Origin of the sequence: Paraburkholderia sp. GAS33, from assembly GCF_050436645.1 — a bacterium.
GTDB lineage: Bacteria > Pseudomonadota > Gammaproteobacteria > Burkholderiales > Burkholderiaceae > Paraburkholderia > Paraburkholderia phenazinium_B.
On record NZ_JBNDMP010000016.1, the window covers coordinates 56,443 to 114,113 of the forward strand.

Annotated in this window: 47 protein-coding genes and 4 tRNA genes (2 of these 51 only partly in view); 18 read left to right on the plus strand and 33 right to left on the minus strand. The window is 61.3% G+C overall.

Annotated elements, in window-relative coordinates; all coding sequences use genetic code 11:
- Nucleotides 1-1,093, minus strand: partial view of an exopolyphosphatase gene (ppx, locus tag P3T24_RS33795; RefSeq protein ID WP_429404076.1) — the 5' portion only. 488 nt of this gene lie to the left of the window's left edge; 1,093 of the gene's 1,581 nt are visible here — the first part of the coding sequence; the start codon lies at nt 1,091-1,093; its stop codon lies beyond the left edge, outside the window.
- A gap of 203 nt (nt 1,094-1,296) precedes the next feature.
- On the opposite strand from ppx, the gene ppk1 reads away from it, so the two are divergent.
- Nucleotides 1,297-3,360: a polyphosphate kinase 1 gene (gene ppk1, locus P3T24_RS33800; protein WP_429441116.1), complete on the plus strand. Its 2,064-nt coding sequence runs from the start codon at nt 1,297-1,299 to the stop codon at nt 3,358-3,360.
- Nucleotides 3,361-3,367: 7 nt separating this feature from the next.
- Here ppk1 and phoR read toward each other — a convergent pair whose 3' ends face one another.
- The 11 genes from phoR to P3T24_RS33855 form a co-directional block, all read right to left on the minus strand.
- The gene (phoR, locus tag P3T24_RS33805) at nt 3,368-4,681 is read right to left on the minus strand and encodes a phosphate regulon sensor histidine kinase PhoR (protein ID WP_429441119.1); all 1,314 of its coding nucleotides are present in this window, start codon (nt 4,679-4,681) and stop codon (nt 3,368-3,370) included.
- A 98-nt stretch (nt 4,682-4,779) separates the two neighbouring features.
- Nucleotides 4,780-5,481 (minus strand): phosphate regulon transcriptional regulator PhoB, encoded by a 702-nt coding sequence (phoB, locus tag P3T24_RS33810; RefSeq protein WP_006051991.1) that lies wholly within the window; start codon nt 5,479-5,481, stop codon nt 4,780-4,782.
- A 27-nt stretch (nt 5,482-5,508) separates the two neighbouring features.
- A complete protein-coding gene (phoU, locus tag P3T24_RS33815; RefSeq protein ID WP_074263889.1) occupies nt 5,509-6,213 on the minus strand; it encodes a phosphate signaling complex protein PhoU in 705 nt (234 codons plus the stop codon).
- Nucleotides 6,214-6,242: 29 nt separating this feature from the next.
- Nucleotides 6,243-7,091 (minus strand): phosphate ABC transporter ATP-binding protein PstB, encoded by an 849-nt coding sequence (gene pstB, locus P3T24_RS33820; RefSeq protein ID WP_074263888.1) that lies wholly within the window; start codon nt 7,089-7,091, stop codon nt 6,243-6,245.
- A gap of 15 nt (nt 7,092-7,106) precedes the next feature.
- Nucleotides 7,107-8,003, minus strand: coding sequence for a phosphate ABC transporter permease PstA (gene pstA / locus P3T24_RS33825; RefSeq protein ID WP_429404074.1), 897 nt, complete (start codon nt 8,001-8,003; stop codon nt 7,107-7,109).
- Nucleotides 8,000-8,986 carry a phosphate ABC transporter permease PstC gene (pstC, locus tag P3T24_RS33830; protein WP_429404072.1) on the minus strand — a complete coding sequence of 329 codons (987 nt, stop codon included), beginning with the start codon at nt 8,984-8,986 and terminating at the stop codon, nt 8,000-8,002. Before pstC ends, pstA begins: the two co-directional genes overlap by 4 nt.
- 112 nt (nt 8,987-9,098) lie before the next feature.
- On the minus strand, nt 9,099-10,130 hold the full coding sequence (gene pstS, locus P3T24_RS33835; RefSeq protein WP_074263885.1) for a phosphate ABC transporter substrate-binding protein PstS: 1,032 nt from the start codon (nt 10,128-10,130) through the stop codon (nt 9,099-9,101).
- Nucleotides 10,131-10,439: 309 nt separating this feature from the next.
- A complete protein-coding gene (gene glmM / locus P3T24_RS33840) occupies nt 10,440-11,798 on the minus strand; it encodes a phosphoglucosamine mutase (RefSeq protein WP_074263884.1) in 1,359 nt (452 codons plus the stop codon).
- Between the two features lie 28 nt (nt 11,799-11,826).
- Nucleotides 11,827-12,639 carry a dihydropteroate synthase gene (folP, locus tag P3T24_RS33845; RefSeq protein ID WP_429441216.1) on the minus strand — a complete coding sequence of 271 codons (813 nt, stop codon included), beginning with the start codon at nt 12,637-12,639 and terminating at the stop codon, nt 11,827-11,829.
- 197 nt (nt 12,640-12,836) lie between these two features.
- Nucleotides 12,837-14,726 carry an ATP-dependent zinc metalloprotease FtsH gene (gene ftsH / locus P3T24_RS33850; protein ID WP_074263882.1) on the minus strand — a complete coding sequence of 630 codons (1,890 nt, stop codon included), beginning with the start codon at nt 14,724-14,726 and terminating at the stop codon, nt 12,837-12,839.
- A gap of 192 nt (nt 14,727-14,918) precedes the next feature.
- Entirely contained in the window at nt 14,919-15,581 is a 663-nt protein-coding gene (locus tag P3T24_RS33855; RefSeq protein WP_429288222.1) for an RlmE family RNA methyltransferase, read from the minus strand.
- 198 nt (nt 15,582-15,779) lie between these two features.
- Between P3T24_RS33855 and P3T24_RS33860 the strand changes: the two genes are divergently transcribed.
- Complete coding sequence (locus P3T24_RS33860) at nt 15,780-16,340, plus strand: YhbY family RNA-binding protein (protein WP_074263880.1); 561 nt, start codon at nt 15,780-15,782, stop codon at nt 16,338-16,340.
- Between the two features lie 97 nt (nt 16,341-16,437).
- Here P3T24_RS33860 and P3T24_RS33865 read toward each other — a convergent pair whose 3' ends face one another.
- The 7 genes from P3T24_RS33865 to gloB form a co-directional block, all read right to left on the minus strand.
- Nucleotides 16,438-16,953: a DUF4149 domain-containing protein gene (locus P3T24_RS33865; RefSeq protein ID WP_429288321.1), complete on the minus strand. Its 516-nt coding sequence runs from the start codon at nt 16,951-16,953 to the stop codon at nt 16,438-16,440.
- 32 nt (nt 16,954-16,985) lie between these two features.
- Complete coding sequence (gene greA / locus P3T24_RS33870) at nt 16,986-17,462, minus strand: transcription elongation factor GreA (protein WP_074263878.1); 477 nt, start codon at nt 17,460-17,462, stop codon at nt 16,986-16,988.
- Nucleotides 17,463-17,615: 153 nt separating this feature from the next.
- Nucleotides 17,616-20,870: a carbamoyl-phosphate synthase large subunit gene (gene carB, locus P3T24_RS33875; RefSeq protein WP_429441121.1), complete on the minus strand. Its 3,255-nt coding sequence runs from the start codon at nt 20,868-20,870 to the stop codon at nt 17,616-17,618.
- 216 nt (nt 20,871-21,086) lie between these two features.
- Complete coding sequence (gene carA, locus P3T24_RS33880) at nt 21,087-22,250, minus strand: glutamine-hydrolyzing carbamoyl-phosphate synthase small subunit (protein WP_429441124.1); 1,164 nt, start codon at nt 22,248-22,250, stop codon at nt 21,087-21,089.
- Nucleotides 22,251-22,599: 349 nt separating this feature from the next.
- Complete coding sequence (locus P3T24_RS33885; protein WP_429441126.1) at nt 22,600-23,841, minus strand: MFS transporter; 1,242 nt, start codon at nt 23,839-23,841, stop codon at nt 22,600-22,602.
- A 203-nt stretch (nt 23,842-24,044) separates the two neighbouring features.
- On the minus strand, nt 24,045-25,748 hold the full coding sequence (locus P3T24_RS33890; RefSeq protein ID WP_074265974.1) for a transglycosylase SLT domain-containing protein: 1,704 nt from the start codon (nt 25,746-25,748) through the stop codon (nt 24,045-24,047).
- Between the two features lie 155 nt (nt 25,749-25,903).
- Complete coding sequence (gloB, locus tag P3T24_RS33895) at nt 25,904-26,695, minus strand: hydroxyacylglutathione hydrolase (protein WP_429441129.1); 792 nt, start codon at nt 26,693-26,695, stop codon at nt 25,904-25,906.
- A 19-nt stretch (nt 26,696-26,714) separates the two neighbouring features.
- Here gloB and P3T24_RS33900 point away from each other — a divergent pair, with 19 nt between their 5' ends.
- From P3T24_RS33900 to P3T24_RS33940, 9 genes are all read left to right on the plus strand, one after another.
- Nucleotides 26,715-27,530, plus strand: coding sequence for a class I SAM-dependent methyltransferase (locus tag P3T24_RS33900; protein WP_074263873.1), 816 nt, complete (start codon nt 26,715-26,717; stop codon nt 27,528-27,530).
- Nucleotides 27,527-27,973: a ribonuclease HI gene (gene rnhA / locus P3T24_RS33905; RefSeq protein WP_429441131.1), complete on the plus strand. Its 447-nt coding sequence runs from the start codon at nt 27,527-27,529 to the stop codon at nt 27,971-27,973. The genes P3T24_RS33900 and rnhA overlap by 4 nt, the downstream gene beginning before the upstream one ends.
- 134 nt (nt 27,974-28,107) lie before the next feature.
- A complete protein-coding gene (dnaQ, locus tag P3T24_RS33910) occupies nt 28,108-28,842 on the plus strand; it encodes a DNA polymerase III subunit epsilon (RefSeq protein WP_429441133.1) in 735 nt (244 codons plus the stop codon).
- 48 nt (nt 28,843-28,890) lie between these two features.
- Nucleotides 28,891-28,965: transfer RNA gene (locus P3T24_RS33915), tRNA-Val, on the plus strand.
- Between the two features lie 581 nt (nt 28,966-29,546).
- Nucleotides 29,547-30,281 carry a hypothetical protein gene (locus tag P3T24_RS33920; RefSeq protein WP_429441135.1) on the plus strand — a complete coding sequence of 245 codons (735 nt, stop codon included), beginning with the start codon at nt 29,547-29,549 and terminating at the stop codon, nt 30,279-30,281.
- Between the two features lie 353 nt (nt 30,282-30,634).
- On the plus strand, nt 30,635-32,536 hold the full coding sequence (locus tag P3T24_RS33925; protein ID WP_429441137.1) for an ABC transporter ATP-binding protein: 1,902 nt from the start codon (nt 30,635-30,637) through the stop codon (nt 32,534-32,536).
- Nucleotides 32,537-32,641: 105 nt separating this feature from the next.
- The gene (locus P3T24_RS33930) at nt 32,642-33,208 is read left to right on the plus strand and encodes a TetR/AcrR family transcriptional regulator (RefSeq protein WP_429404058.1); all 567 of its coding nucleotides are present in this window, start codon (nt 32,642-32,644) and stop codon (nt 33,206-33,208) included.
- Between the two features lie 174 nt (nt 33,209-33,382).
- Complete coding sequence (locus tag P3T24_RS33935) at nt 33,383-33,808, plus strand: organic hydroperoxide resistance protein (protein WP_074263867.1); 426 nt, start codon at nt 33,383-33,385, stop codon at nt 33,806-33,808.
- 33 nt (nt 33,809-33,841) lie between these two features.
- On the plus strand, nt 33,842-34,870 hold the full coding sequence (locus tag P3T24_RS33940) for an alpha/beta hydrolase (RefSeq protein WP_429441140.1): 1,029 nt from the start codon (nt 33,842-33,844) through the stop codon (nt 34,868-34,870).
- Nucleotides 34,871-34,931: 61 nt separating this feature from the next.
- Here P3T24_RS33940 and P3T24_RS33945 read toward each other — a convergent pair whose 3' ends face one another.
- Together P3T24_RS33945 and P3T24_RS33950 are read right to left on the minus strand one after the other, a co-directional pair.
- Nucleotides 34,932-35,831 (minus strand): hypothetical protein, encoded by a 900-nt coding sequence (locus P3T24_RS33945; protein ID WP_429441142.1) that lies wholly within the window; start codon nt 35,829-35,831, stop codon nt 34,932-34,934.
- Between the two features lie 235 nt (nt 35,832-36,066).
- Nucleotides 36,067-37,131, minus strand: a complete 1,065-nt coding sequence (locus P3T24_RS33950; RefSeq protein WP_074263864.1) for a glycosyltransferase family 4 protein — start codon at nt 37,129-37,131, stop codon at nt 36,067-36,069.
- 714 nt (nt 37,132-37,845) lie between these two features.
- On the opposite strand from P3T24_RS33950, the gene P3T24_RS33955 reads away from it, so the two are divergent.
- Nucleotides 37,846-39,681 (plus strand): ABC transporter ATP-binding protein, encoded by a 1,836-nt coding sequence (locus P3T24_RS33955; RefSeq protein ID WP_074263863.1) that lies wholly within the window; start codon nt 37,846-37,848, stop codon nt 39,679-39,681.
- Nucleotides 39,682-39,833: 152 nt separating this feature from the next.
- Here P3T24_RS33955 and otsA read toward each other — a convergent pair whose 3' ends face one another.
- Together otsA and otsB are read right to left on the minus strand one after the other, a co-directional pair.
- Nucleotides 39,834-41,276 carry an alpha,alpha-trehalose-phosphate synthase (UDP-forming) gene (otsA, locus tag P3T24_RS33960; protein ID WP_429441145.1) on the minus strand — a complete coding sequence of 481 codons (1,443 nt, stop codon included), beginning with the start codon at nt 41,274-41,276 and terminating at the stop codon, nt 39,834-39,836.
- Nucleotides 41,277-41,331: 55 nt separating this feature from the next.
- Complete coding sequence (gene otsB, locus P3T24_RS33965) at nt 41,332-42,081, minus strand: trehalose-phosphatase (RefSeq protein ID WP_429404051.1); 750 nt, start codon at nt 42,079-42,081, stop codon at nt 41,332-41,334.
- A 492-nt stretch (nt 42,082-42,573) separates the two neighbouring features.
- Here otsB and P3T24_RS33970 point away from each other — a divergent pair, with 492 nt between their 5' ends.
- A complete protein-coding gene (locus tag P3T24_RS33970) occupies nt 42,574-43,143 on the plus strand; it encodes an SCO family protein (RefSeq protein ID WP_429441219.1) in 570 nt (189 codons plus the stop codon).
- Nucleotides 43,144-43,182: 39 nt separating this feature from the next.
- Nucleotides 43,183-43,644 carry a copper chaperone PCu(A)C gene (locus P3T24_RS33975; protein WP_429441148.1) on the plus strand — a complete coding sequence of 154 codons (462 nt, stop codon included), beginning with the start codon at nt 43,183-43,185 and terminating at the stop codon, nt 43,642-43,644.
- A gap of 59 nt (nt 43,645-43,703) precedes the next feature.
- Here P3T24_RS33975 and P3T24_RS33980 read toward each other — a convergent pair whose 3' ends face one another.
- From P3T24_RS33980 to ltrA, 8 genes are all read right to left on the minus strand, one after another.
- Entirely contained in the window at nt 43,704-44,198 is a 495-nt protein-coding gene (locus P3T24_RS33980; RefSeq protein WP_429441149.1) for a GNAT family N-acetyltransferase, read from the minus strand.
- Between the two features lie 200 nt (nt 44,199-44,398).
- Complete coding sequence (locus P3T24_RS33985) at nt 44,399-45,148, minus strand: TraB/GumN family protein (protein ID WP_429441152.1); 750 nt, start codon at nt 45,146-45,148, stop codon at nt 44,399-44,401.
- A 304-nt stretch (nt 45,149-45,452) separates the two neighbouring features.
- Nucleotides 45,453-45,526, minus strand: a tRNA-Cys gene (locus P3T24_RS33990).
- A 114-nt stretch (nt 45,527-45,640) separates the two neighbouring features.
- Nucleotides 45,641-45,716: transfer RNA gene (locus tag P3T24_RS33995), tRNA-Gly, on the minus strand.
- Between the two features lie 85 nt (nt 45,717-45,801).
- Nucleotides 45,802-45,877: transfer RNA gene (locus P3T24_RS34000), tRNA-Gly, on the minus strand.
- Between the two features lie 162 nt (nt 45,878-46,039).
- A complete protein-coding gene (pgsA, locus tag P3T24_RS34005) occupies nt 46,040-46,633 on the minus strand; it encodes a CDP-diacylglycerol--glycerol-3-phosphate 3-phosphatidyltransferase (RefSeq protein WP_074263858.1) in 594 nt (197 codons plus the stop codon).
- Nucleotides 46,634-46,821: 188 nt separating this feature from the next.
- Entirely contained in the window at nt 46,822-49,128 is a 2,307-nt protein-coding gene (gene uvrC, locus P3T24_RS34010; RefSeq protein WP_429441154.1) for an excinuclease ABC subunit UvrC, read from the minus strand.
- Between the two features lie 172 nt (nt 49,129-49,300).
- Nucleotides 49,301-51,001, minus strand: a complete 1,701-nt coding sequence (ltrA, locus tag P3T24_RS34015) for a group II intron reverse transcriptase/maturase (protein WP_074263856.1) — start codon at nt 50,999-51,001, stop codon at nt 49,301-49,303.
- A gap of 1,184 nt (nt 51,002-52,185) precedes the next feature.
- Here ltrA and earP point away from each other — a divergent pair.
- The 4 genes from earP to P3T24_RS34035 all read left to right on the plus strand — a co-directional run bounded on the left by earP (nt 52,186) and on the right by P3T24_RS34035 (nt 56,044).
- Nucleotides 52,186-53,352, plus strand: coding sequence for an elongation factor P maturation arginine rhamnosyltransferase EarP (gene earP, locus P3T24_RS34020; protein WP_429441222.1), 1,167 nt, complete (start codon nt 52,186-52,188; stop codon nt 53,350-53,352).
- A gap of 141 nt (nt 53,353-53,493) precedes the next feature.
- Nucleotides 53,494-54,051 (plus strand): elongation factor P, encoded by a 558-nt coding sequence (gene efp / locus P3T24_RS34025; RefSeq protein WP_074263854.1) that lies wholly within the window; start codon nt 53,494-53,496, stop codon nt 54,049-54,051.
- 288 nt (nt 54,052-54,339) lie between these two features.
- Nucleotides 54,340-54,543, plus strand: coding sequence for a CsbD family protein (locus tag P3T24_RS34030; RefSeq protein ID WP_074263853.1), 204 nt, complete (start codon nt 54,340-54,342; stop codon nt 54,541-54,543).
- Between the two features lie 118 nt (nt 54,544-54,661).
- Nucleotides 54,662-56,044, plus strand: coding sequence for a sigma-54-dependent transcriptional regulator (locus P3T24_RS34035; protein ID WP_429441156.1), 1,383 nt, complete (start codon nt 54,662-54,664; stop codon nt 56,042-56,044).
- Nucleotides 56,045-56,180: 136 nt separating this feature from the next.
- Here the strand turns inward: P3T24_RS34035 and nagZ are convergent, their stop codons facing one another.
- The gene (gene nagZ / locus P3T24_RS34040) at nt 56,181-57,209 is read right to left on the minus strand and encodes a beta-N-acetylhexosaminidase (protein WP_429441159.1); all 1,029 of its coding nucleotides are present in this window, start codon (nt 57,207-57,209) and stop codon (nt 56,181-56,183) included.
- A 72-nt stretch (nt 57,210-57,281) separates the two neighbouring features.
- On the minus strand, nt 57,282-57,671 hold the 3' portion of the coding sequence (gene acpS / locus P3T24_RS34045) for a holo-ACP synthase (RefSeq protein WP_074263850.1). Its footprint extends 57 nt past the window's final position; only the last 390 of its 447 coding nucleotides appear in the window; its start codon lies off the right edge, out of view — the gene reads right to left on this strand; the stop codon is at nt 57,282-57,284.

The following is a 57,671-nucleotide window of genomic DNA, read 5'->3' on the forward strand; positions in this document are numbered from 1 at the left end:
CGCCGATGCGCCCTGCTTGCGCGCGATCCACGCCGTAGCGGCGCATGAAGCCTTCCACGGTGACCGTGCGCATATCTTCGTGCTGCGAACGCCCCAGCAGGTCGTACAGCACGCCGAGACGCAAGGCGCCGTCGGTGGTGTCGACGTAATCGACACCCAGTTCGTCGAACACGGCCAGCATGATCGACAGGCCGCCCGCCAGCACCGGAATCCGGTCCGCTTTCAGCGCCACCAGTTTCAGCCGGTTGACGTTCTCAGCCTTGATCAACGCACGCTTCAGGCGTTCGAGGCCGCCGCGCGAAATGCCATGCGTGATGCCTGCGTCGTTAAAGCCGTTCGCTTCCACCAGTTCCGCGAGCGCCCGTGCCGTGCCCGACGAACCAATGGCTTGTTCCCAGCCGGTTTTCTTGTACTCGTGAGAAATGATCTGGATTTCGCGGCCGGCGGCAAGCTCGGCCTGACGCATCGTGTACTCGTCGACGTTGCCGGCCGGAAAGAAGGTCCGGCTATGGCTCACGCAGCCGATATACAGACTTTCCATCTTGATCGGCGTGTAGTGCGAGCCGATGATGAATTCCGTGGAACCGCCGCCGATATCGACCACCAACCGCTTACCGGGACTGGCGGGCACCGAGTGCGCAGCGCCGGCGTAAATCAGACGGGCCTCTTCACGCCCGGCAATCACTTCAATCGGGAAACCCAATGCCGCGCGGGCTTCACCAAGAAACTCGCCCGCGTTCTTCGCGATGCGTAGCGTATTCGTGGCGACGGCCCGAACATGATCGGGATGGAAATCGCGCAGCCGCTCACCAAAGCGTTTGAGCGCGTCCCAGCCACGCACCTGCGAGGCGCGGTCGAGCATCTTGTCGCTCGACAGGCCCGCGGCGAGCCGCACGGGCTCGCGTAGCGCGTCGACCTGATAGATCTGGCTGCCGGCATCGGTTTCTTCGACCCGGCCCACGATCAGACGAAAGCTGTTCGAGCCAAGATCGACGGCAGCGAGAAGTTGTGGCGTGTTGACCATCGATTGAGCGGACTCCATACGCGCAAGCGCGGCTATCTTGTTGCTAGCCCCGCCGTTCAAAGACGACATTTTAAGCGTACCGGACCTCACGATGTAACCTTGGCGGTGATTGGCGTGCGGTATGGTCCCATATTCCCTGCGTCATATTTACGACACAACGACAGAAGAGCGTAAAATTTATGACAATTCGACTGTCATAAGAGCTTCATCATACTGTGAGAATTTCCGAGCGTCTTTCACCGTCTCTTCCCGAGCTTCCATTCTCGCCGCCGATGTCCACCCGCTACCCCCTACTGAATCGCGAACTGGGCATCCTGGGTTTCAATGAGCGTGTACTGGCGCAAGCCGCTGATCCCGCCGTGCCCTTGCTCGAACGCCTGCGTTTCATCTGCATTACCAGCAGCAACCTCGACGAATTCTTCGAAGTCCGTATGGCCGGACTGCAGGAGCAGATGCGCGACAACCCGGGCGCACTGTCGCCGGACGGCATGTCGCTGCAGCACGTCTATGACCTCGTGGTGGAGCGCGCGCAGAAGCTCGTGCATCGCCAGTACCGCATGCTGCACGACACCGTGCTCTCCGCGCTCGAACAGGAAGGCATCTATTTTCACGGCACCGAAGCGTGGAATGAAGCGCAGACCGAATGGGCGCGCAATTACTTCTTCGACGAACTACTGCCCGTATTGACGCCAATCGGACTCGATCCCGCGCATCCGTTCCCGCGCGTGCTCAATAAAAGTCTGAATTTTGTGGTCGAACTCGAAGGCAAGGACGCCTTTGGACGCCAGGCGCTGATGGGCATCGTGCAGGCACCACGGGCGCTGCCGCGGCTTGTGCGCATGCCGCAGGAACTCTCGGGCTACCCGCACGGCTTCGTGCTGCTCAGCTCGTTGTTGCAGCGCTTCGTGGGCGAACTGTTCCCGAATCTGGTGGTACGCAGTTGCAACCAGTTTCGCATCACACGTAACAGCGAACTGTTCGTGGATGAAGACGAAATCACCAATCTGCGCGTCGCGCTGCAAGGCGAATTGCCGGCGCGGCACCTGGGCAACGCCGTGCGCCTCGAAGTATCGGCGGAGACGCCCGCGCATCTGGTACAGCGCCTGCTCGACGAAAGCGGCCTCTCGGATAAAGACTGCTACTTCGTGGATGGTCCCGTCAATCTGGTGCGGCTGATGCAATTGCCGGAAATGGTGGACCGGCCGGATCTGAAATTCGTCCCGCACATTCCGTCGATCCCGACGCAGATCGCCAATAGCGCGAGCCTGTTCGACGTGATCGATAACGGCGATGTGCTGCTGCATCACCCGTACGAGAGCTTCCAGCCCGTGCTCGAACTGCTGTTGCAGGCGGCCAAAGATCCTAACGTGATGGCGATCAAGCAGACCATCTACCGTACCGGCACCGATTCGCCGCTAATGGACGCGCTGATGCAAGCCGCCCGCAACGGCAAGGAAGTCACGGTGGTGGTGGAACTGCTCGCGCGCTTCGATGAAGAAACCAATATCAACTGGGCCGCGCAGCTCGAAGCCGTGGGCGCGCACGTCGTGTATGGCGTCGTCGGCCACAAGTGTCACGCGAAGATGATGTTGATCGTGCGGCGCGTGTCGCACAACGGCAAGATGGCGCTCAAGCGCTATGCCCATCTCGGCACGGGCAACTATCACCCGCGCACGGCGCGTCTGTACACCGACTTCGGGTTGATGACGGCAGACCAGAAGATCTGCGAAGACGTGCACCATGTGTTCCAGCAGCTCACGGGCATTGGCGGCGAACTGAAGCTGCACGAACTGTGGCAGTCGCCGTTCACGCTGCATCCGAAGCTCATCGAGGCGATTCGCGCTGAAGCGGACCACGCACGCGCCGGCAAGAAGGCGCGCATTGTCGCCAAGATGAACGCCCTGCTCGAGCCGACCGTGATTGCGGAGCTGTACGAAGCGTCGATGGCGGGGGTGAAGATCGATCTGATCGTGCGTGGTGTGTGTTCGTTGCAGCCGGGCGTACCGGGGCTGTCCGAGAACATCACGGTGCGCTCGATTGTCGGGCGCTTCCTCGAGCACCATCGGATTTTCTACTTCTACGATGGCGGCAAGGAACAGGTTTACCTGTCGAGCGCCGACTGGATGGATCGCAATTTCTTCCGGCGCGTTGAAGTGGCGTTCCCGATCAACAACCGCCGCCTGAAACGCCGCGTGATTGCGGAGGGTCTGTCGGCGTTCCTCGGCGACAACCAGTCCGCATGGCTGATGCAAAGCGATGGACACTATCGCCGGCGCAGGCCGGGCAAGTCCTCACGCAATGCGCAGATGAGCCTGCTTGGGAAGTTCTGCACCTGACGCTAGGTCAGGCCGGCGCAGGTTGCCGCCGCGCCGTGCGGAACACCGGGAAGCGCACGGTGAACGTGCTGCCGCGCCCCTCTTCGCTCTTCACTTCGAGCTGCGCATCGTGCCGTTGCAACACGTGCTTGACGATCGCAAGGCCCAAACCTGTGCCACCCGTGTCGCGCGAGCGGCTGCGGTCGACCCGGTAAAACCGTTCGGTGAGCCTGGGAATATCGGCAGCGGGAATCCCAAGCCCGCTATCGGTCACGGAAAACACTGCGCTGCCACCGCTCGACTGCCACGTCACGTGAATCTTGCCGCCGTCCGGCGTGTAACGGATCGCATTGGTCACCAGGTTGCCGAGCGCGCTCAGAATCTCCGTCTCGACACCCGTGACCGTGAGCCCTTCATCGGCGTCGAAGGTGATGTGGTGATGATCGCTGGAAAGGCTTTGAGCATCGTCGCGCAGGTGCCGCAGTACGGCACGCATGTCGATCATCTGATCGCTCGGCGGCTTGTTGTCGCCTTCGAGCTTGGCGAGCACCAGCAGATCGTTGACGATATGCCGCATACGCGCCGCCTGCTGCTCCATCAGTTCAAGGTAGCGGGCGCGCTCGGCTTCGCCCAGCGGCAATTCGCGCATCGTTTCGAGGAACCCGGACAACACAGTCAGCGGCGTCTTCAGTTCGTGCGACACATTGGCCACGAAATCGCGCCGCATCGCGTCGGTACGTTCGAGCTCGGTGATGTCCTGCGACAACACCAGCTTGCGGTTCTCGCCGTACGGAAACACCTGCACCGAGAGCACGTTCTGCCGCTTCTCGCCCATCCCGCGCATGATCAGCATCTGCTCGTAGTGATGCGAGTTCAGATAGCGCACGAAGTCCGGCTGACGCACGAGGTGGGTGATGTGCTGCCGCAGATCGCGCTTCGCATCGAGGCCGAAATGTACCTCGGAAATAGCATTACACCACTCGATCTGATCGTGATCGTCTAGCATGGCAACGCCGTTCGGCGAAGCCTGAATGGCCTGGATGAAACGCGAATGCTGCTGCTCGACCTGACGCACCTGGGCGTGCCAGCGCTTCGCGAGCTTGTGCAGCCGGTAATAGATTTCGCCCCAGATACCCGGCGCGCTCGGCACTTCGCCGTAGACCGGCGCATCGAGCAGGCGCCACAGACGCTGTTTATGGAAGGTGCTAAAAGCGCTCTGTGCGAGCAGAACGACGACCGCGAAGATCAGTGCCGCCTTGACGTTGACGAACACGCCAAGCAATGCGCACAGAACAGCAAGCAGCACGATCGAGACAATGGAACGCGCCCAGATGATGTTCATGTTCTAGCGATCGAAGAGAAGACAATGCGCGCCGCGAAGCAATTTCGCGGCGCGTTAGCGCAGGTGGCCTTAAGTGCAGCTGAACCTGCCAGGCGTAATCAGGCGCTTTTCGCAAGCCTGTAACCACTGCCCCGGACCGTCTCAATCATAGCATCGCAGCCCGCCGGCTTAAGCGCGGCGCGCAGGCGCTTGATGTGAACGTCCACCGTGCGCTCTTCGACGAACACGTGATCGCCCCACACCTGATCGAGCAGTTGCGTGCGGCTATGCACGCGCTCCGGATGCGTCATGAAGAAGTGCAGCAGACGGAACTCCGTCGGCCCGAGATCGAGCTTGATCTCGCTGCCTTCTGCATGCGCCGCGACACGATGCGTGGCCGGATCGAGCTTCAGTCCGTTGATCGCCACCACGTCCTCGGTCAACTGCGGTGCACGACGGCGCAGCACAGCCTTGATACGCGCCATCAGCTCTTTCGGCGAGAACGGCTTGGTGACATAGTCATCCGCGCCGATCTCGAGACCGAGCACCTTGTCCTGTTCATCGCCACGTGCGGTCAGCATGATGATCGGGATGTGTTTGGTCCGCTCGTTGTTGCGCAGATCGCGCGCAAATGCGATGCCCGATTTGCCCGGCAGCATCCAGTCGAGCAGGACGAGGTCCGGCAGCACATCGCTGATCAGGTTTTGCGCCTGCTCCGCGTTATAGGCGCGGATCGGGCAATGGCCCGCGTGTTGAAGATTGACCGAAATCAGCTCGGAAATAGCGGGCTCATCTTCGATGACGAGAATGCTGCTAGGCATCGGCACCTCTTGACCTTTATGCAGGGGTTAACTAAGTGCTTCGCGTTCGAGCGCGTCGCGCGACTTGTGCCGCACGTCGGTACCCTTGACGATATAGATGATGAATTCAGCGATGTTCTTCGCGTGGTCGCCGATCCGCTCGATCGCCTTGGCGATGAAGAGGAAATCGAGGCCCACCGAAATCGAACGCGGATCTTCAGTCATGTACGAAATCAGCTTGCGCACGAAGGCGCGGAATTCTTCGTCGATCGCCTTGTCGTCGCGCACGATCTGAGCGGCGGCCACCGTATCGAGGCGCGCGAACGCGTCGAGCGCACGGCGCAGGATCGTCACTGCCATCTCACCGGACAGCTTGATCTCGGCGATATTGATGGTGCGCGAGGCGCCGTCTTCCATCAGACGCTTGGTGCGCTTGGCGATCTTTTCCGCTTCGTCGCCGGCGCGCTCGAGATTCGTGATGGTCTTCGAGATCGCGATCAGGAGGCGCAGGTCGCGCGCGGCTGGCTGGCGGCGCGCGATGATGTTGCTGCACTCTTCGTCGATATCGACTTCCATCTTGTTCAGACGCTCTTCGGCGGCGATAACCTGCTCGCACATGTCCAGGTCGAAATTGTTGAGCGCGTGCATCGCATTGACGATCTGCGATTCAACGAGGCCGCCCATTTCGAGAACCTTCGACGAAACGAGATTCAGATCGGCGTCGAACTGGCTGGAGAGGTGTTTATCGGACATGTCGTACTCCCTAATGGTGCTCGTCGGGGTTAACCAAAGCGGCCGGTGATGTAGTCCTCGGTTTCCTTGCGGACCGGCTTGATGAAGATCTTTTCGGTATCACCGAACTCGATCAGCTCGCCGAGGTACATATAGGCAGTGTAGTCCGAACACCGTGCAGCCTGTTGCATGTTGTGGGTAACGATCACCACGGTGTAGTCGCTCTTCAGCTCTGCAATCAGTTCTTCGATGCGGCCCGTCGAAATCGGGTCGAGTGCCGAGCACGGCTCGTCGAGCAGCAGCACTTCCGGACGGATCGCAATGCCGCGCGCAATGCACAGACGCTGCTGCTGGCCACCCGAGAGGCCGTAGCCGCTCTGACCGAGCTTGTCCTTCACTTCATTCCACAGCGCTGCCTTGGTGAGCGCCCATTCGACGCGGTCATCCATTTCCGAGCGCGGCAGCGTTTCGAACATCTTCACGCCGAAGGCGATGTTGTCGTAGATCGACATCGGGAACGGCGTCGGCTTCTGGAACACCATGCCGATCCGTGCACGCAGCAGCGAGATATCGCGCTTGGTGGTCAGCAGGTTTTCGCCGTCCATCAGGATCTCGCCTTCAGCACGCTGCTCCGGATAGAGCGCGTACATCTTGTTGAAGGTGCGCAACAGCGTGGACTTGCCGCAGCCCGACGGGCCGATGAACGCGGTCACCTTGCCTTCGGGAATGCGCAGGTTGATGTTCTTCAACGCGTGGTACTTGCCGTAGAAGAAGTTGAGATCGTTGACCTGGATCTTCGGCTGCGCCGACGCTTGGGCACTGTCGCCCTGGGCGGGGTCGAAACCGGCGGGCGCGGTCGGACGCGCAATCGGGTTGAGTTGAGTTTCTGCCATGTTCATCGGATTACTCCGCCCTTACTTTTTCGAAAAGATCGTACGCGCGAGGATGTTCAAACCCAGCACCCCGAGCGTGATCAGGAAGACGCCGGCCCAGGCAAGCGATTGCCACTGCGGGAAGGCGCTCATCGCAAACTGATAGATCGTGACCGGCAAGTTTGCGACCGGCTGATTCATGTTCCACGAGAAGAACTGATTCGACATCGCGGTGAACAGCAACGGTGCGGTTTCACCGGCAATCCGGGCAACGCCGAGCAGCACGCCGGTGATAATGCCGGCTACCGACGCCTTCAGCGTAATCGACAACACCATCTTCCACTTCGGCGTGCCAAGCGCAAAGGCCGCTTCACGCAGCGCGTTCGGCACCAGCTTCAGCATATTTTCAGTGGTACGAATCACAATCGGAATCTGCAGCAGCGCGAGCGCGAAGACACCAGCCCAGCCGCTGAAGTGACCGAGCTTCGCCACCACCAGCGCATAGACGAACAGGCCCACGACGATCGAAGGCGCCGACAACAGGATGTCGTTGATAAAACGCGTCACGCTGGCAAGCCAGCCCTTCTGACCGTATTCGGCCAGATAGACGCCGGCCAGAATGCCGATCGGTGTGCCGACGAACGTCGCCAGCACGATCAGCATCAGGCTGCCGACAATCGCGTTCTGCAAGCCCCCACCATCGGTGTTCGGCGGCGGCGTGTTCTGCGTGAACAGTTCGATCGACAGACCGCCGACGCCCAGACGCAGCGTCGTATAGAGAATCCAGACAAGCCAGATGAGACCAAAGGCCATCGCGGCGAGCGAGAGCGTGAGCGCAATCGCATTCTTGATACGGCGGCGACCTTGCAGCTTGACGCGCATTGCCTCCAGTGCAGCGGGATCCGCCGAACCCGGCATATTCATGGTGGGCTGGCTCATTTTGCGCCCTCCCCTTTCTCGAGGCGAAGCAGCATGACCTTCGAGATCGCAAGGACGATGAAGGTAATCACAAACAGGATCAGGCCCAGTTCCATCAGCGCTGACGTATGCAGACCCGGATCCGCTTCCGCGAATTCGTTGGCGAGCGCCGAGGTAATACTGTTACCCGGCGAGAACAGCGAGACGTTGTCGAGCAGATTGGTGTTGCCGATCACGAACGTGACGGCCATCGTCTCACCGAGAGCACGGCCAAGACCCAGCATCACGCCGCCGATCACGCCACTCTTGGTGAACGGCAGCACGATCTTCCACATCACTTCCCAGGTCGTGCAGCCGATGCCATATGCCGATTCCTTCAGCAGGACTGGCGTGACTTCGAACACGTCGCGCATCACCGAGGCGATGTACGGAATGATCATGATCGCGAGAATCACGCCCGCACACAAAATGCCGATGCCGATGGGCGGCCCCTGGAAGAACGCGCCGATGAACGGCACGCTGCCGAGCACGGCGCCCAGCGGCTTTTCAAACCAGGTGGCGAAGATCGGTGCGAACACCAGCAGACCCCACATGCCGTAGACGATCGAAGGGATCGCGGCGAGCAGTTCGATGGCAATGCCGAGCGGCCGGCGCAGCCATGCAGGCGCGAGCTCAGTGAGGAACAGCGCAATGCCGAAGCTGACTGGCACCGCAATAACGAGAGCAATGATCGAGGTCGCGATCGTGCCGTAGATCGGCACCAGCGCGCCGAATTTCTTGCTGGGTGGATCCCAGTCGGCGGTCCACAAGAAGCTCAGACCGAACTCCTTGATCGACGGCCATGAGGCGATGATCAGCGAAAGGATGATGCCGCCGAGCAGCAGGAGCGTGATGATCGCGGCAAGGCGCGCGAGACCGCCGAAAATGACGTCGCCGGCGCGACTGGGCGCTTTCTGCTGCGCCGCGCTGCCGGACGTGCTCGACACGAGGGGGATGTCGGACATGGGAACCTATGTACCTGTAACCATACGCTGCATGACACTACGCCATGCAACCAGTACTACAGCCGCCCAGCCTCACATGAGGCTGGGCGGCTTGTTACTACGCGTTCGACGCTTACTCGGCGACTGACTTGCCCGATGCGTCCTTCACTTTTTCCTTCCACTGCGACTTGATTTCCGTCACAACCGATTCCGGCAGCGAGATGTAGTCGAGGCTGTCAGCAGCGCCCGAACCATTCTTGAACGCCCAGTCGAAGAACTTCAGCGTTTCGGTGCCTTGCGGTGCCTTGTCCTGGGTCGTGTGCAGCAGCACGAACGTTGCGCCGACGATCGGCCATGCGTCCTTGCCCGGCTCGTTCGTCAGGATCTGGTAGAACGACTTCGACCAGTCCGCGCCAGCAGCCGCTGCCTTGAACGTCTCCGTCTTCGGCTCAACCACGGTGCCTGCCGCATTCTTCATGTCGACGAACACCATCTTGTTTTGCTTCGCGTACGCCCATTCGACGTAACCGATTGCGCCCGGCAGACGTTGCACGAAGGCTGCGACGCCGTCGTTGCCCTTGCCGCCTGTGCCCGTCGGCCAGCTGACCGTTGCGCCTTCACCGACCTTCGACTTCCAGTCAGCGTTGACCTTCGACAGGTAGTTCGTCCAGATGAAGCTGGTGCCCGAACCGTCAGCACGGCGAACCACCGCGATGTCCGTATCCGGCAGCTTTGCCTTCGGGTTCAGTGCAACGATCGCCGGATCGTTCCACTTCTTGATCTTGCCCAGGTAGATGTCGCCGAGCACTTCGCCCGACAGCGTCAGTTGGCCCGGGGTCACGCCCGGCAGGTTCACCACCGGCACCACGCCGCCGACCACCGTCGGGAACTGGAACAGGCCGTCCTTGGCCAGTTCGTCGTCCTTCAGCGGAGCATCCGAGCCTGCGAAATCGACCGTCTTGGCGATGATCTGCTTGATACCGCCCGACGAACCGATACCTTGATAGTTGACCTTACCGCCGCCCGACTTTTGATAAGCGTCAGCCCACTTCGTATAGATGGGTGCTGCAAAGGTGCTGCCCGCGCCGGTGATGTCGGCGGCTTGAGCAGCGATCGCGAAGAGCGCGCCAGCCAGGCCAGCGAACGCGGTTTGCATCAATTTCATGTGATCTCCAGGGTGTGAGCGGATTACAGGACACCGCGAAGAATAGGGGCTATTTGTGACAGTAACGTGACGTATCGTGAATCACACGTGACAATAAGGTTACTGAAATGAAAGAAAAATCAGGGAGATGAAAGCTGTTTGAACGACGTTTTCGCCATGTGTGTAGAGATTAGGCGAAAAATACGCCGCGGCAACGTTTGCGTGCGGATGAAGGGGTTCTGGAAGGCTGGCGGATAAAATGGAAGCCGCGAGTAAGGACGGCGCCTTGCTCGGCCACGTCCCTACCCGGCGGTACGCAACGCTTAGCCGTCAGGCGGTAGCCTGCTTGACCGCGCTGGCAATTGTCTCGGCGTGCTGGACCGCGTCGTTCACATGCTGGGCCTCGACCATCACGCGCAGGACCGGCTCGGTGCCGGAAGCGCGAATCAATACGCGGCCATGTCCGTCCAGGGACGCCTCGGCTGCGCTAATCGCGCGGCGGATCTCATCGCTCGCCTTCCAGTCGGCGCCCGGTTGCATGCGCACGTTGATCAGCTTCTGCGGGAACAGCGTCACGCCTTCGAGCAGTTGCGCGAGCGTCTTGCCGCTACGCTTCATGGCGGCGAGCACCAGCAGCGATGACACGATTCCGTCACCGGTCGAATGACGATCGAGCGAGAGGATGTGTCCCGAGCCCTCGGCGCCCAGTTGCCAGCCGTGTTCGCGCAATTGCTCGAGCACGTAGCGGTCGCCGACGGCCGCTCGCACGAACTTCACGCCTGCATGCTGCAACGCCACTTCGACCGCCATATTGGTCATCAGGGTGCCGACTGCGCCTTCCACCTTGCCGTCCGTCTCGATACGGTCTTTGACCAGCACATACAGCAGCTCGTCGCCGTTATAGAGGCGGCCGGCCGAGTCGACGACCTGCAGACGGTCGGCGTCACCGTCGAGCGCAATGCCGAGATCGGCATGGTTCGCCCTCACCGCGCGGACCAACGCGTCCGGAGCGGTCGCGCCGACGCCGTCGTTAATGTTGAAGCCGTTCGGCGCCACGCCGATCGGGATTACGTCGGCCCCAAGTTCGTGGAACACATGTGGCGCGATGTCATACGCAGCCCCGTGCGCGCAATCGACCACCAGCCGCATGCCGCGCAGGTCGAAAGCCGCCGGGAACGTGCTCTTGCAGAACTCGATATAGCGGCCGGCCGCGTCATCGAGACGGCGCGCCTTGCCCAGTTGCTCCGAGGCGGCGCAAGCGAGCGGCTGATCCAGTTGCTCTTCGATCTTCAGTTCGACCTCGTCGGGCAGCTTGTCGCCGTGGGCCGAGAAGAACTTGATCCCGTTGTCGTAGTACGGGTTGTGCGACGCGCTGATCACCACCCCCGCTGCAAGCCGCAGCGCGCGTGTCAGGTAAGCGATGCCCGGTGTCGGCATCGGGCCGGCCAGCATCACGTCGACGCCTGCCGCGGAGAATCCCGACTCAAGTGCGGCTTCGAGCATGTAGCCCGAAACGCGCGTGTCCTTGCCGATCAGGACCGTCGGGCGTTGGCCGGTGTGAGCCCAGCGATCCCCGCCCGCCAGCACCTTGCCGGCGGCGTAACCGAGCCTCAACACGAAATCTGGTGTGATCGGGCCCTCGCCGACCTTGCCCCGAATGCCATCAGTACCGAAAAAGCGACGTGCCATCGTTATGTTTTCCTCTTTCTTCGAAGGGTCAGCTGCGACGCGTTGCGTCGCGCATGGCTGCCCAAACTTTTAATCCATCGACTGTTTCTGCGACATCGTGCACGCGCAGTATCGCAGCCCCGCGTTCGGCTGCGCAGATGGCTGCGGCCACGCTTGCAGCCACGCGCTCCGACGCCGCCCGGCCGGTGACCGCGCCCAGCATCGACTTGCGCGACATGCCGGCCAGAATGGGAACCGGTGCGGCAAACGGCGGCTCGCCGCGCGGTGCCGTCTCCGGCAAGTGGGCCAGCAAGGCGTAGTTGTGTTCGACCACGGCCTTGCCGAAACCGAATCCGGGGTCGACGCTGATGCGCCGTTTTGCGATCCCTGCCTGCATCAACGCTGCGACCCGCTGCTCGAGAAACGTCCGCACCTCGCTGACGACATCCTCATAGGCCGGTTCACCCACCTGCATGGTCTGCGGCTCACCGAGCATATGCATGACGCAGAGCCCGCATCGACTGTCGCGCACGGCGTCGATGGCGCCGGGCCTCCGGAAGCCCCAGATGTCGTTGATCAGGTCCGCGCCGGCGGCCAGCGCGTGGCGCATCACCTCGGGCTTGTAGGTATCGACCGATAGCGGTACCTGGGCGTCGTGCAACTGTTCGATGAGCGGTATCACCCGCTCCAGCTCTTCATCGAGCGGCACCGGCGGTGCGCCGGGACGGGTCGATTCGCCGCCGATATCGATCAGATCCGCGCCATCGAGCATCATCCGCTCGGCCTGCCGCAAAGCATCTCCGCGCATTTCGAACTTGCCGCCATCGGAGAACGAGTCGGGTGTGACGTTCAGAATGCCCATCACCAACGGCCGCTCGAAGCTCAGCGTAAAGCGGCCGCATTGCAACGGCTCAGGTTCGGGGAGATACGGTAGTGCGGTATTCGACACGTGACGGACCATGCAGCGGGTAATTGGGCGAATCGGGCGGATGAATAACGAAGAATGCAAAACGGGCCGGTGTGGAATCACACCGGCCCGCAAGTTGAACGTGGCTTCGATCAGGCCGGTGCAGTCGCGCTGCCCGGCTTCACCTCACTACCCGTGCTGCCACCCGAGGAAGCGTCCGTTGCCGACGGCGGCGAACTCTTCGGGGCGCGCGGCGGACGGCCTGCCATGATGTCGTTGATCTGATCGGCGTCGATCGTTTCCCACTCCATCAGGGCGGAGGTCATCGCTTCGACCTTGTCCCGGTTATCTTCCAGAAGGCGCTTCGCGAGGTTGTACTGCTCGTCCAGCACGCGGCGGATTTCCGCGTCGACCTTCTGTTGTGTCGCTTCCGAAATGGTCCGCGTGAAACCGCGGCCAAACGGCGTAGCGTCGTTCTCGTCGTCGACGTAGACCATCGGTCCGAGCGCATCGGTCATGCCGAAACGGGCCACCATGGCGCGGGCCGTAGCCGTTGCCTTGTTGAAGTCGTCCGACGCGCCGGTGCTGATCAGGTTCAGGAACAGCTCTTCCGCGACCCGGCCACCGAACAGAATCGCCAGACGATCCAGCAGATAGTCCTTCGAATACGTTTCGTTGTCGTGCTCCGGCAACTGCCACGTCACACCCAAAGCGCGACCGCGCGGGATGATGGTGACCTTGTGCACCGGATCGGCCTTCGGCAACAGCTTGGCGATGACCGCGTGGCCCGACTCGTGGTACGCCGTAGCGCGCTTCGATTCTTCGCGGATCACGGCCGACTTGCGCTCCGGACCCATGAAAATCTTGTCCTTCGCATCTTCGAAATCGATCATCTCGACGATGCGCTTGCCGCGGCGAGCCGCAAACAGCGCTGCTTCGTTCACGAGATTCGCGAGATCAGCACCCGAGAAACCCGGCGTGCCGCGTGCGATAACCGCTGCGTCGACGTCGTTCGAGATAGGTACCTTGCGCAGGTGGACCTTCATGATGTGTTCGCGGCCGCGGATATCCGGCAGACCGACATACACCTGGCGGTCGAAACGGCCCGGACGCAGCAGCGCCTTGTCCAGCACATCCGAACGGTTCGTGGCAGCGATCACGATCACGCCTGAATTCGCTTCGAAGCCGTCCATTTCCACCAGCATCTGGTTCAGCGTCTGTTCGCGCTCGTCGTTACCGCCGCCCATGCCGGCGCCACGATGACGGCCGACCGCGTCGATTTCGTCGATGAACACGATACACGGCGCATGCTTCTTGGCCTGTTCGAACATGTCGCGCACACGAGCCGCGCCGACGCCGACGAACATTTCCACGAAGTCAGAACCCGAAATGCTGAAGAACGGCACCTTGGCTTCGCCGGCGATCGCACGCGCGAGCAGCGTCTTACCGGTTCCCGGTGGCCCGACGAGCAGCACGCCGCGCGGTATCCGCCCGCCTAGCTTCTGGAATTTCTGTGGATCGCGCAGGAAGTCGACCAGTTCGGAGACCTCTTCCTTGGCTTCGTCGCAACCGGCGACGTCAGTGAAATTGATTGCGTTGTTGTTCTCGTCGATCAGACGTGCACGGGACTTGCCGAACGAGAACGCACCCCCTTTCCCGCCTCCCTGCATCTGTCTCATCATGTAGAACCAGAACCCGATAATCAGGATTGTTGGTCCGAGGTAGTACAGCGCGGACACAAGCGCGTTCGGTTCGTCATCGGCCTTGCCGCTCACCTGAACGCCATACTTCATCAGGTCGCCGACCATCCAGATGTCGCCGGGCGACACGATCTGGTACTTCTGGCCGTCTGCTGGAGTGACCGTGAGGTTACGCCCCTGAACGATGACGTTCTTGACCTTGCCGTTCTTTGCGTCATCCATGAACTGCGAATAGGAAACGCCTTCCTGGACCCGGGGCTTATCGAACTGCTTGAACACCGTAAACAGCACCAGTGCGATAACCAGCCACACTGCTGCCTTCGAAAACATATTGTTGTTCAAAGCACCACTCCTTCACTCATAGACGGGCGCCTACATTTGCCTTGCGGCACCACTAAAGCATTCTAATCCAGTCCGCAGACCCCTGCCATAACGTTTCGCTACCACATAAATAGCGCAAAACGCTGTTCCAGTGCCGCTTTTCCGACAATTCCGGGACTCAAAAATGTCGCGGGATGCCTACGGAGCGCCCATTCAACCGGGCCGTTTCAGATGCTTACCCAAAATAAAAGTTTCGGACGATTTGTCGCGAGACGCTTTCGGCTTACGCGCGGCCACCGTCTTAAACTGCTGCTTGAACTTCTCGACAATCTGGCTGTAACCGCTGCCGTGAAAGCATTTGACTAAAAGGGCACCATCTGGCTTCAGGTGATTCTGGGAGAATTCCAGCGCGAGATCGCAGACATGCTCGATTCGCGCGGCATCCGCCAGCGCCACTCCCGACAGGTTGGGCGCCATATCGGAAATTACAAGGTCGACCTGACGCGCTCCTACCAATTCTTCCAGCTGGTGCAGAACCGAGTCCTCGCGGAAGTCGCCCTGAATGAAGATGACGTCGGCAATCGGCTCCATGGGCAGCAGGTCGAGCGCGATGATCGTGCCGTCGATGCCGCCTTCGCGCGTCGCATCGCGCTTCGCGCCCTGTGCCAGCTTGTTGCGGACGTACTGGCTCCAGCTGCCGGGCGCCGAGCCGAGATCGACAATCACCTGGCCGGGACGGATCAGCTTGTCCTGTTCGTCGATTTCCTTCAGTTTGTAGGCTGCGCGGGCGCGATAGCCCTCCCGCTGCGCCAGTTTCACGTACGGATCATTGATGTGATCGTGCAGCCACGAGGTGTTGAATTTGTTTTTTGCCATTAACCGTTGAACTCTTGCTGCGTGATGCCGCGCTTTTAGCGGATAATACGCGTTTTATTCGCGCGGCTGCCGCTCCATGGGTCTCACCCTCGGGGCCATCAACCGCGTTCTCTGTTGTTCTGACGCGCCGCCCTGCGCGATCGACCGAAGCGATCGGAAATGCAGGCGCCGCCATTTTAGTCGAGTCTCCCACTTTCCATGCCAGCCCTCAAAGTCTCTTCCGATCAACGCGCCGAGTTGCGCTCCCAGGCACATGCGCTCAAACCGGTCGTGCTCATCGGCGCCGAGGGCTTGACCGACGCCGTGCTGGCCGAAATCAAGGTCCACCTGGGCGCCCATCAACTGATCAAGATCCGGGTGTTCGGCGACGAACGCGAGGAACGGCTCGCGGTCTACGAACAGATCTGCGACACGCTGAATGCGGCGCCGATCCAGCACATCGGCAAGCTGCTGGTGATCTGGAAGCCCGAAGCTGCAGCCAAGCCGGCCGCCACCCGTGCTAAACGCGGCGAGTTGCCGAGCGTGCGTCGTGGCGAACTGCCGAGCGCCCGTCAGGCGGCGGCTGAAGATGCCAAGCCCGGTAAAGGCCGCGCCCCGCGCGTCGTGACGGTGGTCAAACCGTCCGAAATCCCGATGCGCAAGCCGAAGCCCAAGAAGGTCGTGGTGCGCGGTAACGAACGCGTCACGCAAGGCGGCAATATCAAGCGCGCCAAGAAACGCCAGGCCAGCGCCAAGCGTCCGCACCAGTCGGTCAAGTAATCTCTGCGTGAAAGCTGAAGAGGCTGCGGGCGCCCTGCCCGCAGCGTTGCGCGTTGCGTTGATCGACTATTGATTGACTGGTGCCAACCAGCGGTATCTAACCGGCAACACCCTTACCCGCTGCGCCCCGGACTTCTTCTTGCCCGGTCAGCCCAGCCGTCGCGTTGGTGGGCAGCTTCCACACCAGCGCCACTGCGAGCAAGCTCTCGATCAGATAAAACAGGCTCGACACGCCATGCAGCACGCCGAAGCGCATCGCATCCGGCGAATGGGCGACATCCGTGCCGGCCGCCAGCGCAGCCATGCGGATTGCATTCATGAACGGCTGCAGCGCGAAGTAACCGAGCAGCACGCACACCACCATCCCGGCGATCAGCCAGCGCAGACGGCGATAAGCATCGTTGCCGCGACGGATCAGCACGTTGGCGAGCCCAAGCAACAGCACGCCGCACACCACGCCAAGCACGCCTTCGATGCGAAACAGTTGCGCCGCGACCTCGCCCGCCGCAGCCCGATCAAGCGAAGTAAACAACACAGGCGCCACCGCATAGCCGATGGTGAGCAGACTCCCGACCCAGATGACGGTCAGTAGCCGGAACACCCTGTGCGGCATGGGAGACAGCGGGGTAGACACCTGAGCCCTCTTCAGACGTAGCTGACGGCGATGATTTCGTACTCGCGCACGCCGCCGGGCGCCTGCACCGACGCCACGTCGCCCTCGGACTTGCCGATCAGGGCGCGCGCGATCGGCGAACTGATCGAGATCAGGCCGTGCTCGAGGTCCGCTTCGTCGTCGCCGACAATCTGATACTTCACCGAAGCCCCTGATTTCAGGTCTTCCAGCTCCACAGTCGCACCGAACACGATGCGGCCGTCCGCGTCTACCGCAGCGGGATCGATAATCTGAGCGCCAGCCAGCTTCGACTCGATTTCCGCAATGCGGCCCTCGATAAAGCCCTGCTTTTCTTTCGCAGCGTCGTATTCGGCGTTTTCCGACAGGTCGCCCTGGGCACGCGCTTCAGCGATCGAGTTGACGACCGCCGGACGTTCAACCGATTTCAGATGCTGTAGTTCATCGCGCAGCTTCTTGGCGCCACGCGTCGTCAATGGAATAGTGCTCATAAACAGCTCTAGTGGCAAAAAAACGGCCGTAAAAAAAATCACCGCGGTTAAGTGCATCCCCGCTGGCACCTGAGCCCGGGCAAAGCCCATGCCGGTACCTTGAGGGACGCCGCTTAACCGCGGCACTTACATCTTGGACAGGTATTCGAAGCCTTAGTTTAGGCGAGCATGGAGTCCTTGTAAATCATAGACTTCCAGGTCCTTCAAATACCGCAACCCTTCGACGGCAGCCCGCGCACCCGACATCGTCGTGTAGTACGTGACCTTGTTCGCCTGCGCGCTCATGCGGATTGAACGCGAATCGGCGATCGCCGCGCGGGTTTCGTCGACGGTCGTGAAGACCAGCGCGATCTCTGCGTTCTTGATCATATCCACGATGTGCGGACGGCCGTCTTTCACCTTGTTGACGACCTTGACCGGCACGCCAGCCGCTTCGATTGCGGCAGCCGTACCCTTGGTCGCGACGATCGGATAGCCGAGTTCGTGCAGCATGCGCGCGACTTCGACGGCCTTCGGCTTGTCGGCGTCCATCACGGTCAGCAGCACCGTGCCCGACTCCGGCAAACGCGAACCTGCGGCAAGCTGCGACTTGAACAGCGCTTCACCGAAGGTCTGGCCCACACCCATCACCTCGCCGGTCGAACGCATTTCAGGTCCGAGCACCGGGTCAACGGTCGGGAACTTGACGAACGGGAACACCGCTTCCTTCACGCTGAAGTACGGCGGATCGATTTCCTTTGTCACGCCCTGCTGCGCCAGCGTCTGGCCGACCATCGCACGCGCGGCGATCTTGGCGAGCGGCAGGCTGGTCGCCTTAGACACATACGGTACCGTACGCGAGGCGCGCGGGTTCACTTCGAGCACGTAGATCACGTCCTCTTTCGAACCGTCCGCCTGCGGCACTTGCTGGATTGCGAACTGCACGTTCATCAGGCCGATCACGTTCAGTGCCCGGGCCATCGCGCCGGTTTGACGCTTCAGTTCCGCCACGGTTTCCTTCGACAGCGAATACGGCGGCAGCGAGCAGGCGGAGTCGCCCGAGTGGACGCCCGCCTGTTCGATGTGCTCCATCACGCCACCGATAAACACGGCTTCGCCATCGGAGATGCAATCCACGTCGCATTCGATTGCGTCGTTGAGGAAGCGGTCGAGCAGCACCGGCGAATCGTTCGATACCTTCACGGCCTCGCGCATATAGCGCTCGAGGTCGCGCGGCTCGTGGACGATTTCCATGGCGCGGCCGCCCAGCACATACGACGGACGGACGACGAGCGGGTAGCCGATTTCGTCGGCGAGCTTCAGCGCTTCGTCTTCAGCGCGGGCGGTACGATTCGGCGGCTGGCGCAGGCCGAGGCCCTGCAGCAGCTTCTGGAAACGCTCGCGGTCTTCGGCGGCGTCGATCATGTCCGGCGAGGTGCCGATGATCGGCACGCCGTTCGCTTCGAGATCGAGCGCAAGCTTCAGCGGCGTTTGACCACCATACTGCACGATCACGCCGACCGGCTTTTCCTTGTCGACGATTTCCAGCACGTCTTCGAGCGTCAACGATTCGAAGTACAGACGATCGGACGTGTCGTAGTCGGTCGAAACGGTTTCAGGGTTGCAGTTGACCATGATCGTTTCGTAGCCGTCTTCGCGCATCGCGAGCGCGGCGTGCACGCAGCAATAGTCGAACTCGATGCCCTGGCCGATCCGGTTCGGACCGCCGCCCAGCACCATGATCTTCTTGTTACTGGTGGGATTCGCTTCGCACTCTTCCTCGTAGGTCGAGTACATGTATGCGGTCTTGGTGGCGAATTCGGCCGCGCAAGTGTCGACGCGCTTGTAGACCGGACGCACGTTCAACTCAATCCGACGTTGACGCACTTCGGCCGGCTTCGCGCCGAGCAGCTTGGCGAGACGCCGGTCCGAGAAGCCGCTCTGCTTCAGATACTTCAGTTCTTCCTTCGACAGGCTCGTGAGCGTGCGGCCGCCTAGCGCCTTTTCCTTCAGCACGATCTGTTCGATCTGCGCGAGGAACCACGGGTCGATCGAAGTCTCTTCGAAGATTTCCTCGGCGCTCATGCCGATACGGAACGCGTCGCCCACGTACCAGATGCGGTCCGGACCGGCTTCGCCGATCTCGCGGATGACCTCGTCGCGGCTGGTGGTCTTTTCATCAAGACCGTCCACGCCGACTTCGAGACCGCGCAGCGCCTTCTGGAACGACTCCTGGAAAGTGCGGCCAATCGCCATCACTTCGCCAACTGACTTCATCTGCGTGGTCAGACGCGAATCGGCCTCGCGGAATTTCTCGAACGCGAAACGTGGGATCTTGGTGACGACGTAGTCGATGGTCGGTTCGAAAGAAGCCGGGGTCTGACCGCCGGTGATTTCGTTCTTCAGTTCATCGAGCGTGTAGCCGCAGGCGAGCTTCGCCGCAACCTTCGCGATTGGGAAACCAGTCGCCTTCGAGGCCAGTGCCGACGAACGCGACACGCGCGGATTCATTTCGATCACGATCATCCGGCCGTCTTTCGGATTGATCGAGAACTGTACGTTCGAGCCGCCTGTATCCACGCCGATTTCGCGCAGCACCGCGAGCGATGCGTTACGCAGGATCTGGTATTCCTTGTCCGTGAGCGTCTGCGCCGGCGCAACGGTGATCGAGTCGCCGGTGTGGATGCCCATGGGGTCCAGGTTTTCGATCGAGCACACGATGATGCAGTTGTCCTTCTTGTCGCGGACCACTTCCATCTCGTACTCTTTCCAGCCGAGCAACGATTCTTCGATCAGCAGTTCGCGCGTGGGCGACAGGTCCAGACCGCGCTTGCAGATTTCTTCGAACTCTTCGCGGTTGTATGCAATGCCGCCACCCGAGCCGCCAAGCGTGAACGACGGACGGATCACCACCGGGTACCCGCCGCTGCCCGTTTCCACCGCGATCTGCGCCTGCACCTGCAACGCTTCTTCCATCGAATGCGCGGTGCCCGACTTGGCCGAACCGAGACCGATCTTGGTCATCGCGTCCTTGAACTTCTGACGGTCTTCCGCCTTGTCGATGGCTTCCGGCGATGCGCCGATCAGTTCGACCTTGTACTTCTCGAGCACGCCGTGTGCGTGCAGGTCGAGCGCGCAGTTCAGCGCGGTCTGGCCACCCATCGTCGGGAGGATCGCGTCGGGGCGCTCCTTGGCGATGATGCGTTCCACCACTTCCCACGTGATCGGCTCGATGTAAGTCACGTCGGCCGTGTTCGGGTCGGTCATGATCGTCGCCGGATTGCTGTTGACGAGAATGACCTTGTAGCCTTCCTCACGCAGCGCTTTGCACGCCTGGGCGCCCGAGTAGTCGAACTCGCACGCCTGGCCGATGATGATCGGACCCGCGCCGATGATGAGGATGCTTTTAATGTCTGTCCGCTTGGGCATAACGCTCTCGCTAATGTATTCCTGAGTTCTTTCCGTTGGCGCGCTTCGCCGCTGCTGCCGGGGCCGGTGTTGCTGCGGTGGCTCCACGTTGCAACTGTGGCGGCGCGCTCTGTTCTGTTTGTCCGCAGAGCGGCCCGGCGTTAAATCTTCCGGGGCTCCGCCTGACGCAGGCGTCCTGGGTGGTCGCCTTTGGCGAACACCCCATAAGCTGACGCCTCAAGCCGCCGCTGCAGTTGCCGTCTTGCCGGCTTTCTTGTGATCCATCAAGCCGGTGAAGCGATCGAACAGATAAGCAATATCGTGCGGGCCAGGCGACGCTTCCGGGTGCCCCTGGAAGCAGAAGGCCGGCTTGTCGGTCAGCGCGAAGCCCTGCAGCGTGCCGTCGAACAGCGACACGTGCGTGGCACGTGCGTTGGCGGGCAGCGTAGCGGCGTCGACTGCGAAACCGTGGTTCTGCGACGTGATGACAACGCGACCGTCGTCCAGATCCTTCACCGGATGGTTCGCGCCGTGGTGACCGGTCTTCATCTTCATGGTCTTCGCGCCGACCGCGAGGCCCATGATCTGATGACCGAGGCAAATGCCGAAAGTCGGGATGCCGCGTCCGATCAGTTCTTTGGTGGCCTCGATCGCGTAGTCGCACGGTTCCGGGTCGCCCGGGCCGTTCGACAGGAACACGCCGTCCGGATTGAGCGCGAGCGCATCTGCTGCGGTAGCCTGCGCCGGCAGCACGGTGACGTGGCAACCGCGCTCAGCCAGCATGCGCAGGATGTTGTACTTCACGCCGTAGTCGAACGCGACCACGCGATACTTCGGCGCCTTCTGCGTGCCGTAGCCTTCGCCCAGACGCCATTCGGTCTGCGTCCATTCGAACGATTCCGTGGTCGACACGACCTTCGCCAGGTCCATGCCGGCCAGACCCGGGAACGAGCGGGCTAGCTCGATTGCCTTGGCTTCGTCATCCGAGCCGGCGAGGATCGCGCCATTCTGCGCCCCCTTGTCGCGCAGCACGCGGGTCAGCTTGCGCGTGTCGAGGCCGGCAATGGCAACCACGCCTTCGTCCTGCAGGTATTGCGAGAGCGTGCGCTCCATGCGGAAGTTCGATGCAAGAACCGGCAGGTCGCGGATGATCAGACCGGCGGCATGGACTTTCGAGGCTTCGACATCCTCGGCGTTCACGCCGACGTTGCCGATATGCGGATACGTGAGGGTCACAATCTGACGCGCATAGCTCGGGTCAGTCAGGATTTCCTGGTAACCGGTGATCGCGGTGTTGAAAACGACTTCGCCAATCGTATGGCCGGGAGCGCCGATCGAGTAGCCACGAAAGACCGTGCCGTCGGCGAGCGCGAGCAGAGCGGGAGAAAAAGACGGCAACACGGGAGACTCCTTGGGGGAGCACCCTGTGCCGACCTGTCTATCCGAGCCGTGCGAGCCGCAGCGAGATGCATCGGTGGATGCGCGCGCAGGCTCGCTCGCGTGTCACAGCAGACGTCGCAAGGGCGCGATGGATCCATTGTGTGGACTGATCGGCTGGGTGCGGTGCGTCAGCCGCGCGCGGCGGATGAACGGTATGGGAGAGGTAGGCGCTAGGGTGCGGGTTGATAAGCTCAAACCTTGGAATTATAGCCCGAAAGTGCCCTTCCCTCCAAATCTGAGATGGGACGGGAACGGGGCGCGGAGCCCCGAACGGCGCATGGGCGCCTTTATCCACAAGGGTTTCAGCGCATCACGACGGATGTTCGGCCTGCAGATGGATCGGCTTCGCCAGCGCACGGCTCGGCAATACGTACCAGATCGCGCTGGCGATCTGAAGCGCGACCAGAACGCTCCAGGCGGTTAGGTGCGCGGCGGCCGGATAGTGGCCGGCGTCGGCGGGCCAGAGCGATAGCACCGCGCCGACGCCAATCTGGAAACCGAAAATCAGCAGAAAAAGAATCAGCGTCAGCGTGGTGTTGCCGCGCCCGATCAGCTGCTGCGGGAGATGACGCGCCAATACCGCGTAGCTGAGAATGCCCGTCCCACCGAAGATGCCGTATGCCGCCCACAACAGGCCTGCGGGCAACGGCGCGCGAAGCATGATGAGCACCTGGGTGACCACGAAGAGCGCCATGCCGATTCCGCAGAAGGCGTAGAGCGAGACGCCGCGCCTTTCCAGACTGCGCGCCGCAGCGCCAAAACCGACACAGCCGGCCATCATCGCGACACCGAGAATGGATACGAGCGCTGCGGCCTCACGGGGGGCAAAGCCCATCACATCGCGCATCCATGCGCCGACCCACAGCGACTGCATCGAATAGAACACGCCTTGGGTGACGACAGAAAACGACGCGATCTTCCAGAAAGCCGCGCTTTTGAGGATGTGCCACGTGCCTTTGAACTGTCCAGCGAGACTCGTCCCGTGATGCTTTTCGCGTTTTTCCGGCGCGAGCGTCCACAAAGCGAGCGCCACCAGGATGGTCAGCACGCCCAGGCCGCCACAGACTGCCCGCCAGCTCGCGAACGTCAGCACCCAGGTCAACGGCGAACCCACGACCACGCCGCCCAGACCGCCCACCGCCATCACGAGGCCGTTGACGAGCGGCAGCCGCGCGGGCTCGAAATACTGCGCCAGCGCCTTGAACGCCGCGCCGAGGCAGACCGACACGCCGACGCCGATCAAAAGGCGCCCTAGCATCATCGTGCCGATACCGTGCGCCGTCCCGAATACCCAGATCCCCGCTGCCGCAAACAGCAGCGTGCCGGCGGTGACGCGGCGCGTGCCATAGTGGTCGAGCAGCACGCCCGCTGGAATCTGGGCGCCGGCGAAGCCAAGGAAGTAGAGACTCGTCAGCAGGCCAAGATCGGCAGCGGATAGACCCAGATCATGCGTGATGAGTGGCGCGAAGCCGAGATTGACGCCGCGAAAGACATAGGAGACGAAGTAGCCGGCGGAGAACAGCAGGAACACGCGAAGCTGGGTGGACGACATGGGTAAAAGGCAGTTTCTGGTCTGGCGAAAGCACAAACGATAAAGGAAAACGCAAGGAACTGCCGGAAAGCCCCTGCAGAGACCCTGAAATGAAAACGCCGTCACCACAGGTGACGGCGTTGAAAAACGAGAAGTGGATCGGAGCGCAATTCATGCGCTGCCCCCGCAACGCATGTGGCCACTTCCGTGGAAGCCGCTTTGGTCTAGTTGCCCTTCTTCGTCTTGGCTGCGGTCTTCGGGCGGCCTGCTGCCGTAGCCTTTGACGCCTTGCTGGACGTGACCGGCTCGGCCACTTTCAGCATCTTGCCCTTGGGAGCGGCGCCCGACGCTGACGATTTGCTGGCCTTGCCCGCCGGTTCCGACACCTTGACGACAGCGGTGCGGCCACGACCTGATTTCTTATCGTAGCGCGATTCGCTCTTCGTGTCTGTGACCTGGGTCCCGATGCGCTCGACGCCACCGCCCTGCACGCTCGTGGCGATCCGCTCGGGACCGGGTTCGCTAGGCATGGCCTTGCCAACCGGCACGTGCAGCACGATCACCTGACCCGGGTTGACCTGGTCGCGATGCGTGCGGTTCCATCCCTTCAACTGACCGATCGACACGCCGTAGCGCACCGCCAGCGCCGCCATGGTCTGCTTGCGACGAACGCGAATCAGCATCTTGCGCGTGTCGGGAACGTCCGGCTCCATCGCCAGAACGGCGCTTTCGGCGACGTCCGCGCTGATGTCTTCATCGGCGTCGTCGTCCGTACGCGGAATGACGATCGTCGAACCCGGCTTCAGACGCATGCCGACGGGAATCTTGTTGACCTCCATCAGCGTGTCCGGATCAACGCCGATCTTTTGCGCAAGCGCGGCCGGCGCCGCGCGCTCGGTCACCGTGTAGGTGGTCCACGACGACAGGTTGCCCGAGTAGGCCTTCAGGTTGTGCTCGAAGGCGCTGGCGTTATCGAACGGCAGCAGGATCTGCGGCTGGGTCGCGCCGAGAATGACCGGCTTCTTGAACGACGGATTCAGCGAACGGAATTCGTCCGGCGTCATGTTCGCGAGCTTGGCCGCGATATCGACGTCGATATCGTGCGCGGTGGTGACCGTCACGAAATACGGGTGGTTCGGAATGGTCGGCAGAGCGAGGCCATAGGCCTGCGGGTTCATCACGATGTTCTTGACGGCCTGCAGCTTGGGAACGTAGTTACGCGTCTCGTTCGGCATGCGCAGGTCGGCATAGTCCGTTGGCAATCCCGCCGCTTCGTTGCGCGCGATCGCGCGCTGCACGTTGCCCTCGCCCCAGTTGTACGCCGCCAGCGCAAGCTGCCAGTCGCCGAACATGTCGTGCAGACGCGAGAGATAGTCGAGCGCCGCGCTGGTGGAAGCCAGCACGTCACGGCGCTCGTCCTGCCACATGTTCTGCTTGAGGTTGTAGGTACGGCCCGTATCCGGCACGAACTGCCACATGCCAGCCGCCTTCGCGACTGACAACGCCTGCGGGTTATAGGCGGACTCGATGAACGGCAGCAACGCGAGCTCGGTCGGCATATGGCGCTGCTCGAGCTCTTCGACGATGTGATACAGATATTTTTGCGACCGCTCCGTCATGCGCGCCACGTAATCGGGGCGCTGCGCGTACCAGTTGACCTGCATGTCGACGAGGTCGCTTTGCAGGTCAGGCATCTGGAAACCACGACGAATCCGCGCCCATAGGTCAGCGTCCGGGCTCGTCAACTGGTCGACCGAGCCTTGATCGACATTGATCGTTTCTTTGGCAGAGGCGGTGTTGCGGAGGGCGTCGGCTACAGCTTGCTGGGTGGCAGGATTAGGCGCGGTGGTATTGCTGCTCGTCGTTGGTCCCTGGCTCGCGCACGCGGCGAGCATGAGGACCAGCAACGTACTAAAGATAAATCTCATGAACGTCTCGGCTTCCATAGGACTGGAATTTGCAGCCGATAGTACGAAAGCGAAACGTTTACGTCAATCAGAAATATACGAAAAACCTAGGCAAATCTTAGGCTTGGCATATTTTTCCGAAATTCAAGGTGAACATGACCCCATCAGGCGATGGGTCAGCGGAACCTGTTCTTCCATTCACGCATCAATGTGAACGCAGTTAAACGATCCGGCACCGTTTCGTGCAACTGTTCGGCGAGGGTCGCGTGGATCGCGGGACTGTCGGCCCGCAGGAACGGATTGGTTGCCCGCTCTTGTGCGATCGTCGTAGGCAAGGTGGGAACGCCGCGCTCGCGCAGCGCGGTTGCACGATCGCGCCACGCCTGCAGATCCGCATTGCCGGGCTCGCAGGCGAGCGCAAAGCGGATGTTCGACAGCGTGTATTCATGCGCGCAGTGAACCTGGGTCGCGCCAGGGAGCGCCGCGAGTTCGTCCAGCGACGTCAGCATCTGCGTCGGCGTGCCCTCGAACAACCGGCCGCAGCCGCACGCGAACAGCGTGTCGCCACAAAACACGTGAGGGGTTCCGGCCGGGTCGGCTGCCTGGAAGTAGGCAATGTGGCCGCGCGTATGGCCAGGTACGTCGAGCACGCTCAGTTCGAGCGCCGGCTCGGCAATGCTCACGCGATCGCCACTTTTCAGACGGTAGGTGAGGTGCTCGATCGCCTCGCCCGCCGGACCGTACACGGGCACGGCCTGGCCATTCAGCAGATCGGCCACCCCGCCGACGTGGTCTTGATGGTGGTGCGTGAGTAAAATAGCGCTCAACCGCCAGCCCCGTTTCGCCAGGTAGGCGCGAACCGGAGCGGCCTCGCCCGGATCGACGGCCACCGCATGGTGCCCATCCGACACGAGCCAGATGTAATTGTCTTCAAACGCCGGGACCGGCACGTACTCGAGCGCATTCATAGGCGACGCAATCTTCAATATGTCTGACCGAACGATTATAGACTGGCCCGCCTGGACCGATTCGCCACCCGGACGCTACGTGCTGGAATGGGAACAGGCGCAGCTCGACCGTGTGGTGTCGGACGTGTTCGGCTACCACGCGCTGCAACTGGGCCTGCCGCAGCTCGATGCCCTGCGCGAGAACCGCATGCCGTGCCGTGGCCTCGTGCTGGATGCCGCCAGCGGCGCGAGCGCGCCGTACGAATTCCCGCGCGCGGCGGGCGCCGCTGCGCCCGAAAAACATGCGCCGCTCGGGCGCAGCGCAGTCTGGTGCGATCTGCTCGATCTGCCGTTCGAGGCGCAGAGCGTCGACCTGATCGTCATGCCGCATACGCTCGAGTTCACCCGCGACCCCCACCGGCTGTTACGCGAGGCCGAACGCGTGCTGATGCCCGAAGGTCAGTTGATCATTCTCGGCTTCAATTCGCTGTCGCTGTGGGGAGCCCGGCAATCGGTCGGCAAGATGACCGGGCGGCCGTTCGTGCCAGCCGCGCACGACCTGATTGCGTTCACCCGTCTGAAGGACTGGATTAAACTGCTCGGCTTCGACCTTGAACGCGGACGCTTCGGCTGCTATCGTCCGCCCCTCGTCAGCGACCAGTGGCTCGCGCGCTATGGCTTCATGGAAGCCGCCGGCGACCGCTGGTGGCCGATCTTCGGCGCCACCTACATGGTGAAGGCGATCAAGCGCGTGCGCGGCATGCGTCTCATCGGCCCGGTAAAGGTGAAAAAGCCCGTGCTTGCGGCAGGCCTCGCCCCCGCCGCCTCTCCGAACACACGCAACCAGAGAAAATGACTTCCGAACTCATCGATATTTATACGGACGGCGCCTGCAAGGGCAACCCCGGCCCAGGCGGCTGGGGCGCGCTGCTGCGCTACGGCGCGCAGGAAAAAGAAATGTTCGGCGGCGAAGCGAACACCACGAACAATCGCATGGAGCTGATGGCGGTAATCGCCGCGCTCGAAGCGTTGAAGCGGCCTTGCAAGGCGGTCGTGCATACCGACTCGCAGTATGTGCAGAAAGGCATCAGCGAATGGATCCACGGCTGGAAGAAGAAAAACTGGATGACCGCTGCGAAGACCCCGGTGAAGAACGCTGACCTGTGGAAGCGGCTCGATACAGCAGTCCAGCGGCATGAGATCGAGTGGCGCTGGGTGAAAGGTCACGCGGGACATCCGGAGAACGAACGTGCGGACGCGCTGGCAAACCGTGGGGTCGCTACGCTGGCGGAGATTTGAAGCGCGCTTTTTTGCTGCAATTTGCTTTCGCGTTGGCGTCTCAGTTTTCTTCGCGCTTCTGCCGTAATGTGCTTCCGCGTTAGGTTCGCGGTTAGGTTTTTTCTCAGCCAATTTCTAGAGCAGGCTAATCCGACATGCGTCAACTCATCCTCGATACCGAAACCACCGGCCTGAATGCGCGCACCGGCGATCGCGTTATCGAAATCGGCTGCGTCGAGCTGGTGAACCGCCGGCTCACAGGCAGCAACCTGCACTTCTACATCAACCCGGAGCGCGACAGCGATCCGAGCGCATTGGCGGTTCACGGCCTGACCACCGAATTCCTGAGCGACAAGCCGAAGTTCGCCGAGATCGCCAACGAGTTGCGCGATTTCGTTCAGGGCGCGGATCTGATCATCCACAACGCGCCATTCGATATCGGCTTTCTCGACGCTGAATTCGCGTTGCTCGGGCTGCCGCCGTTCAGTTCGCATTGCGGCGAGGTGATCGACACGCTGGTTCGCGCCAAAGCCATGTTCCCTGGCAAGCGCAATTCACTGGACGCGCTGTGCGACCGCTTCGGCATCAGCAATGCACACCGCACGCTGCACGGCGCACTGCTCGACTCGGAACTGCTCGCTGAAGTTTATCTGGCGATGACGCGCGGGCAAGAGAGCCTCGTGATCGACATGCTGGGCGAGGCATCGACCAGCAGCGGAGAACGTGCGCCGCGCGTGGCGCTGAGTTCGCTCGAGTTGCCGGTGATCGTTGCAAACGAAGAGGAACTTGCCGCGCATCAGGCGGTGCTCGATGGCCTCGACAAGGCGGTCAAGGGGACGAGCGTTTGGCGTCTCCAGCCTGTGTCGACAGCGGATGAGCAGACTGCTTAAAAAGTGCTTTACGAGCCGAAGATCCTCTGACATAATTTCGCTCTCTTCGGGTGGTTAGCTCAGCGGTAGAGCACTGCCTTCACACGGCAGGGGTCACAGGTTCAATCCCTGTACCACCCACCAGTATTCAGCCGAAGTCTCTGGAAACGCCTCCAGCGCTGGTTTGGCCAACTATTCCGGCCGGCAGCGAGCTTCTGCTAACGCAACACAAAAAAGCCCTGCAACCGCGGGGCTTTTTTTCGCCCATATTCTCCGGCAGCACCGCGCACCCGATCGGGTCAACCTCTTGCAGTCGTTCGAGTCACCATGGCCGCAGCGTCGGCTATCAAAGTGGCACGGCCGCTCGCTCGCATGAGGTCGCCTATCGCCTTTCTGCCACTGGAACTCACCGACTCACGGCGGATAGCGCAGATAGCTTGTCCGTCATCTATCAGACAATTCACAGTAGCATTCGACTGGTAACCGCCACTGCGCCGCGAGGGGTTTAGAAGCCAACGGTCCATATCGCCCGGAGCGGCTTGCAAATGTTGTCGAGGCGGAAAGACTTTGCCTGGCCGATTCAGCGCGGGATCTTGCATCGTATCCTGCTCAATCGTAGCGGCGACGGGATATCCCGCCGGGTATCGTCGACGTGGTAATGGGTGACGTAGGATCCCGACACTATCGGTCAACGTGCAGCGACGCCTTCCGCGTAAGGTGGACCTATGAATGACAACAATCAAACAGACCAACGGGATCCAGTCAGGGTATTCGAAGGCGTGGTGCCTCGCAGCCTGCTCGAATACATGAATAGCTCCATTGATACTGCAAGACATGAATGGCGCCCGGCCGACGGTCGACGCGCCGCAACGATGGCAAGGAATTTCACCGAGTTGCTGCGGGCGTCCGACAGCTTCAATGCGATGGAAAGTCGGGCATGCTCTGCCGCTCGTGGTTGGGCGGCCATCGTGCTCGGCAAGGAACTTACCGGCGAGCCGCTTTATGTACTTCGTTGCGTCGACTCTGGCATGCCTTCACAGAGCTACCTGCGACATTACGATTCCCACATCCTGACGATACTGATTATTTTGCAGCTTGCTGACGGATACGATCGATGCGGCGATCTCGTCGTGTACAAGCGCCAGCGCGAGTCGATTTCGTTGATTGCCAACGTGCGCACCAAGACCTGGCTCATGATCGAGCATGCACTTCCGCTCCCCGTCCGCCGCGCGCTGCTCGATCGTGACCGGTCCAGAGGGCGATGCGATCGAATAGTGTGCTTACCCGGCAATGCCTACGTGTTCAACGGCTTTGTTACGCTGCACAGCAATTTCGACGTCGAGTCAGGGGAACGACGCTCCTTGATCATCCACTACTACGACCCTGGTTTGACCGCTGGACTCCAACGAATCACCCAGACTTTCCGTGGATTCCGCGACCGTCTCGCAGATTTATTCTGAGACCTCTTCCATTCTTCGTATCAAATCAACCACATCCACGCCGCCCGCTCTTGCAACCGCAATAAAGCCACTATATATTCGAGCTTCGGACATCAGTTCCGTCCAACCTTGTTCTTCACTTCACTCAACTCTAAAGGGAGGCATCACATGTTGTTCAGCGTGCACATTGCCACCCTTTACGTGGCCTCGCGACCTTAACTAGTCGCCTACGCAGGTCCGCCGTTTCGGCAAACCTGCGCATTTTCCAGACGGTCTAACACTAGCTTGCCAGTTCGGTCTGGCCCGCTTCGGCTGTCTATTCCTATTGCTTCTGACTGGAATCCCGGGGTCTCTGCGTCCCCAGGCCGTGACCAATGACTACAAAAAAACTCGACTTACGCGGACAAGTCTTTAAGGACGTCCTCGGCTTCACCGTTCGACACTGGCGCGAACAACCCTGGCGCATCTTCGCCGTCACCAGCCTGGTGCTGCTCTCGGCATTGGCCGACGTGCTCACGCCGCTGTTCGCGGGGCACCTCGTCGACGCGATCGCATCGGGCTCGGCCGGCAACCCGGCCGCCTGGCATGCGGCCGTGACCGCATTCGCCATTCTGGCCGGACTCGGTCTCGGCGCCACCCTGCTGCGCCAGGGCGTCTTCATGAACATCATCGTGCTGACGCTGAAGATGATGAGCAAGATCGCCGCCAATGCCTTTCACCGGGTGCAGCGTTTTTCGACCGACTGGCACGCCAACAGCTTCGCCGGCTCGACAGTGCGCAAGATCACGCGCGGCATGTGGGCGCTCGACATCCTGAACGACACGCTTCTGGTGGCGCTGTTCCCGTCGCTCGTCATGCTGGTGGGTTCCACCGTCCTGCTCGGCGTGCGCTGGCCGCTGATGGGTGCAGTCGTCGGGCTCGGCTCGATCCTGTACATCGCGATAACGGCGATGCTGTCGCTCGGCTTCGTCGCACCCGCGGCGCGTCTGGCCAACGCGTGGGACACCCGGATGGGCGGCGCACTCGCCGATGCGGTGAGCTGTAACACTGTCGTCAAGGCGTTCGGCGCGGAAGCGCGCGAAGAGGTGCTACTCGGCCGCATCATCGATAAATGGCGCCATCGCACCAGGCGGACGTGGGTGCGCGGCACGCTCAACGGCGGTGTCCAGGGCGGCATGCTGGTGGTGATCCAGGCGTCGATCCTCGGGGCCGCGCTGTACTTGTGGGCTCACGGCGAGGCCAGCGTTGGCGATATTACGTTCGCCCTGACGATGTTCTTCATGTTGCAAGGCTATCTGCGTGAAGTAGGCATGCACATACGCAACCTGCAGCGCTCGGTCAACGACATGGAAGAACTCGTCGCGCTCGAAAAGCAGCCTCTCGGTATCGAGGACAAGCCCGGCGCACGGTCGATCAGGATCGAAAAGGGCGAGATCCGTTTCGAGCACGTCACGTTCCACTATGGCTCGCTCGCCACGCCGCTGTACGACAACTTCTCGGTGCGCATTGCGCCGGGCGAACGTGTCGGACTGGTGGGGCATTCGGGTTCGGGCAAGACGACGTTCATCAAGCTGATCCAGCGGCTTTACGATGTGACGGGCGGCCGTATCACGATCGACGGACAAGACATCTCCCTGGTCAGTCAGTCGTCGTTGCGCAGCCAGATCGCCATCGTTCAGCAGGAGCCGGTGCTGTTTCACCGTACGCTGGCGGAGAACATCGCCTATGCGCGTCCCGGTGCCACGCGCGCCGAGATCGAACGGGCCGCGAAGCTCGCCAGCGCTCACGACTTCATCGTGACGTTGCCCAACGGCTACGACACGTTGGTGGGCGAGCGCGGCGTCAAGCTCTCGGGCGGCGAACGTCAGCGCGTGGCGATTGCGCGGGCGTTCCTGGCGGACGCGCCGATCCTGATTCTGGACGAGGCCACTTCGAGTCTCGACAGTGAAAGCGAGTTGCTGATCCAGCAAGCCATGGAACGGCTGATGGTGGGACGCACGACGCTCGTCGTCGCGCACCGGTTGTCGACTGTTCGGGCGCTGGACCGGCTGCTTGTACTCGATAAGGGCAAGGTCATCGAGGAAGGTAGCCATGAAGCGCTGATCCAGCACGAGAAAGGCTTGTATCGCAGGTTGTTCGAACGCCAGGCGCTGGAGTTAATCAAGGGCCTGTCCGAACCGGACGTGAGGGCGGCAGTGCGTGGCGTCAGCACCAGCAGCAATGGCAATGCTAGCGCCCGGCAGATCGACGACCCGGAAATGCTGGTGGACGAATAATCCGCAAGCAGCGGGGAGGGATGCACAGCATCCCTCCCCTGCTCCGCAAAAAAATTTTCACCTTACCTCTTGACAGTCTATCTATCAGTAGATAAAGTTCGATCCATGGAAACGACATCGACGGTCCGCGAACAGATCCTCAACCACGCAATCACGCTGATGATGATGCGCGGCTATAACGGATTTAGTTACCGTGATCTGTCGAGTCTGGTCGGCGTAAAGACCTCGAGCATCCACTACTACTTTCCGTCGAAAGACGACCTGGTACTGGAAGCGGTGAACGAGTACAGCAAAGAGGTGTTCGACGCCATCCACACTGTTGACGCTTCCTTGCCGGCTGATGCAAAGCTCAGCAAGTACGCAAAGATGTTTGGCAGAACCCTCGGTGACGGCAATCAGATCTGCCTGTGCGGCATGCTGGCTGCGGACATCGAGTCATTGCCCGAGAACATTCGCCACGCAATACAGGCGTTTTTCAAGGCGAACGAAAACTGGCTGGCCAAAGTTCTCGCGCAAGGTGCGCAGGAAAAGACGCTGGCAGTGAACGGCAAGCCGGAAAACGCGGCGCGCACGCTTTTCGCCGCATTCCAGGGCAGCGTGCTGGCGAGCAGGTTGTTTCACACCAAGGCTCGGCTCGAAGATGTCGAAGCCTCGGTGAGAATCTCGCGGTAAAGCAGTCGAATTGCGAGGTGGTACGCCACCTCTTTAGTTGGCCGAGTTATCTATCTTTGAGTAGATAGATAACCGGGAGATGTGAAATGGAAGCACGCACTTTTTGTAGATGGAAATCTATCTAGTAGTAGATAGTAAACTTTAGCAACTCAACCTCTTGAAAGGAGTTTCACCATGTCCCTCGACAAAGTTCTCTACCGCGCCCAAGCCCACGCAACCGGTGGCCGTGACGGTCGTGCTGTTGTGCCCGCAGGCAATCTCGACTTCAAGCTGACCACGCCGAAAGAGCTGGGCGGAGCCGGCGGCGAAGGCGCCAACCCTGAACAACTGTTTGCGGCCGGCTACAGCGCGTGTTTCCTCGGCGCGATGAAGTTCGTCGCCGCACGCGACAAGATCGCCATCCCGGCGGATGTGTCGATCGACGGCAGCGTCGGCATTGGCGTAATTCCGAACGGCTTCGGCATCGAAGTGGAACTGAAGATCTCGCTGCCCGGCATGGCACGCGAAGCGGCGCAAACGCTGGTCGACCGTGCGCACATCGTCTGCCCGTACTCGAATGCAACGCGCGGCAACATCGACGTGACGCTGACGATCGCCTAAGCCCCACTTCAACTACATCAACCGGAATCCACCATGAAGACCGTCAAACCCATGCTGCTCGCCGTCGCTCTTGCTGTCAGCACGACGTTTGCCGTTGCCGCGACGCCGGCAGCACCCGCCACGCCCGACCAGGTGACAAGCCAGTTCCTCCATGCCCTCAACAGCGGCACAGGACCGGCAATCAATACGTTGACCCCGGCCGAGGCGCGTCAGGTGCTGATCGGTGCGCAGAACAGCGTCAAGGTCGATCTGTCGGGCATCGAAGTGTCGAACAGGACTATCGAACAGGACGGTATGACCGTACCGATCACGATCGTACGTCCGCAGGGCGCAACGGGTACCTTGCCGGTCTTCATGTTCTTCCACGGAGGCGGCTGGATTCTTGGCGACTTCCAGACCCACGAGCGTCTGGTACGCGATCTCGTCGTGCAGTCCGGCGCGGTGGCGGTGTTCGTCGACTACACGCCGTCGCCGGAAGCACGTTATCCGGTGGCGATTAACCAGGCGTACGCGGCGACCAGATGGGTTGCGGCACATGGCAATGACATTGGCGTCGACGGCAGCCGACTGGCGGTGGTCGGCAATAGCGTGGGCGGCAACATGGCCGCGGTGGTCTCGCTCATGGCGAAAGACAAGCAAGGCCCGACGATCCGCTTTCAAGGTTTGATGTGGCCGGTCACGGATAACAACTTCAACGACGGCTCGTACAAGGCCTATCCGGAAGGACACTTCCTGACCGCTCCGATGATGAAGTGGTTCTGGGACGCGTACACGAAGGACCCGAAGCAGCGTAACGAAATTTACGCATCGCCGTTGCGTGCCTCATTGGATGAGTTGAAGGGCCTGCCACCTGCGCTGATTCAGGTCGCCCAGTTCGACGTGCTGCGTGATGAAGGCGAAGCTTACGGACGCAAGCTCGACGCAGCAGGCGATGACGCGACCACTGTCCGCTACAACGGCACGATCCACGATTTCGGCTTGCTCAACGCACTCGCCGAGGACGCACCGACGAAGGCCGCGATCAAACAACTCGCCAACGAATTGCAATCGCGGCTGAAGTAAGTCACGCAGCAAAGAAAGGCAAATCCGGCAACGGCGCATCATCAGGCAACACTGCGCCGTGTCAGGCCTGACGCAGCGAAGTATCGAGCGCACGGGCGGCGACACGGTCGCCTTCAGTGGCAAGCGCCGCACGAAACACCGTTTGACGGTTGTGCCCTGCTGCTGCGGGAGAATCCCACAGCAGTTCAACCTTCGGCCGGCGATGCATCCAGCCCACCTGGGCTGCCGCACGCGGCACCGACGCGGCGGCCGCAGGCGAGGCGGGTGCGCTTTGGGTCTCGGCAGCGTCGACAACCATCGCTGCGGCAGCGCTCCCGGCAACGTTCGCAGGAACTGGCGCGGACACCGGTGCCGGCGTCGCGCCGCCAGCCTGCCCGTCAGGCCAACGCACCGACAACTCGCGGGCGTCATACTGCCCGAGCTTGCGGCTTTCCACCCAGACAACCACCGTGCGCGTCGTGGCATCGACAGAGATCGCGTAGCGCCCTATCGCAAAGCGGCGCGCCGCAACGTTGGTGCGCCACAGTGCACGCGGACGGCAGATCCACATGACTGCCGCATACAAGGCCGGCGCCGCCACCAGCCAGCCGTTGGTTGCTGCTATCGTCTGCAACGCGCGACGCCCGCCCGCGCTCCAGACGAAGGCGCCCACCGAAAAGACCGCGAACAGGAATCCCAGGAAAGCGAACACTCGCAACGCCTGGCGCAGCCATTGCGGCAGCGGATGAAACGGGCGCTCGGCGCGGGCGCGCGCGCCCGGCAAAAAGATCAGCAGGAACAGAAAAACAAGGTTGATGCAGGCCCATGGCGACGAAGCCATGGCGGCCAACGACGACACAAAGTCCATCGTCGACATCGAAAACAGCCACCGCGCCAGAATCACGAGACCGATGGCACGCAACGCGAAAATCGTTCCGGCGCCTGGCGCCGCGTTCGCACGCGTCTCTTTCGTTCTCGCCAAGGCATCCTCCTGTCGTTGACGACGCCGCAGCCCAATTTGCGGCACGGCCATTATAGGGATATTACCGAGGCGGCTCACGGTTACTCCCTCCAAAACACCACTTTCAACACATTCATGACGCAATGCGCGGCGCCCATGCAACAACGCCCCGCGTGCATCGAGCACGCGGGGCGTTGTCGGTGTCCAGCAAGCCGTCTACAGGCAACGGCGCCGAACGGTACAGCCTACGAGAGTGTCAGCTTGCGTTGACTTCGCGCAGCACGGTACGGCGCTTCTGACGAAGCAGTTCTTCGTACGAAGCAACGTAGTTCTGCGCCATCACCTTCGACGAGAAACGCGATTCAAACGCCTTGCGGACCGTTTCGCGCGGCAGTGTGTTCAGACGCTTGACGGCAGCGACAGCGCTGATTTCGTCTTCAACCACGAAGCCCGACACGCCGTTCTCGATCACTTCCGGCACCGAACCGCGGTTGAACGCAATGACCGGCGTACCGCAAGCCATGGCTTCGATCATCACCAGACCGAAGGGCTCCGGCCAGTCGATCGGGAACAGCAGCGCGTGGGCGTTGCCGAGGAATTCGGTCTTCTCTGCTTCGCTGATTTCGCCGATGTATTCGACGTGCGGCAGCGACATCAGCGGCTTGATGACTTCTTCGTAGTACGCGCGGTCAGCCTTGTCGAGCTTGGCGGCAACCTTGATCGGCAGGCCGGCTTGTTCGGCGATGCGGATCGCCGTGTCGAGACGCTTTTCCGGCGAGATACGGCCGAGGAAGGCGAGATAGCTCGGCTTGACGTTGGGGATCGGCTTGAGCAGGTTTTCCGGCAGACCGTGATACACGGTCGACAGCCAGTTGGCCTGTTGCAGCGGCATACGCTGGTTGTCCGAGATCGACACCACCGGCACGTCGCTGAACGTGTTGAAGATCGGTTGCAGTTCCGGCAGATCGAGACGGCCATGCAGCGTGGTCAGGAACGGCACCGGCTGACGGGCGAACAGCGAGAACGGATAGTAGTCAATGTGGAAATGCAGCACATCGAATTCATCTGCGCGACGGCGCACTTCTTCCAGCAGCAGCATGTGCGGAGCCATCACGTCGCGAATCGTCGGGTCCAGACGCAGCGCCTGCGGCCAGAACGCTTCGAGTTTCGCCGAGGTCTGCGAATCGCCGCTCGCGAAGAGCGTCACATCGTGTCCCTGTTCGACCAGAGCTTCAGTCAGGTAGGACACTACCCGTTCCGTTCCACCATACAGCTTGGGGGGAACCGCCTCGTGCAACGGAGCGATTTGAGCGATTCGCATAGAGAGAACTCCTCGTAAAAAATCAGGCAAAAGTACTGCGGTTTGTTAAAAGCGACTCGCTTTGCTCGCCTTGCCAGTCGCGCCGGGACTACCTGGCGCGGGCCTGTTTCTTCGAGAAATCCTGCGATGGATCGCTTGGTAAGGATGCCCAGACTGATCATCGTCACCAGGCTGCACATGTGCTTTAAAACGCATATAGGGCAGACTCGTTGACAACTTGTCAGATAATTTTCATGGGATCATCGAGGCTGCATTATGGGTGTCGACACCCCTGCGCAGCCCAAAACATTTCAAACACTTTACGTTGTTACAAAGCCGAAACACTTTGCAAACCCTTGTTTTCTAAGACAGTTCTAGAGTAAGGGCTGGCCTCGACACATGGCCCGCAGACGGCTTTTTGCAAATTCTTCCGTCAATGTTTCCAACGTGTTGCCCTTCGCCGCTTGGCCGAAAGTGCTTGCGCGTTGAATGGCTTTTGTAATTATATCTCGAAATTATTCCGCAAACTGAATGAACGACTGCCGCCTCGCGGGGTCGAGGAAACAGGGTGTTGCGGATGCTCATCGCGAAAATGAGTCGCGTCCCGTGCGGTTCGAACACGGCGGAATGCCTTTTGCGTGTTTACAATGCGAGCATCTGCCTTTTGTGGCGATGCGTCCCGTGGCCCATGCCGTTGCATGACATAACCTGAAACACACCGACCACACCGATCAATTGGAACATCTCACCATCGCCCAGCGCAATGCCCACAACGCCAAGCTCGCGAGCTATGCGCACAGGCCGCTTGCGTTTCTTTTTCGCTATATCCGCCGCCACCCGCTCGCGCATGCGATCGTCCTGTGCAGCGTGTTCGCGGCTGTGGGCTGTGCGCTCGCTTCTCAATATGCGATCAAGCATCTGATCGACGTGCTCGGCGGAGGCCGGCATCATCCCGGCCCGCTGTGGGGCGCGTTCGCCATCCTTGTCGGTCTGATTGCCGCGGACAATCTTCTGTGGCGGGTCGGCGGCTGGGTCGCTGCGCACACGTTCGTCGCCGTTACCGGTGATCTACGGCGCGACCTGTTCCAGTATCTGAGCGGCCATTCGCCAACTTACTACTCGGAAAAGCAGCCCGGCATGCTGGCGAGCCGGATCACGGCCACGTCCAACGCGGTCTACACGGCCGAGAACACGACAGCATGGAATGTGTTGCCACCGTGCATCGCGGTGCTCGGTGCCATCGTCATGATCACCGCCGTCAACCCGTTGATGGCGGGCGGTCTGATGGTCTGTTCGGCGATCCTCTCGGTGGTGCTCTACAAACTGGCCGGGCGCGGTTCAGCAAGGCACCATCACTTCGCCACCAAGGCGGCTTCAGTCGACGGTGAGCTGGTCGACGTGATCAGCAACATGGGCCTCGTGCGCGCGTTCGGCATGACGATTCGCGAGCAGGCGCGCTTCGGCGCAACGGTCAAGGCCGAGATGGACGCGCGCCAGCAAAGTCTGCTCTATCTGGAGAAGCTGCGCCTCCTGCACGCGGTCATCACAGCCATGCTATCGGCGGGCCTGCTCGGCTGGGCGCTGTGGCTGTGGGACAACGGCCGGGCTACGTCCGGCGACATCGTGCTGGTCAGCTCGCTCGGCTTCACCATCCTCCACGGCACGCGTGACCTTGCCGTCGCACTCGTCGACGTCACGCAGCATGTCGCGCGTCTCGCCGAAGCGGTGCGCACGCTGCTCGAACCGCACGGCATGCCGGACCGCTCGGACGCCGTCGAACTGGTGCCGCAGGGCGGACGCATCGACTTCGAAACCGTGACGTTCGCGTATCCGCGCCGCCGGCCGATTCTCGATCACTTCCAGTTGCATATCCCAGCCGGACAGCGCGTTGGGCTGATCGGCAAATCGGGCGCAGGCAAGTCGACTGTGCTTTCGCTGCTACAGCGCTTTTACGAGACGCAAGGCGGGCAGATCAAGATCGACGGTCAGGACATCGGATCGATTACGCAGGACAGCCTGCGCCACGCCATTGCCGTCGTGCCGCAGGACATCGCCCTGTTCCACCGCACGGTCTACGAGAACATCGCCTACGGCCGCCCTGAGGCAAGCCGCGACGAAGTGCTCGCGGCGGCCCGCGAAGCGCGCTGTTCGGACTTCATCGAAGCCATGCCGGAAGGCTACGACACGATCGTGGGCGACCGCGGCGTCAAGCTCTCGGGCGGTCAGCGGCAGCGCATTGCGATTGCGCGCGCCATCCTGAAGAATGCGCCGATCCTGCTGCTGGACGAGGCCACCTCGGCGCTCGACAGCGCGTCCGAAGAAGCGATCCAGAAGGCGCTCGACCGGTTGATGGTGGGCCGTACCGTGGTGGCCATCGCTCACCGCCTGTCTACGCTGAACAGCTTCGACCGCATCATCGTGATGAGCGCGGGCAAGGTCGTGGACGACGGCACGCCGGAAGAACTGCGCAACCGTCCGGGGTTGTACCGTGATCTGCTCGCGAAGCAGTATGGCAAAGGCGCCACGCTGCATGCGGGCGGCAAGAAGGTCGACGAACAGCACGTGGTTTGAGCGTTGGCGTGGTGGCGGGCAGGTTCGGAGCCGCCGCGGCCACCGTGACGATCTACCTCAATGCGAAAAAAGCCGCTTCGATGTTTGAAGCGGCTTTTTTGCGCCCGGACACAGTGTGTTGTGCTGGCTGGGTATCTGCGCGGCATGCACCGTCACCCCGCCAGCGACTCACGGCCGACCGCTGGCGCCCCCTCCTCGCCGTCCACCACCGTGCCCGACGCCTGCAAATCGCGCATGAAGTTATCGCGCCACACCGAGACGTTGTTCTCGCGCAAGCGCACCATCATGTCGCGATAACGCGACTGACGCTCGACGAGCGGCATCGACAACGCAGTCGCTAGCGCCTCTGCCATGCCGTCGATATCCACCGGATTGACGATCAGCGCGCCGTCCAGTTCCTGCGCTGCGCCCGCGAAACGCGACAGCACCAGCACGCCCGGATCTTCCGGATCCTGCGCCGACACATATTCCTTGGCGACGAGGTTCATGCCGTCACGCAACGGTGTGACGAACCCAACGTGCGCCGTGCGAAATAGCGCCGCCAGCACCGACCGCTCGTACTGGCGATGAATGTAGAGAATCGGCGCCCAGTCGAGCTCGGCGAAGCGGCCATTGATACGCCCCGATTCGCCTTCCAGTTGCAGACGGATGTCCTGATAGGCATTCAGGTCGGCCCGGGTCGGCGGTGCAATCTGTAGAAACGAAACCTTGTTGCGCTGCGCCGGGGAATGCTCAAGCAGACGCTCGAAGGCCCGGAACCGCTCCACCAGCCCCTTCGAATAGTCGAGGCGGTCGACGCTCATGATGAGCTTGCGCGAGTGCAGCGTCGCCTTCATCGTGCGCACCGGCTTGCCGCGCTCGCCTGCTTTCGCGAGTTCGGCGATCTCGTCCGGATAAACGCCGATCGGATACGCCGACGCCTTCAAGGTCCGGCCAAACGCCTGCACGACAGCTGGGCCCCCAGCGGACGCTTCGACGCTGCCGTTAGCCTCGTTGACGATGTAGTCGCAAAACGCGCGCAGGTCGGGCGCGGTCTGGAAGCCGAGCAGGTCGAACGAGCACAGCGCTTCGACAAGTTCGCGATGCGGTGGCACCGCCAACAACACCTGCGAGGCCGGAAACGGGATATGCAGAAAGAAGCCAATGCGATTCTTGACGCCCGCCGCACGCAAGGCCTGCGCAAACGGGATCAGATGATAGTCGTGAACCCAGATCACGTCGTCAGCGCGTAACAGCGGCACGAGTTGCTGCGCGAGCCACGTGTTGACGCGGCAATAACCGCCGAAGTCATGGCGGTCGTATTGCAGCAGATCCGCGCGGTAGTGAAACGCCGGCCACAAGGTGGCATTCGAAAAGCCGCGGTAGTACTGGTCGTAATCGCGCCGCACCAGCGCGATGGTGGCGAAAGTCACCGGGCCGCGCTCTTCCACGCTGATCTGCGGTTGCCCGGAGCTGAGCACGTCGCCGCTCCAGCCAAACCACATGCCGCCGGTTTCCTTCAGCGCATCGTAGACGCCGACCGCCAGACCGCCTGCCGCCGGGCCGCCTTCCGAGATCGGCGCGACCCGGTTCGATACGATAATCAGTCGACTCATGAAGCGCGGTTTCCGTGCAGAAGAACGAGCGGAGTGCAGCGAGACGCAGCGCGAGTCATGCGCTGCGCGCCGCGGTGACGATGGCGTCGAGCCAGCCGAGCAACGCGCCCACCGAATCGAGCCGCGAGCGCGCAATCGTGTCGCCGGGGCCGACCTTGATCGACACGCCGCCGAGTTCATTGACGACCGCGAAGCCCTTCTCGTCGGTCAGATCGTCGCCGGCAAAAACCGGCCGGCGGCCGGTGAACGGCGGCTCATCGAGAAACGCCCGCACTGAGCGGCCCTTGTCGACGTCCTTCGGTTTGATCTCGTAGACCATCTTGCCGGGCTGCAACACGTAGGAGCCTGGATAGTCGGCCACCAGCCGCTCAGTGGCGGCACGCGCCACGGGCTCGCGATCCGGCGCGTTGCGATAGTGCAGCGCGAGCGCCGCTCCCTTGATTTCGAGCAGCATGCCGGCGTTTGCGTTGACGACCTCCGCCAGCACCTGTTCCATGCGCAACAGGCGTTCGTCATGAAAGCCGATGCGCTGCGTGTCACCGTTCGAATCGCGCCGCTCAGCGCCGTGCAGCCCCGCGATCGGCAAATCGGGCATGCCGAGCAAGCCGTCGATGCTCTCGATGCCACGTCCCGACACCACTGCGACGGCGCCGTTGGTGAGGCGGCGCAGCTCGGTCAGCAGTGTGACGACCTCAGGCTGCACCAACACGCCATCGGGCGTGGGGGCCAATTCGACGAGGGTGCCGTCGAAATCGAAGAAAAATGCCGTCTCGCTCAGAGACAGAACAGCCGGAGGTGCTTGCATTGGTTTATCTTGCCTTTCAGCCGCCTGGAGCTGCAAAAGTGTGCGCATCTTACCGCGCATCCCGCTATTTTTCGGGAAAGTAAGGCTGAGTGCAACGCCAGCAGGGGCATCCGCCCATCCGTCATGCAAAAAGCCGCTTGAAAACCGCGCGTTCCGTGCGGGTTCCGGTCCAGTACAACGCCCACCACTATGCGTCAAATTGCCTCTCAATGCCGGCCTTGCGGGCCCGCATATGACGCGGCTCAACGATTTGCGATACAGTCCAAGCCACTCTGACCGGTCTGCGCGCGAGCCGCAACACCGGGAAATACCAACCTCGGCCCTCGCGACGTACCGCCTTAAATCGAGTCATAGATGCCTGCTTTGTTCCCCAGAGTCTCTCGGCAACAGGTGCAACCGGATACGCCGTCGCTGCACATGGCTCGTCGTCCGCGTGCGGCGCAGCGTCTGCAACCGCAACGGTTCCTGACGCGGGGACTGCTGGCGCTAGGCATGGCCATGACGCTTGGGCTGCTCGCCGGCTGTACGCACAAGGAAGAGCCATGGCACCTGACGAACGTGACCGGCCATCTGCCCGATCTCGATTTCTCGCTCACCAGCGATGACGGCAAGCCCGTCACAGGCGACGCCTTCAAGGGCGATATCTCGCTCGTCTACTTCGGCTACACGCATTGCCCAGACGTCTGTCCCGAAACCATGGCGCGACTGATGCAGGTGCTCGCCGCCCTCGGCCCAGACGCACAGCAGGTGCGCATCCTCTTCATCACTGTCGACCCGGCGCGCGACACGCCCAAGGCACTCCATGATTACGTAGGCGCTTTCGACGCGCAGCACGTCGTGGGCCTGACCGGCAGTGACGGTCAGATCGAATCGATGGCGCGCAAATATCGCGTTGCCTATCAGATGGAAAAGCGCGATCCGACCGGCAACTACGAAGTCACCCATAGCTCGGCCGTCTATGTCTTCGATGCGCAAGGCCATGCGCGCCTGCTCGCCACCGATCGCGATGCACCCGACGCGGTCGCCGCCGATCTGCGTCGTATCATTGACAACCATTCCTGATCATTCGCGGCTTCGGCCGCTTTTTCTGCCTCTGCGTTTATGAACCTCAAAACCCGATCTCTCGCCGCGCTGGGCTGCACGCTCGCCCTCTCCTTTGGCTTCGCCGCCACCGCTGAAGCGGCCTCACCACAGGCCATTTCGGCGCAGCACGCGTGGGTGCGCTGGCTGCCGAGCGATCTGCCCGCCGCCGGCTACGTGACACTCGTCAACTCGGGCGACAAGCCGGTCGATCTCACCGACATCTCGAGCGACGACTACGAGGGTGCGATGCTGCATCAGACGGTGTCCAACGGTTCGACGCAGAAGATGGTGATGGTCGACAAGCTGACGGTGCCCGCGCATGGCGAGGTCGCCATCGCGCCGGGTGGATATCACATCATGCTGGAGCACGCGCAGCACAAGATCGCACCCGGCGATACCGTGCATCTGAAACTGCAGTTCTCGGATGGGGAAACGCTCAACGCACCGTTTGCCGTCAAGTCGCCTGCACAGGCTAACTGACAACAGGCGTTGAGGCAGAAGGGGAAAGCGCGGCGTGCAATGCGACCGCGCGAGACGGCTCAGGCCGAGCGCATCCAGACGTGCGGGATGCCGTCTTCCTCGTGTACGTCCGAGACCGGCTTGAAACCGAACGCGCCATAGAACGCTTGCAGGTGTGCCTGAGCATGCAGGCGCATCGGCACGCCGGGCCATTGTTTGGCGATGTGCCCGACCGCGCGCTCGAGCAGCTGGTTACCAAGCCCCATGCCGCGAAAATTCGCAGTGGTCAGCACGCGGCCTATGCGGATGTCGGCATCGCTGTCGTCAGGTAGCAATACGCGCAGGTAGCCCGCCAGCTTTGGCCGGCCTTCGTGAGAACCCAACGCAAACAGATGCCATGCCTGCATGTCGAGGCCGTCGATATCGCCGTACAGGCAATTCTGCTCGATCACGAATACCTCGCTGCGCGCGGCCAGCATCGCGTAGACCTCGGCGGTGGTCAGGTCGTCGAAATATTTCCAGCGCCATTCGAAACCCGGATGCGGCTTGGCTGTGGGATGCTGCGGCTCGTTCATGGGAAACACGTCAAAAGGGCTACGCCCTTGTGGGCGGGTGGATGCGGAATTATGCCGCGAATACAGCGCTTATTGCCACGTTATCAACCGCAATTGCCAACCGCCAATCGCGGCTCATTTGCCAAAAAACTTGCGCTGAACGTATGCCACGTTCTAAGCATCGCGCTACGTCGCGACGCCGACCCTTCGCCGCCGGTCGGTCAGTCGCTGAAGGGAATCTGCTCGACGGGATATTGCAGTCGTTCGATCAGGTTGCCTGGCCCGCACAGATGAAGCGCGCCAACCACCACGAGCGTGCGTTTCGGCGTATCCAAGGTTTCCCGCACGCGCGGCGCCCACGCGCAATTGCGCGCGTCGAGGATCGCGCTGCGAATCCCGGGCAAGCTGAATATCGGCGATTCGGCCGCCACATCGTAGATCGCCTGGAGATCACCCTGCAGCCACGCGGCCTGCATGCGCTCGAGCGTGCGCTGAGGTTCAGCCAGATCCGCGAGCAGCGATTCGAGCCCGGTGCAGATCGCCGACAACGGAATCGATTCGAGCGAAGCCACCACCTCCTCGGCGGTTTCCAGATACGAGTACGGCTTCGCTTGCGTTGCGGCTTCCCTGAGCATCCTTGGCTCGACACCTTCTACCACCCGCTGGCACAGCGTAGGGGCCGCCATCATCGCGGCCCAAGGACGCAACTCGCCGAGCGGCGCGAGCACACCAGCGGACGGCCACGATGCGTCCAGTCTGCGCCAGACCTCCGGCGGCAACGCGTGCTCAAGCGACTGCCCGCCCTCTCGCTTGAGGAACGGCAAGATGGCCTGCGCATCGGACTCAAAAACCAGCGCTTCCGCCCAATCGAACGCCTGCACGACCCAAGCGGGCGTTCGCGGACTGGAAGCGGAAAACAGATGCATCGAGCCGAGCAACCGCACATGGGTACCGGTGAGCTGAAAGTACATGGATCGAGATCGACGCCGTAGGTTCGAGAATTGAACGATAGTATTTCACAGCCGGAGAGAGCGGGCGATGTCTTCGGTGGGTATCTCTTTCGTTATGCGAACGATCTCTCAAATAGTTACGGGCGAGAATTCGCGCGACTGCCAATGAGCCGATATGCCTGTCGCTCTACGCTTTCCTTCTTGATCAACTACAGACAGCCCTCCACCACGTTAGAGAAGCATGTCTGGATGATCGAAACAGACGCAAAAATCGACGCAGAAAAAAGAAAAGCCCCGACAAGTCGGGGCTTTTCTTTTTAACTTCTGGAGGCGCGAGCCGGAGTCGAACCGGCCTAAACGGCTTTGCAGGCCGCTGCATAACCGCTTTGCTATCGCGCCGTAAGCGGACTGCTGAACCGTCGCAACAAGTTGCACGTACAACGGATTCGCAGATTTGTTCGATGGCCGGTCGGTCCACCAAACAAAAAGGGAAGCGTTGCTTCCCCGAATGTCTGGAGCGGGAGACGAGTCTCGAACTCGCGACCTCAACCTTGGCAAGGTTGCGCTCTACCAACTGAGCTACTCCCGCATGGTGCTGCTAACAACGTTCTGCTACTGCGTCACTACCTGATGCCCTATGCCAAGGCATCACACAAAACGCTGCTTCAAAAATCTGGAGCGGGAGACGAGTCTCGAACTCGCGACCTCAACCTTGGCAAGGTTGCGCTCTACCAACTGAGCTACTCCCGCGTTTTGCTGCTATCTACTGCGTATTTGCCACTCAATTACAACTTATTTGCTAACTACTGCACTCCGACTCAAACCTGCGTGCATCGGAGAAACGAGATTATGTATAAAGCGCTGAAACGTGTCAACCCCTTTGACGCGGGTGTTCTTCCGAACAGTTTTCGCTCACACGATCCCGCCCCGTTCACGAATCTGCGGCCACGCGAGCTTCATGTAGTAAAGCATCGACCATATGGTCAGGAACGCCGCCAGCAAGACGAGCCACATGCCCCACACGCGCGTGTCGATCGCGAAACCGGGTGCAAGCGGCAGCGGGCCATAGAACAGCAGCATGGGAATCGCGATCATCTGGCAGGTAGTCTTGAACTTGCCGAGCGAATTCACTGCGACGCTCTTCGAGGCGCCGATTTGCGCCATCCATTCGCGTAGCGCCGAGATGGCAATCTCGCGACCGACGATCACCAGCGCGATAGCTGAGTCGAGCCGCGCCAGTTGCACCAGCACGAGCAGCGCGGCGGTCACCATCAGCTTGTCCGCCACCGGATCGAGGAACGCGCCGAATGCCGAGGTCTGATTCCACTTGCGAGCAAGGTAACCGTCGAACCAGTCTGTCAGCGCCGCCAGGATGAAAACCGTCGCGGCCGCCAGATTGCGGTGGGCGGGGCTCATCATCATGTCTGGCAGATAAAACACGCCGACGACAAGCGGAATCAGAACAATCCGCAGCCACGTCAGGAAAATCGGGAAATTAAACGGCATGGGCAGGCGCAGGGTCTGACAAGAGAGGAGTTGCAATTGTGCCGTGTCATCAGGCCTGCCACAAGCAAACAGGCGGCAAACACACGGCAAACCGGCCGCAAACGGCACACAAACATCGGTCAAACTGGCCTATGAGACGCTGCGCGGATGCCGCGCGCCCACCAGGGGTCGCGCCGCATTTCGCGCAATCAGTGCAATTGCCGATAAATCTGCTCGGCGAGCGAGCGTGAAATCCCCTCGACACTCGCTAGATCGTCGATGCTCGCCGCCACCACCCCGCGCAAGCCGCCGAAGCGCGCCAGCAAGCGCTGACGACGTTTCGCGCCGATGCCTTCGAGTTCCTCGAGGCGCGAGGTTTGCCGCGTTTTGGCACGCTTCGCACGCATGCCGGTAATAGCGAAGCGGTGCGCCTCATCGCGGATCTGCGCGACCAGCATCAGGGCCGCGCTTTCCTTGCCGAGTTCGAGCGGCGCGCGGCCGTCCGCGAAAACCAGCGTTTCGAGGCCGACCTTGCGTCCCTCGCCCTTCGCGACGCCGACCAGCATCCCGCAATCGAGACCCAGTTCGGTGAACACCTGGCGCGCAATCTCCACCTGGCCCTTACCGCCGTCGATCAATACGATGTTCGGCAACGTGCCGCCAGCGGCCGGTTCGACGGCATCGGTCGCGAGGGCGGGATCGGCTGCGGGGTCTGCTGCGGGCCGCTCGAGCGCTTCATCCGCGGCGTTCGCGGCGGCTTGCGCCACCATTCTTTCGTAACGACGCGTGAGTACCTGGCGCATGGCGGCATAGTCGTCGCCGGGCGTAATGCCGGTGATGTTGTAACGCCGGTACTCCGACGACTGCATCTTGTGATGGTGATACACCACGCACGACGCCTGAGTGGCCTCGCCCATCGTGTGGCTGATGTCGAAGCATTCGATCCGCAGATGCGCGAGGTCGTCGCATTCGAGACTCAGCGTATCGGCGAGCGTGCGTGTACGCGATTGCTGCGAGCCTTGCTCGGACAACAGCCGCGCCAGCGCGAGCCGCGCGTTCTGTTCGGCCATCGCGAGCCACGCGCGCTTTTGTCCCTGAGGCTGGCGCAGCACCGTGACCTTGTGGCCCGCCTGCTCGATCAGCAGATCGACCAGTTCTCGATTCGACGGCGCGTGACTGACCACGAGCACCGGCGGCACGCGGTTGCCCAGGTAGTGCTGGGCGATGAAAGCTTCGAGCACTTCGGATTCGATGCCCGTCGCGAGACTGCGCGAGCGCTTGCTGGAGGGTGTCGCGGCAGGTTCGTTGTCGGTGTCCAGGGGTTCGTCATCGACGAGCTCGCCGGCTTCGTCGTCCGCGTCGGCGATTTCGTCCTCGGTCGTGGCGGTTTCATCGGACTCATCGGTTTCAGCAGGCAAATCACGCGCTATCGCCAGAGCATCAATCGTGTCGTCGTCAACGTCCGCGGCATCCGCTCTGCGCTTCGCCACTACGCTCGCCAACGCGGCCTCCTCCGCTACCCGCAGGCCCTGCGCCACCGCCGCCTTCAATACACCTTGCGCATCGGCATCTTCGTCTTCGAGACCGCCTTCATCAATGGTCAACGCGCTTTCCACATGCGCCGGGAAATACGCCTTGTCTCCCAGATGACGTCCACCGCGCACCATCGCAAGGTTCACGCACACACGGCCACCCAGGGCGACGACGGCGAGAATATCGACGTCGCTATCGCTGCCCACTTCAATCGCCTGCTGGTGCAGCACGGTCGAAAGCGAGCTCATCTGGTTGCGCACCGCCGCGGCCTGCTCGAACTTCAACTCGCCGGCGAACGCATGCATCTTCTCTTCGAGCTCCTTCATCACTTCGCTCTGCCGCCCGAGCAGGAAGCGCGAGGCATTGGCGACATCGCGTGCGTAGTCTTCCTCGTTGATCGCGCCCACGCACGGCGCCGTGCAACGCCCGATCTGATGCAGCAGGCAAGGCCGCGTGCGGTTGTTGAACACCGAGTCTTCGCAGGTGCGCAACTGGAACACGCGCTGCAGGATCTGGATGCTCTCGCGCACCGCCCACGCGCTCGGGAACGGTCCGAAATACTGGTTCTTGCGGTCCACCGAACCCCGGTAGTACGCCATGCGCGGAAACTTGTGCCCGGTCAGCTTCAGATACGGGTACGACTTGTCGTCGCGAAACAGGATGTTGTAGCGCGGCGTGAGGGCCTTGATCAGGTTGTTTTCGAGCAGTAGCGCCTCGGCCTCGGAACGCGTGACCGTGGTTTCGATGCGGGCAATCCGCGTCACCATCATTGCGATGCGTGGCGACAGCAACGTCTTCGTGAAATAGCTCGAGACGCGCTTTTTCAGGTCGCGCGCCTTGCCCACGTACAGCACAGCGTCATGCGCGTCGTAATAGCGATAGACGCCAGGCAGATGCGGTAGCTGCGCGAGCACCTTCTTCGGCTCGAATGTCTCGGGAGCTTCAGGAGTGTCTGGCGCTTCGGGAACGTCTGAATAGGTCATGCAGAATCGGACTGAGCACCGCGTCAGGGTTCACGCGGAGATTGGGGTGAGTGCTTGGAGGGTAGCCCCTCTTCCTTGCGGAAGAAGGGCCCCCTAAGAACCGTACGTGCGAGTTTCCCCGCATACGGCTCAAGCCTACATTAAAAGTTTCCTTTTCGAAGTCCCGTCAAGATTACGACAGGACCGGCTTAGTTACCGCAATGCTACCAACGTGCACTTGCCGGTGACAATCAGGATGAAGTAACACGCGATTTGACAAGGCATTGGAACCACCATGCACCCTGTACACCAGATGATGGTCGTGCCAACCCGTATCAAACTCGAGAGCATGGCCGCAGTGCGCACAATTGCCGTTCTGCGACGTGTACAGTTTGTACCACTGTTTCAGATAACCTCTGGATCGCTCCATCCGCTTCTGTCGCAGCTCCTCACTGTATTGCTCCAAGGCCGGATCAAAGGGGTTGAACTCCCCTCTCACCTTCTTGTGTCGCCGGATCTCGGTACCACGGATGTGATAGAGCTCCAGCATCGCGGTGCTACCGTCTTGTCGTACTGCAGATGTGGCAAACACCCAGCTTCGACCACCGACCGAGCGAAAATACTTTCGTTTGACCCATTCGGTATTCTTGTCCGGATGCCGCCTCTTGGCCCATCGCCAGAGTCTCTGAAAAACCAGATGCTCCATGCGTATGAACGCGTGCTTGGCGACCGCGGGTTGGTGATACTGTGCCCAACCGCGCAGCATCGGATTCAGCTTGCGGATCAGATCCGCCTGCTTGATCGTCTTGTTCGCGCTGATCGTTTCCGCCACCTTGCGGTAAAACGTGTTCACGTTTTTCTTGCTCGGTTTGATGAGAAGTTTTCCCGAATATTTCCGGAAATTCCACCCTAGGAAATCGAAACCATCGTCAATGCATACGATGCGCGTCTTTTCCTCAGACAGTTGCAAACCTCGAATTGCGAGGAATGCTTCCACCCAGGGCCGGACCTCTTGTTCCAAGATCTCTTTCGAGATACCCGTAATCACGAAGTCATCCGCATACCGCACCACATGGATTTTTAGTTTCGACGCCTTCCCGATTCCAAACTTGGCACCGAGGTGCTTCGTAAGGTCCCGTTCCAACCCGTCCAGCGCAATGTTCGCCAGCGTCGGGGAAATGATCCCCCCTTGTGGCGTTCCGGCTTCTGTCGCCTGATACCGGCCCCGATAAAGCAGACCGGATTTCAGCCACTTCCGTAGGATCTCGCTGTCCATTGCGACATTGGTTTCCAACCAGTCATGGCTAATGTGGTCAAAGCATCCCTTAATGTCCGCCTCCAACACCCATGCGGACGACTCTTCCCGCCTGAGGCATTGGAACAGCTGGGACATGGCGTCAACCGTCGCGCGATTTCTTCTGAATCCGTACGAATTCAGATCGCCCGTCGTTTCAGCCACCGGCTCGAGAGCCAGTAGATACAGGGCCTGCATCGCCCTGTCTCGCATAGTTGGAATACCCAGAGGGCGCTCCTTCCCATTGGCCTTCGGGATATAGACTCTCCGTAATGGCAGAGGGCGATATCCGCGCCGCTTCAACCCGTCGACTGCTGCCAGTCGACTTTCAGGCGTCACCCACAGTTCGAGATCAACTCCAGCTGTTCTCGCGCCTGTATTTTGCGTAACACGTCGTACCGCATAAAGCTTCGCGGACAACGTGCGGGTCAGCATCCGTTGTAGGGCTTTCACCCGACGCCAGTTGCCTTCCTGCGTCGCCTTCGCAATTCGAATCTGCATTCCCCTCACGTTCCGTTCAACCCGACGCCAATCTACGGCGTGCCAGTGGTCCGGCGCGTGGGAAAGCGCAGATCCGCCCTTTCGGACGGATTCTTCCATGCTGCTCTCCTTATTGGGCAAGAAAAATCCCGGACAGGAGACGCATCTTCCCCAAGCGGGGAAAATACGCACCCGCTAGGGAGAATTTCAATTGATCTCGACGAGGTCGTCTGGATCACCAAGTTTCAAGGGTCTGTCAGCCGTCTTGCGACGGTAGACCAGACGAAAGTCTGCCCGCTTTCGCGTGGGGTAATGTTCCAACCCCTATGCAACCGATTACAGGCTGCCATTCGCTTTTTCCGTCCTCCCATACCCGCACCGCCATCAATGGATCTCGCGATCCACCTTGCCGATCAGCTTCGATTGGCGACGATATGGGCTTACCACGTTCCCTGCCTGTCACACGACCGACTTAGGTCCCGCCTATCCCCCGGTGGCACTTCAACGACGTAGTCCAAATTCTAAGTGGACTAACCTGGCCACGCGCCGTTTGACTAGAGCCCGAGCAGCATTTGGCTCCACACTGGTAACGAGGTTTATCAGCGGTTCACTTACATTGACCATATCGGCCAGCCTAGCTCCTGGACCGTCGCTGCTGACGATCTTCCAGCCAAGTGTTTCGCAACACCTAACTGCCGAAAACCTTCCGGAGGCTACATTGTCGGAAAAGCTTCACACCCCACCGTTACCAGTGACGCATGTCTTCCTAGGCTACGCTTGGTCGTACAAACGGTTCGCTACTGCTGAAACACCGCAGTTGAACAATGACATACAGAGCTTTTATCCCGTCGTGGGGCTCTAGGTTCAGATTTATGCACGTGACCAAGCGACCATCGCGAGGATGGGAGCGGACACGCACTATTTTCGTTCTAAGCGCTGTAATTTACCGTAACAACAGTCCTTTCGAAGTGTCGCTAAGATACAACGCTTTCTGAGTTAATCCAGCTCCTGGCGGCGCAAAACAGTGGTCCAACAAGAGCTGCTTGCAAGCGATTTCCGCCGTTGTACCTGAGAAAATTCCTCAGGTAGTATTACGCGAAAGCCTTGCCATACCTAGGTAATGCCGCTTTTAAGAGCTTCGGCGCCCTCTACACGAAGGATGTCGTGTCGCACTAGAATCGCCAGTTTAGAACATTCCGCACGCGTCCGAGACCCGGATGCCGGCCATCATGCCCTCCCGCCGCCCGCCCGCCTCGTCCACGCCGCTCCCGCAAGCCACGGAGTCGGCGTCTGCGCCGACGCCGATGCCCGCAAACGCCGGCATCGCCTGCGATATCTTTTGCGCCGTGATCGACAACTTCGGCGATATCGGCGTGTGTTGGCGTTTGGCACGCCAACTTTCGAGCGAGCACGGCTGGCAGGTGCGCGTTTTCGTCGACGACCTCCACGCGTTCCAGAAGCTCTGCCCCGCGCTCGACGTCGATCGCAGCCGCCAGACGGTGAGCGGCATCGTCGTCGAGCACTGGCACGAACCGGCTCACGTGGGCGACACGCTGGAAGTGGCGGACGTCGTCATCGAAGCGTTTGGCTGCGAAGTACCGCACGTCTACGTGGCCGCGATGGCCCGCCGCGAGAGCGCGCCCGTGTGGCTGAATCTGGAATACCTGAGCGCCGAGGACTGGGTCGCGGACTTTCATCTGCGCCAATCGCCGCATCCGCGCTACCCTCTCACCAAGACGTTCTTTTTCCCGGGACTCGGCGCCGGCACCGGCGGCGTGCTGAAGGAGCGCCATCTGGATGCCGCCCGCGCAGCCTTCGAAGCATCGCCTCAGACGCGCGACGCATGGTGGCGCCAGACAACCGGCCAACCCGCACCCGGGCCAGACAGCACGGTCATCTCACTGTTTTCGTACGAGAATCCGGCCGTCGACAGCCTGCTCGATCAATGGCGTGACAACCCCACGCCCATCGTGCTGCTGGTGCCGGAGGGCCGAATTTCGGGTGCCGCCGCACGCTTTTTCGGTCTGCCACCGACGTCGTTCGCCGCGGGTTCGCACGTCGAGCGCGGCAGCCTGCGCGCCCACGCGCTGGCCTTCACCGAGCAGCCGGCCTACGACGCGCTGCTATGGGCCAGCCACCTCAACTTCGTACGCGGCGAAGACTCGTTTGTGCGCGCCCAATGGGCGGCGCGACCGTTCGTCTGGCATATCTACCCGCAAGCCGACGCCGCTCACCTGCCGAAGCTCGACGCTGCTCTCGCCCACTATGCCGGCCCAATGCCCGCCGAGGCCCACGCGGCGCTAGCGCGCTTCTGGCACGCATGGAACGGCGTCGGCAATCCTGACTGGGCGGATTTCCAGCGCCACCGCGCGACTCTGGAGCGGCGCGCGGCCGAATGGGCGCTGGAACTGGCGGCACTCGGCGACCTCGCCGGAAATCTGGCCGGATTCACAAAAAGTCAGTTAAAATAAGCGGTTATCCAACGGCCGACGACGCAAGCGCGGCACGATGGCGGCGCACCCAGGCGCCGGGGTGTGATCAGCGCCGAGCCCGCTTGCGCCGTATGCCGTTGAGCACAGTTTGAAGCTACTTATTTCGTACAGGACAGTTTTATGAAGACCGCACAGGAACTCCGCACCGGCAACGTCGTGATGATCGGCAGCGACGCGATGGTCGTGCAAAAAGCCGAATACAACAAATCGGGCCGTAACTCCGCCGTCGTCAAGATGAAGTTCAAGAACCTGCTGACCGGCGCAGGCATGGAAACCGTCTACAAGGCCGACGACAAGTTCGACGTCGTCCTGTTGGACCGCAAGGAAGTGACTTACTCGTACTTCGCTGACCCGATGTACGTGTTCATGGACGCCGACTACAACCAGTTCGAAGTCGAGGCCGAAATGATGGGCGACGCCCTGCATTACCTCGAAGACGGCATGGGTTGCGAAGTCGTGTTCTACAACGAGAAGGCCATCTCGGTGGAATTGCCCACCACGCTGATCCGCGAAATCATCTACACGGAACCGGCTGTGAAGGGCGATACGTCGTCGGGCAAAGTGCTGAAGAACGCCAAGCTGAACACGGGCTTCGAACTGCAAGTGCCGCTTTTCTGCAACATTGGCGACAAGATCGAAATCGACACGCGTACCCACGAATACCGCAGCCGCGCCTAAGCTCCACCAGGCATCGGATCCTGCCAGGCCCGTCCCGCAACGTTGCGGGATCCGGGTCGAATTAAAAAAGCGCCCTCCTGGGCGCTTTTTCTTTTTTGCGTGACCGTGTATGGTTGAGGAAAACTTTACCGGTGCGGTTTTCGATTTTGCCAAGCCGATTGCATCGCAGAACGCATCCCGTGCGACAAACCATTGATAAGCTTAAGTAGTTGTGGATGGCACGCTCCCTGCTTCGAGAAGGACAGGCCCAAGCGGCTTTTCTTTTTTCTCACTATGTGGAGACGCGTCATGAACAACGACATCGCTGAAGGCAAATGGAAGCAAATCATCGGCAAAGCGAAGACTGCGTGGGGCGAACTGACGGACGACGAGTTGACCAAGGCCGAAGGCCGCGCCGACAAACTCGCCGGACTGATTCAGGAGCGCTACGGCAAAACGCGTGAAGAAGCAGTGCGCGAAGTAAACCGCTTTTTCGATGCCAACCGGGACTGATCATGCGTGGCGCTGTATTCCGAGAGGAACAGCGGACGACCCCATCGCACCCCCGCCCGCCACCGGAATACCGGCGGCGCGGCGCGGGCTTCCAACCATCTAAAAATTAGCGCTAGCCATGCCACATGCCCTGATTGTAGAAGATGATCCCAATAGCCTGTCAGGCCTGTCAGCGATCCTCGCCGCCGACGGCTTCTCCGTCGACACCGCGACGACGCTCGCCGAAGCGCGGGCTGCGCTGACGCGCTTCATACCGGACGTCGTGCTGGTCGACCTGAATCTGCCCGATGGCAGCGGACTTGACCTGCTGCAGCATCTGCCCGCGCAACCGCCTGGAGGTGCACTGCCTGTCATCGTGATGACCGGCAACGCCACCGTCGAAAGCGCGATTGAAGGCCTGCGGCACGGCATCTGGGATTACCTGCTCAAACCCGTCAACATTCCGCGCCTGCGCAGTCTGCTGGCGCGTATTCCGCGCCCGTACGAACTGACCGAGGAAGTGCAAACCTTACGCGCCACGCTGCGCCAACTCGGACGCTTCGGCCCCATGCTCGGCAGAAGCGGAGCCATCCAGCACGTGTACGACATGATCGAACACACCGCGCCGACCGAGGCTGCCGTTCTGATCTCCGGCGAGGCGGGCACGGGCAAGGAAGTCACCGCACGCACGCTGCATGAGATGAGCCGGCGTCGCAAAGGGCCGTTCGTCATGTTCGATTGCCGCGCGGCGGCGAACCACGCGGCGAGCCGTTCGCTGGACAGCCTGCTGTTCGGTCACGAACGCGGCGCGTTCAGTGGTGCCGAGCAGCGCGAGCAGGGCCTGTTCGAACAGGCCAGTGGCGGTACGTTGTTTATCGACGAGATCGCCGAATTGCCGCGTCCTCAACAGGAGGCGCTGTTGCGTGCGCTCGATTCGCAGACCTTTATGCGGGTTGGCGGCACGCATCAGGTGGTCACCGATTTCCGGCTGGTCGCCTCGACCCGCAAGTCGCCGCGCGCAGCTGTCGCCGACGGCAGCCTGCATAGCGATCTCGCGCTGCGTCTCGACGCGGCCGCGGTCACCTTGCCGCCGCTGCGCGAGCGCGGTGACGACGCTGCGCTGATCGCGCAATCGCTGGTCGATGAGCTCAATCGCGAGGCCGCTTCCCATGGCTCTGCCGATGCGACCAAGCAGATCGGACCGAACTTCCTGCGCGAGTGTCTGGCCTATGAATGGCCGGGGAATGTACGTGAACTGCAGGATCGTGTCAGGCGCGCGTATCAAGCGTCGGGCGACGTGCTCGAAACGCTGCGCGCCGATGAGACCGGTTCGGGTGGCGTGCGTGATCTTAATGGCAGCCGGGTGCAGGTGACCGTCGGTACACCGCTCGCGGACGTGGAGGAGATGCTGATTCGCGCGACGCTCGACGCGGTCGGCGGCACGCGGCATCGCGCTGCGTCGCTGCTGGGCATTAGCCCGAAGACGCTGTACAACAAGCTGCAGCGGATGCGTCTGAACTGATCTGCCACGAGCGCGTGACACACAGTTGGCAAAAAGGCGGCGCAGTTCAAGTTGCGCCGCCTTTTTAGTTCTTTAGCGCGGCTGTTTGGCCTCGCGGAATTTTGCGGTCTGGCGTAATGCCCGCCACACCACGCGCTCAGGCAAACGCGCTGCGCAACAAGCTCTGCGCCTGCAGATACCCCGGCTCGGCAACCAGCTTGCTCCACTTGAGCGCCTTGCCGCGCGGACGCATCCGGGCCAGGCGCGCCTGCGATTCCTTCGACGGCGTGAAGCGCAGCGCGTCGAGCACCTTCTCCGCTTCCTCGGGCTGATTGCAGATCAACACCATGTCGCATCCCGCCTGCAATGCAGCGGTCGCGGCTTCGGTGAGCGTGCCGCCCTGGCGCGCGGCCTCCATCGAGAGATCGTCGCTGAAAATTGCGCCCGAAAAACGCAGCTTGTTACGTAACACGTCCTGTAGCCAGACCCGCGAAAAGCCTGCCGGCTTCACATCCACCTGCGGATAAATCACGTGCGCCGGGATCACCGACGCTAGCGACAACCCCAGCCAGTCGTACGGCGCAACGTCGTCACGCAGAATCGCGTCGAGCGGACGGTCGTCCACCGGCACCGCGACATGGGAGTCCGCGTGAGCAAATCCGTGTCCGGGGAAATGCTTGCCGCAGTTCGCCATGCCGGCCAGCGCGAGGCCATGATTGAGACTCTTCGCGAGCAACGCCACCACGCGCGGATCGCGATGGAACGCGCGATCGCCGATCACCTGCGACTGGCCGTAATTCAGATCGAGGACGGGCGTAAAACTCATGTCGACGCCGCACGCGCGCAATTCGGCGGCGAGGATGTAGCCCACCGCGGTGGTGATCTTGGTGGCGTGCAGAACGTCCGAGTCCCACAGCGCGCCGAGCTTGCCCATCGCCGGCAACACGGTAAAGCCATCGGTGCGGAAACGCTGCACACGGCCGCCTTCGTGATCGACGGCGATCAACAGATCGTCACGTACGGCGCGGATCGCATCGGTCAGCGCAACCAGTTGTGCGCGGTTCTCGTAGTGGCGCGCGAACAGGATCACGCCGCCGGTCATCGGATGCGCGAGGCGGCGCTTGTCGTCGTCGGTCAGCGTTTTGCCGACCACGTCGAGCATCACCGGGCCTGGATTGGTTTTCATCGGATTCCGCAAAAAGACAAAATAAAACGCAGGGAAAGAAGACGCGGCTTGCCGACGCCGCGCCGGGCGAAATCAGGGGGTGACTGGATCGACAGACGGAGTGGACGCTGCGGATCCAGCTGGATCCGCCGTCTCCGCAATCACGAAGGAGACTGCATAGTCGTGCTCGTCGCTGATCGTCACACGCGCTGTGATGCCGCGTGCTTCGAGCCATTCAGCCAGTTCGCCCGAAGCGACGACCATCGGCTTGCCACTCGGCTCGTTGAGAGTCTGCAGCGCGCGCCAGGTCATCGGCCAGCGCATGCCAAGGCCGATCGCTTTCGAGAAAGCTTCCTTGGCCGAAAAACGGGTGGCGAGGAACGCGAGCCCGCGCACCGCCGAGCGGGCATGGCGCGCGTGATAGATGCGCAATTCGTCGGCGCCGAGCACCTTCTCCGCGAAGCGCCCGTTGGTTCGGGTCAT

What these genes read in the sequence shown, in the direction of transcription:
- pstS (WP_074263885.1), bottom strand. Translation starts at nt 10,130, where the DNA reads ATGAAATTGATGCAAACCGCGTTCGCTGGCCTGGCTGGCGCGCTCTTC.
- P3T24_RS33860 (WP_074263880.1), top strand. Translation starts at nt 15,780, where the DNA reads ATGCCAGCCCTCAAAGTCTCTTCCGATCAACGCGCCGAGTTGCGCTCC.
- P3T24_RS34035 (WP_429441156.1), top strand. Translation starts at nt 54,662, where the DNA reads ATGCCACATGCCCTGATTGTAGAAGATGATCCCAATAGCCTGTCAGGC.
- earP (WP_429441222.1), top strand. Translation starts at nt 52,186, where the DNA reads ATGCCCGCAAACGCCGGCATCGCCTGCGATATCTTTTGCGCCGTGATC.
- P3T24_RS33940 (WP_429441140.1), top strand. Translation starts at nt 33,842, where the DNA reads ATGAAGACCGTCAAACCCATGCTGCTCGCCGTCGCTCTTGCTGTCAGC.
- P3T24_RS33975 (WP_429441148.1), top strand. Translation starts at nt 43,183, where the DNA reads ATGAACCTCAAAACCCGATCTCTCGCCGCGCTGGGCTGCACGCTCGCC.
- otsA (WP_429441145.1), bottom strand. Translation starts at nt 41,276, where the DNA reads ATGAGTCGACTGATTATCGTATCGAACCGGGTCGCGCCGATCTCGGAA.
- ppk1 (WP_429441116.1), top strand. Translation starts at nt 1,297, where the DNA reads ATGTCCACCCGCTACCCCCTACTGAATCGCGAACTGGGCATCCTGGGT.
- greA (WP_074263878.1), bottom strand. Translation starts at nt 17,462, where the DNA reads ATGAGCACTATTCCATTGACGACGCGTGGCGCCAAGAAGCTGCGCGAT.
- P3T24_RS33930 (WP_429404058.1), top strand. Translation starts at nt 32,642, where the DNA reads ATGGAAACGACATCGACGGTCCGCGAACAGATCCTCAACCACGCAATC.
- phoR (WP_429441119.1), bottom strand. Translation starts at nt 4,681, where the DNA reads ATGAACATCATCTGGGCGCGTTCCATTGTCTCGATCGTGCTGCTTGCT.
- P3T24_RS33885 (WP_429441126.1), bottom strand. Translation starts at nt 23,841, where the DNA reads ATGTCGTCCACCCAGCTTCGCGTGTTCCTGCTGTTCTCCGCCGGCTAC.
- P3T24_RS34030 (WP_074263853.1), top strand. Translation starts at nt 54,340, where the DNA reads ATGAACAACGACATCGCTGAAGGCAAATGGAAGCAAATCATCGGCAAA.
- carB (WP_429441121.1), bottom strand. Translation starts at nt 20,870, where the DNA reads ATGCCCAAGCGGACAGACATTAAAAGCATCCTCATCATCGGCGCGGGT.
- dnaQ (WP_429441133.1), top strand. Translation starts at nt 28,108, where the DNA reads ATGCGTCAACTCATCCTCGATACCGAAACCACCGGCCTGAATGCGCGC.
- P3T24_RS33900 (WP_074263873.1), top strand. Translation starts at nt 26,715, where the DNA reads ATGTCTGACCGAACGATTATAGACTGGCCCGCCTGGACCGATTCGCCA.
- pstB (WP_074263888.1), bottom strand. Translation starts at nt 7,091, where the DNA reads ATGAACATGGCAGAAACTCAACTCAACCCGATTGCGCGTCCGACCGCG.
- glmM (WP_074263884.1), bottom strand. Translation starts at nt 11,798, where the DNA reads ATGGCACGTCGCTTTTTCGGTACTGATGGCATTCGGGGCAAGGTCGGC.
- phoU (WP_074263889.1), bottom strand. Translation starts at nt 6,213, where the DNA reads ATGTCCGATAAACACCTCTCCAGCCAGTTCGACGCCGATCTGAATCTC.
- uvrC (WP_429441154.1), bottom strand. Translation starts at nt 49,128, where the DNA reads ATGACCTATTCAGACGTTCCCGAAGCGCCAGACACTCCTGAAGCTCCC.
- P3T24_RS33980 (WP_429441149.1), bottom strand. Translation starts at nt 44,198, where the DNA reads ATGAACGAGCCGCAGCATCCCACAGCCAAGCCGCATCCGGGTTTCGAA.
- ltrA (WP_074263856.1), bottom strand. Translation starts at nt 51,001, where the DNA reads ATGGAAGAATCCGTCCGAAAGGGCGGATCTGCGCTTTCCCACGCGCCG.
- gloB (WP_429441129.1), bottom strand. Translation starts at nt 26,695, where the DNA reads ATGAATGCGCTCGAGTACGTGCCGGTCCCGGCGTTTGAAGACAATTAC.
- P3T24_RS33970 (WP_429441219.1), top strand. Translation starts at nt 42,574, where the DNA reads ATGGCCATGACGCTTGGGCTGCTCGCCGGCTGTACGCACAAGGAAGAG.
- P3T24_RS33925 (WP_429441137.1), top strand. Translation starts at nt 30,635, where the DNA reads ATGACTACAAAAAAACTCGACTTACGCGGACAAGTCTTTAAGGACGTC.
- pgsA (WP_074263858.1), bottom strand. Translation starts at nt 46,633, where the DNA reads ATGCCGTTTAATTTCCCGATTTTCCTGACGTGGCTGCGGATTGTTCTG.
- otsB (WP_429404051.1), bottom strand. Translation starts at nt 42,081, where the DNA reads ATGCAAGCACCTCCGGCTGTTCTGTCTCTGAGCGAGACGGCATTTTTC.
- P3T24_RS33890 (WP_074265974.1), bottom strand. Translation starts at nt 25,748, where the DNA reads ATGAGATTTATCTTTAGTACGTTGCTGGTCCTCATGCTCGCCGCGTGC.
- P3T24_RS33935 (WP_074263867.1), top strand. Translation starts at nt 33,383, where the DNA reads ATGTCCCTCGACAAAGTTCTCTACCGCGCCCAAGCCCACGCAACCGGT.
- P3T24_RS33950 (WP_074263864.1), bottom strand. Translation starts at nt 37,131, where the DNA reads ATGCGAATCGCTCAAATCGCTCCGTTGCACGAGGCGGTTCCCCCCAAG.
- pstA (WP_429404074.1), bottom strand. Translation starts at nt 8,003, where the DNA reads ATGAGCCAGCCCACCATGAATATGCCGGGTTCGGCGGATCCCGCTGCA.
- P3T24_RS33865 (WP_429288321.1), bottom strand. Translation starts at nt 16,953, where the DNA reads ATGCCGCACAGGGTGTTCCGGCTACTGACCGTCATCTGGGTCGGGAGT.
- P3T24_RS33985 (WP_429441152.1), bottom strand. Translation starts at nt 45,148, where the DNA reads ATGTACTTTCAGCTCACCGGTACCCATGTGCGGTTGCTCGGCTCGATG.
- rnhA (WP_429441131.1), top strand. Translation starts at nt 27,527, where the DNA reads ATGACTTCCGAACTCATCGATATTTATACGGACGGCGCCTGCAAGGGC.
- pstC (WP_429404072.1), bottom strand. Translation starts at nt 8,986, where the DNA reads ATGTCCGACATCCCCCTCGTGTCGAGCACGTCCGGCAGCGCGGCGCAG.
- P3T24_RS33855 (WP_429288222.1), bottom strand. Translation starts at nt 15,581, where the DNA reads ATGGCAAAAAACAAATTCAACACCTCGTGGCTGCACGATCACATCAAT.
- nagZ (WP_429441159.1), bottom strand. Translation starts at nt 57,209, where the DNA reads ATGAAAACCAATCCAGGCCCGGTGATGCTCGACGTGGTCGGCAAAACG.
- folP (WP_429441216.1), bottom strand. Translation starts at nt 12,639, where the DNA reads ATGGGCATTCTGAACGTCACACCCGACTCGTTCTCCGATGGCGGCAAG.
- efp (WP_074263854.1), top strand. Translation starts at nt 53,494, where the DNA reads ATGAAGACCGCACAGGAACTCCGCACCGGCAACGTCGTGATGATCGGC.
- P3T24_RS33920 (WP_429441135.1), top strand. Translation starts at nt 29,547, where the DNA reads ATGAATGACAACAATCAAACAGACCAACGGGATCCAGTCAGGGTATTC.
- phoB (WP_006051991.1), bottom strand. Translation starts at nt 5,481, where the DNA reads ATGCCTAGCAGCATTCTCGTCATCGAAGATGAGCCCGCTATTTCCGAG.